Annotated in this window: 43 protein-coding genes; 22 read left to right on the forward strand and 21 right to left on the reverse strand. The window is 53.9% G+C overall.

What is annotated here, in order from left to right; genetic code table 11:
• Nucleotides 1-192 precede the first annotated feature (192 nt).
• Both GOX66_RS21485 and GOX66_RS21490 read left to right on the forward strand, forming a co-directional pair.
• Nucleotides 193-1,521 carry a tryptophan 7-halogenase gene (locus GOX66_RS21485; protein ID WP_170765347.1) on the forward strand — a complete coding sequence of 443 codons (1,329 nt, stop codon included), beginning with the start codon at nt 193-195 and terminating at the stop codon, nt 1,519-1,521.
• A 218-nt stretch (nt 1,522-1,739) separates the two neighbouring features.
• A complete protein-coding gene (locus tag GOX66_RS21490; protein ID WP_170765349.1) occupies nt 1,740-2,015 on the forward strand; it encodes a Nif11-like leader peptide family RiPP precursor in 276 nt (91 codons plus the stop codon).
• A gap of 32 nt (nt 2,016-2,047) precedes the next feature.
• Here GOX66_RS21490 and GOX66_RS21495 read toward each other — a convergent pair whose 3' ends face one another.
• From GOX66_RS21495 to GOX66_RS21510, 4 genes are all read right to left on the reverse strand, one after another.
• On the reverse strand, nt 2,048-5,362 hold the full coding sequence (locus GOX66_RS21495; RefSeq protein WP_170765351.1) for a type 2 lanthipeptide synthetase LanM family protein: 3,315 nt from the start codon (nt 5,360-5,362) through the stop codon (nt 2,048-2,050).
• A 92-nt stretch (nt 5,363-5,454) separates the two neighbouring features.
• A complete protein-coding gene (locus tag GOX66_RS21500; RefSeq protein ID WP_170765352.1) occupies nt 5,455-7,590 on the reverse strand; it encodes an NHLP bacteriocin export ABC transporter permease/ATPase subunit in 2,136 nt (711 codons plus the stop codon).
• Complete coding sequence (locus GOX66_RS21505) at nt 7,590-9,725, reverse strand: NHLP family bacteriocin export ABC transporter peptidase/permease/ATPase subunit (RefSeq protein ID WP_170765354.1); 2,136 nt, start codon at nt 9,723-9,725, stop codon at nt 7,590-7,592. The genes GOX66_RS21500 and GOX66_RS21505 overlap by 1 nt, the downstream gene beginning before the upstream one ends.
• 50 nt (nt 9,726-9,775) lie before the next feature.
• Nucleotides 9,776-11,002 (reverse strand): NHLP bacteriocin system secretion protein, encoded by a 1,227-nt coding sequence (locus GOX66_RS21510; RefSeq protein WP_170765356.1) that lies wholly within the window; start codon nt 11,000-11,002, stop codon nt 9,776-9,778.
• 612 nt (nt 11,003-11,614) lie between these two features.
• Here GOX66_RS21510 and GOX66_RS21515 point away from each other — a divergent pair.
• From GOX66_RS21515 to GOX66_RS26090, 3 genes are all read left to right on the forward strand, one after another.
• Nucleotides 11,615-12,022, forward strand: coding sequence for a sugar dehydrogenase complex small subunit (locus tag GOX66_RS21515; protein ID WP_237212717.1), 408 nt, complete (start codon nt 11,615-11,617; stop codon nt 12,020-12,022).
• A gap of 56 nt (nt 12,023-12,078) precedes the next feature.
• Nucleotides 12,079-13,677 carry a GMC family oxidoreductase gene (locus GOX66_RS21520; RefSeq protein ID WP_174822818.1) on the forward strand — a complete coding sequence of 533 codons (1,599 nt, stop codon included), beginning with the start codon at nt 12,079-12,081 and terminating at the stop codon, nt 13,675-13,677.
• A 328-nt stretch (nt 13,678-14,005) separates the two neighbouring features.
• Nucleotides 14,006-14,140: a hypothetical protein gene (locus tag GOX66_RS26090; protein WP_272871543.1), complete on the forward strand. Its 135-nt coding sequence runs from the start codon at nt 14,006-14,008 to the stop codon at nt 14,138-14,140.
• A gap of 27 nt (nt 14,141-14,167) precedes the next feature.
• Here GOX66_RS26090 and GOX66_RS21525 read toward each other — a convergent pair whose 3' ends face one another.
• Nucleotides 14,168-15,193 (reverse strand): methyltransferase, encoded by a 1,026-nt coding sequence (locus GOX66_RS21525; RefSeq protein ID WP_170765358.1) that lies wholly within the window; start codon nt 15,191-15,193, stop codon nt 14,168-14,170.
• Between the two features lie 237 nt (nt 15,194-15,430).
• On the opposite strand from GOX66_RS21525, the gene GOX66_RS21530 reads away from it, so the two are divergent.
• Nucleotides 15,431-15,607 (forward strand): hypothetical protein, encoded by a 177-nt coding sequence (locus GOX66_RS21530; protein ID WP_170765360.1) that lies wholly within the window; start codon nt 15,431-15,433, stop codon nt 15,605-15,607.
• Between the two features lie 79 nt (nt 15,608-15,686).
• On the opposite strand, the gene GOX66_RS21535 is transcribed toward GOX66_RS21530, so the two are convergent.
• The 4 genes from GOX66_RS21535 to repA form a co-directional block, all read right to left on the reverse strand.
• Nucleotides 15,687-16,796 (reverse strand): Fic family protein, encoded by a 1,110-nt coding sequence (locus GOX66_RS21535; protein WP_170765362.1) that lies wholly within the window; start codon nt 16,794-16,796, stop codon nt 15,687-15,689.
• 154 nt (nt 16,797-16,950) lie between these two features.
• Nucleotides 16,951-18,006: a helix-turn-helix domain-containing protein gene (locus tag GOX66_RS21540; RefSeq protein WP_170765364.1), complete on the reverse strand. Its 1,056-nt coding sequence runs from the start codon at nt 18,004-18,006 to the stop codon at nt 16,951-16,953.
• 177 nt (nt 18,007-18,183) lie between these two features.
• Nucleotides 18,184-19,152 carry a plasmid partitioning protein RepB gene (repB, locus tag GOX66_RS21545; RefSeq protein WP_170765365.1) on the reverse strand — a complete coding sequence of 323 codons (969 nt, stop codon included), beginning with the start codon at nt 19,150-19,152 and terminating at the stop codon, nt 18,184-18,186.
• The gene (gene repA, locus GOX66_RS21550; RefSeq protein WP_170765366.1) at nt 19,152-20,336 is read right to left on the reverse strand and encodes a plasmid partitioning protein RepA; all 1,185 of its coding nucleotides are present in this window, start codon (nt 20,334-20,336) and stop codon (nt 19,152-19,154) included. The genes repB and repA overlap by 1 nt, the downstream gene beginning before the upstream one ends.
• Before the next feature lie 838 nt (nt 20,337-21,174).
• Here repA and GOX66_RS21555 point away from each other — a divergent pair.
• On the forward strand, nt 21,175-21,432 hold the full coding sequence (locus GOX66_RS21555) for a type II toxin-antitoxin system ParD family antitoxin (protein WP_170765368.1): 258 nt from the start codon (nt 21,175-21,177) through the stop codon (nt 21,430-21,432).
• A complete protein-coding gene (locus tag GOX66_RS21560; protein ID WP_170765371.1) occupies nt 21,429-21,773 on the forward strand; it encodes a type II toxin-antitoxin system RelE/ParE family toxin in 345 nt (114 codons plus the stop codon). The genes GOX66_RS21555 and GOX66_RS21560 overlap by 4 nt, the downstream gene beginning before the upstream one ends.
• 56 nt (nt 21,774-21,829) lie before the next feature.
• Here the strand turns inward: GOX66_RS21560 and GOX66_RS21565 are convergent, their stop codons facing one another.
• From GOX66_RS21565 to GOX66_RS21595, 7 genes are all read right to left on the reverse strand, one after another.
• Entirely contained in the window at nt 21,830-22,750 is a 921-nt protein-coding gene (locus GOX66_RS21565) for a tyrosine-type recombinase/integrase (RefSeq protein ID WP_170765372.1), read from the reverse strand.
• 173 nt (nt 22,751-22,923) lie between these two features.
• Nucleotides 22,924-23,733: an NAD-dependent epimerase/dehydratase family protein gene (locus tag GOX66_RS21570; protein ID WP_170765374.1), complete on the reverse strand. Its 810-nt coding sequence runs from the start codon at nt 23,731-23,733 to the stop codon at nt 22,924-22,926.
• A complete protein-coding gene (locus GOX66_RS21575; protein WP_170765376.1) occupies nt 23,721-24,623 on the reverse strand; it encodes a hypothetical protein in 903 nt (300 codons plus the stop codon). The genes GOX66_RS21570 and GOX66_RS21575 overlap by 13 nt, the downstream gene beginning before the upstream one ends.
• 52 nt (nt 24,624-24,675) lie before the next feature.
• The gene (locus tag GOX66_RS21580) at nt 24,676-25,671 is read right to left on the reverse strand and encodes a substrate-binding domain-containing protein (protein WP_170765378.1); all 996 of its coding nucleotides are present in this window, start codon (nt 25,669-25,671) and stop codon (nt 24,676-24,678) included.
• A 56-nt stretch (nt 25,672-25,727) separates the two neighbouring features.
• Nucleotides 25,728-26,714, reverse strand: coding sequence for an ABC transporter permease (locus tag GOX66_RS21585; protein ID WP_174822822.1), 987 nt, complete (start codon nt 26,712-26,714; stop codon nt 25,728-25,730).
• Nucleotides 26,715-26,716: 2 nt separating this feature from the next.
• Nucleotides 26,717-28,270: a sugar ABC transporter ATP-binding protein gene (locus GOX66_RS21590; RefSeq protein ID WP_237212718.1), complete on the reverse strand. Its 1,554-nt coding sequence runs from the start codon at nt 28,268-28,270 to the stop codon at nt 26,717-26,719.
• Nucleotides 28,271-28,416: 146 nt separating this feature from the next.
• Nucleotides 28,417-29,088 carry a GntR family transcriptional regulator gene (locus GOX66_RS21595; RefSeq protein ID WP_170765383.1) on the reverse strand — a complete coding sequence of 224 codons (672 nt, stop codon included), beginning with the start codon at nt 29,086-29,088 and terminating at the stop codon, nt 28,417-28,419.
• 106 nt (nt 29,089-29,194) lie between these two features.
• On the opposite strand from GOX66_RS21595, the gene GOX66_RS21600 reads away from it, so the two are divergent.
• The 13 genes from GOX66_RS21600 to GOX66_RS21660 all read left to right on the forward strand — a co-directional run bounded on the left by GOX66_RS21600 (nt 29,195) and on the right by GOX66_RS21660 (nt 39,908).
• Nucleotides 29,195-30,064: an SMP-30/gluconolactonase/LRE family protein gene (locus GOX66_RS21600; protein WP_170765384.1), complete on the forward strand. Its 870-nt coding sequence runs from the start codon at nt 29,195-29,197 to the stop codon at nt 30,062-30,064.
• Between the two features lie 26 nt (nt 30,065-30,090).
• A complete protein-coding gene (locus GOX66_RS21605) occupies nt 30,091-31,125 on the forward strand; it encodes a sugar ABC transporter substrate-binding protein (RefSeq protein WP_170403561.1) in 1,035 nt (344 codons plus the stop codon).
• 84 nt (nt 31,126-31,209) lie between these two features.
• Nucleotides 31,210-32,733 carry a sugar ABC transporter ATP-binding protein gene (locus tag GOX66_RS21610; RefSeq protein WP_170765385.1) on the forward strand — a complete coding sequence of 508 codons (1,524 nt, stop codon included), beginning with the start codon at nt 31,210-31,212 and terminating at the stop codon, nt 32,731-32,733.
• Nucleotides 32,730-33,731 carry an ABC transporter permease gene (locus tag GOX66_RS21615; RefSeq protein ID WP_170765386.1) on the forward strand — a complete coding sequence of 334 codons (1,002 nt, stop codon included), beginning with the start codon at nt 32,730-32,732 and terminating at the stop codon, nt 33,729-33,731. The genes GOX66_RS21610 and GOX66_RS21615 overlap by 4 nt, the downstream gene beginning before the upstream one ends.
• 1 nt (nt 33,732) lies before the next feature.
• Nucleotides 33,733-34,521: an SDR family NAD(P)-dependent oxidoreductase gene (locus GOX66_RS21620; protein WP_170765387.1), complete on the forward strand. Its 789-nt coding sequence runs from the start codon at nt 33,733-33,735 to the stop codon at nt 34,519-34,521.
• A gap of 22 nt (nt 34,522-34,543) precedes the next feature.
• Complete coding sequence (locus GOX66_RS21625) at nt 34,544-35,038, forward strand: lactoylglutathione lyase family protein (RefSeq protein ID WP_108861949.1); 495 nt, start codon at nt 34,544-34,546, stop codon at nt 35,036-35,038.
• Nucleotides 35,031-36,062 carry a C-terminal binding protein gene (locus GOX66_RS21630; protein WP_170765389.1) on the forward strand — a complete coding sequence of 344 codons (1,032 nt, stop codon included), beginning with the start codon at nt 35,031-35,033 and terminating at the stop codon, nt 36,060-36,062. The genes GOX66_RS21625 and GOX66_RS21630 overlap by 8 nt, the downstream gene beginning before the upstream one ends.
• Nucleotides 36,063-36,074: 12 nt before the next feature.
• Nucleotides 36,075-36,764 carry an RraA family protein gene (locus GOX66_RS21635; protein ID WP_170765391.1) on the forward strand — a complete coding sequence of 230 codons (690 nt, stop codon included), beginning with the start codon at nt 36,075-36,077 and terminating at the stop codon, nt 36,762-36,764.
• Entirely contained in the window at nt 36,745-37,665 is a 921-nt protein-coding gene (locus GOX66_RS21640; RefSeq protein ID WP_170765392.1) for a 2-dehydro-3-deoxygalactonokinase, read from the forward strand. Before GOX66_RS21635 ends, GOX66_RS21640 begins: the two co-directional genes overlap by 20 nt.
• Complete coding sequence (locus GOX66_RS21645; RefSeq protein WP_170765393.1) at nt 37,662-38,288, forward strand: 2-dehydro-3-deoxy-6-phosphogalactonate aldolase; 627 nt, start codon at nt 37,662-37,664, stop codon at nt 38,286-38,288. Before GOX66_RS21640 ends, GOX66_RS21645 begins: the two co-directional genes overlap by 4 nt.
• Nucleotides 38,285-38,986, forward strand: a complete 702-nt coding sequence (locus GOX66_RS21650; protein ID WP_170765394.1) for an SDR family NAD(P)-dependent oxidoreductase — start codon at nt 38,285-38,287, stop codon at nt 38,984-38,986. The genes GOX66_RS21645 and GOX66_RS21650 overlap by 4 nt, the downstream gene beginning before the upstream one ends.
• Before the next feature lie 9 nt (nt 38,987-38,995).
• Nucleotides 38,996-39,514, forward strand: a complete 519-nt coding sequence (locus GOX66_RS21655) for a 2,4'-dihydroxyacetophenone dioxygenase family protein (RefSeq protein ID WP_170765395.1) — start codon at nt 38,996-38,998, stop codon at nt 39,512-39,514.
• Entirely contained in the window at nt 39,495-39,908 is a 414-nt protein-coding gene (locus GOX66_RS21660; protein ID WP_170765396.1) for a methylglyoxal synthase, read from the forward strand. Before GOX66_RS21655 ends, GOX66_RS21660 begins: the two co-directional genes overlap by 20 nt.
• Before the next feature lie 24 nt (nt 39,909-39,932).
• On the opposite strand, the gene GOX66_RS21665 is transcribed toward GOX66_RS21660, so the two are convergent.
• From GOX66_RS21665 to GOX66_RS21680, 4 genes are all read right to left on the reverse strand, one after another.
• Nucleotides 39,933-41,078, reverse strand: a complete 1,146-nt coding sequence (locus GOX66_RS21665) for an alpha-hydroxy acid oxidase (RefSeq protein WP_170765397.1) — start codon at nt 41,076-41,078, stop codon at nt 39,933-39,935.
• 47 nt (nt 41,079-41,125) lie between these two features.
• Nucleotides 41,126-42,409, reverse strand: a complete 1,284-nt coding sequence (locus GOX66_RS21670; RefSeq protein ID WP_170765398.1) for a TRAP transporter large permease — start codon at nt 42,407-42,409, stop codon at nt 41,126-41,128.
• A gap of 10 nt (nt 42,410-42,419) precedes the next feature.
• On the reverse strand, nt 42,420-42,905 hold the full coding sequence (locus tag GOX66_RS21675; protein ID WP_170765399.1) for a TRAP transporter small permease subunit: 486 nt from the start codon (nt 42,903-42,905) through the stop codon (nt 42,420-42,422).
• Nucleotides 42,906-42,983: 78 nt separating this feature from the next.
• Nucleotides 42,984-43,982, reverse strand: a complete 999-nt coding sequence (locus tag GOX66_RS21680; RefSeq protein ID WP_170765400.1) for a TRAP transporter substrate-binding protein — start codon at nt 43,980-43,982, stop codon at nt 42,984-42,986.
• 120 nt (nt 43,983-44,102) lie between these two features.
• Here GOX66_RS21680 and GOX66_RS21685 point away from each other — a divergent pair, with 120 nt between their 5' ends.
• Nucleotides 44,103-44,774: a GntR family transcriptional regulator gene (locus GOX66_RS21685; protein WP_170765402.1), complete on the forward strand. Its 672-nt coding sequence runs from the start codon at nt 44,103-44,105 to the stop codon at nt 44,772-44,774.
• Here the strand turns inward: GOX66_RS21685 and GOX66_RS25660 are convergent.
• A partial coding sequence (locus GOX66_RS25660; protein WP_214652737.1) for a hypothetical protein occupies nt 44,765-44,955 on the reverse strand: 191 nt, incomplete at its 5' end. The genes GOX66_RS21685 and GOX66_RS25660 overlap by 10 nt on opposite strands.

Raw genomic sequence — 44,955 nt, forward strand, 5'->3', positions numbered from 1 at the left:
ACGACCGCAAAAATCGCCAATAAACTCTTGCAATGCAGGAGCCACCCACAGATGCCGCTCAATGGCTTCGTCGATGCTGCAACGCAGATTAAAAAATCCGGACGTTAGAGGAGTCTGCCGAAAACGCTTCTAACTTAGGCAATAGTTGCATACCGTAACTACAGTATTATTGGCATGAGGTTGGGGCATTTGTTGAGGATTGCGGTCATTGGTGGTGGTACCGCGGGTTATCTCGCCGCCGCGCACTTGACGAAACACTTTCGTGACCTCGTAAATCTGTACCATATCTACGACCCGAGCATTCCTACAATCGGGGTTGGAGAAGGAACCACACCTTCATTAAGATACTGGCTGAAAAATACACTTGGCGTGACAGAAGCCGAGGTCATAGCAAGGTGTGATGCAACGCGAAAATATGGAATTCTGTTCGAAAACTGGGGCCGTCAGAACGCTAAGTTCATGCATCACTTTTTTCCAGTCCGGGATTTGTACGCATACCATATCTCGGCGAGAAAGCTGGTTGAATTGTTAAGCGAACATGTGGTCGCGACGCATATCCACAAGCGTGTCCAAGACATCACCCAAGACGAGATGTCAGCTGAAATCACTTTTGACGACGGTGGTCGCCTGGGCGTAGACTACATAATCGACGCGCGCGGTTTCCCAAAAGATACCGGTGCGTCGCGCATTGAACTCCCTTGGATTCCAACCAATTCAGCTCTCATACGGCGCGGCCCCGTGATCAATGGCGGCACGTTGCAGCATAAGATAAATGGGATGCCCTTTGAGTACACGTCCGCGACCCGTTCGGTTGCACGGCCCCATGGGTGGATTTTTGTCATACCGCTCACAAGCAGAACGTCATACGGGTATATCTACAACAACCAGTTCTCAACGCCTGAGGAAGTTCGCGCAGACTTTGAGGTGTTCCTGGGTGCCAACTGTGCCGATTGCGCACCGGCTGAAAACCATCTGCAATTCCCAAATTTCACCCGCAGGACGTTTTTTGACGGCGTCGTGATGAATATCGGCAATTCCGCTTCATTTTTGGAACCTTTGGAAGCCACTGCGATTGCAATCGCACTTAGCCAGATCAATGCGTTTTCGCGTTGGCCCCTCGGTCGTTTGGCGAATTCGGACAACACTGTCTTATGGCGGCGAAACCGGCACAACGCAGAAGATCTTAAGACATTTAATACGTACCTGCTCAAAACGATCATGCGGATATCGGTATTCGTCGGCTGGCATTATTCGATGGGATCGCGCTTTAAGTCAGAGTTCTGGAGTTACGCGCAAAGTCGCGCAAAAAGTGTTCCCGAAAACCTACCTGTATCCAGTGTTGATCTTAAGACACAATGGAAAAAAGTCACTGATGCGGTAAGTCACCTACCGCATCCGTTTGAAGACCAAATTGATTTCCAGCATGTTTGCGAACCCGGACCCAGACCGAATAGACCGATCTATGGGATGTTTACCCCCGAGAGCTTTGCAGAGGTTGGGCACGGTATTGGTGCTCTATAATCCTTGACCGTAGCGCAGATTGCGTTTCCGATCACGCTGACTGGTCTATGATGGGGCGTTTCTATAGGTTGTCAGCGCTTGGTCTATTTTTAATATATTTAGTTATAAAAAAGGCCACAAACCTGATATATAACCTTCCTGTAAGTTCACGAAGACTTTCACATTCGAATTCATCTCGGCGTTCTTTTTTTGGCGAGATTTGATGGAGAAACCTGACCATGTCTGACGTAGATAAATTTGTTGAAGCAGTCAAAAATGACAAACAGGCGCAGGATAGGATCGCGGCTGCCGGTGATTGGGAAGAAAGCATTAAAATCTCTGTCCAGGTCGCGTCAGAGAAGGGGTACAACCTAACAGAGGACGACGTTCGCAGCCATCTTCACGGTAGCCCAACCGGCGAACTGACAGAGGCCGAGCTTGAAAAAGTGGCCGGCGGTGGTTGGACAAGCAATTGCCATGGTGCCGCAACATGGGATTGCAATAGTTCCTGCTAGTGACGAAATCAGCGTCGAGCGCGGTTAGACTGTCAAATTGGTCGCTCCAGCAATGCCACATTAGGTAACTTGCGCGGGACAGCCAGACGCAGCAATTCATACCCCACGCCGGATGCCCCCTGGAAGAACCCCGGGTTCAATTGTGGTTGTCCGGCAAGCTGCAGCAACCCGTAGTGACCGCGCTGCCTTGCCCGATGCACCACTTTGCCTGCAAGCATATGAGCACGTGAAGTCAGCTCAGGCTGCCCAAGTTTTTCTGCTGCCGACAACAGCAATTCGATGCGGCCAAGATTTCCGCAACACAGACTGTCAAGGACCGCGATTTCGGGCTCTATGGTCGCGACGGCGCGGTCGATATCGATTGTCAGGTAATCATCCATATCCTTGACGAGGCCGATACAGCCAATCCTTCCCAATCCTATGCCCGCTGATCCATTGCACCACTGTTTCAAGAATGGAGGAGCTTCCGCGGAATGCCGGAAGTCCGGCCAATTGTTTTGGTTGCGATCAAATTGATCATTTTCGTATCTAATGGCGCGAAGCCCCGCGTCGCGGAAACCTAGATGTTCTGTTTCAGAGAACAGTGAAAGCAACGCATATGCCGTTCCGGCAGCACCATGAGAGAAACCAGTTAGAGGTCGTGGTGCAAAATTCGTCCAACCCCCACTGGCCTGATCTTGATGGTCGATTAGGTGCTGCCCAAAATCGCTGGCCAGTTTCAGCCAAAGCGCCTCTGCTGTTTGGTGATACATGGCCAAAAGTCCAAGAATGCAACCCGCGCTGCCACCAATAATGTCCAGTTCATCGTCCTGAGAAATCACATCGCGGCTCAACGAGCTTGCAATGTGGTTAGACAGTTCAGGAATATCGCAATCGACCTCTGTCTGCCATTGGTCCAGGCAAGCCAGCGTGTAAAGAATACCGCCAGCACCTACGATACCGGTGCCGTTATTTCGGAAGTACCGCCCCAGGCCATCAAGACGCGCACTCAGGATATCTGAGGCCAGCGGTCGCATAGCCCGGTTCGCATATTCCGCATACTTCGAGTGACCAGTGACATGGGCCAGCGCCGAGAAAAACAATATGGGGCCGCACCGACCGTCGAACAGGCCCATTCCCATCGGTGCAAAATGCCATTGGTCGCTTTCCGACAGATAGTTGAAGCTAAGCCAACCAAAGTCGCCATTTTTATCCAGGACCGCCTTATTGACAAGCTGATCAGCAATTTGCTCGGCTTCGCCGATCAGTTCTCTTTGCATCACGTGCCCCGGTATCTCACATTCGCCGCCGTCTGCGCCCGTGTCGCTGGGGCCTGCGGGTTTGCGGTTCTGAGAGCTGAGGGTGCCGCGAATGATCGCTGTCTGAAATTCTAGGTCTGTATTCGAAAGCCTTTCGCATCTGTTAAGAAGATCCTGATAACCACTTGTTTCGAATGCACCCCTCAGGCTCTCGTTGTCTGGTAATATGAGATCGACGGAATTGCTGACATACTCAAAAACAGGAACATTGAGAGCCGCGATTTCGCGTTCTTCAACGCTGAGAATTGGCCATGTGAAGGGTTTTTCTTTTTCGGTTAAGAACGCCTTAGCGGCTTTTTCAAGGTGCAGATTATACTCCTTGGCATTTGTCAGAGCTTTCGCGCTTCGGCATTGGTCCAGGATCGCGGAGTAAATGCGCGTGTTACGAAATACAAAACGCACATGGCAATTCTCGAATTTCTGCAAAGGTCCGCTAGCGGTGGTGAGTTTGGTCTTTTGCGCGTGCAGCTGCTGGTATGTATGTGCAAAGCCCTTCAGAATATCATCGGCATAGTCTTGCAGTTCCACACTATCATGTTCTGCAAACGGCAGATTTAGTCTGGGCTTTATCACCGCCTCGCCGATACTCCAGCCCATTAGATCGGTATTCACATTCTGAAGAACTTTGTCTTTGAGCGATTTTGGCGGCAGCGAACTGCCTAGACCACTTATATCGACGGTGGCTTGTGTTGCCTTGAAGTACTGCCAATGCGGCAGGATCCCAGTCCTGTTCACCGACTCGCCAAACGCTTGTTCAAGCTTCGAATAAGCCCGGTCCGGCGCGTCACGGTCGGTCTCCCTGAGAGGGGATTGAAGGAGCGTTTCCGTGTCAACGAGCACCAGATGCTCACCAGAAGCGATGAGATTTTCAAAATGACAGTCACTGGCGCCAAGAAGATAAAGGATGCAAAGCAGCGCGCCGGCCTGCTCATAGAACACCTGCCACTGCTCCGGGGTGGAACTGGGCTGGAACTCAACAAACTCCATCCAGCCATAGTCTTCGCGCTTCATTACAAACAAGGTTTTGAATGGGCGTCTCAATGACAGATGGTCATTGCACCAATCCAGGAATTCTTGATAGGCGACTTCCAGACTTAAGTCCTTGGGCTTGTATACAATTTTTTCACCGGTTTCGAATACCGCTATCAGTACCATCCGCCCGCCACGATGAGGGTCGGACAAGCCGGTTTGAACTTGCGTTATACACTTTGGGTCTTCTTGTGCTTGCAGCGTCTTCTGCAATTCGGGCCAATCGCGCTCAACACGTTCCAAAAATTCCGCAGTGCAGTCGATCCACTGAAGAACAACTGTTGCCACCATACGGCCCAAAATCGGGAAGTTCCGTAAGACTTGACACAACCTGTCATCCGACACTTCTCGAATGAAAGCACGATAAAGCTCGTCAGATCTTTCCGAAGGACCGTCGCCGATCAGGCTCGCGAGCGCCTGCATCCCGACCGGACGGTATGAGTTGTATGCTTCCATGAGCGCATGGAAAGAGACGTCACAAAGACCCCGCAGCAAGCCCCGCTCCAAATCTTCGATCGCATCATCTGTGAGGTATTTGTTTCGTCCAACCCTTACCGCCAAATGCCGACGGGCAACCAATATTGCTGGAAACCAGATGTCCTGAAACGGCAGCGGGGTGCTACTTTCCGGAAGTGACCCCAACTCATTCCTGAATTCAGAACTAAACAAACTGTCGCCTGAGCTTTGAATGGCGGCGCAAATCTCCTCCAAAACCGAGAACCACGATGGTTGCCCAATACCCGCGTTTTGTGGCGGATTGAGCGCCCAGAGACCTTGTTCAATAGTTGAGCCGTTCCACTTCAACCGGTCGGTCAGCTTGGACGGAGTGTTGGGATTAAGTGCGTTTTGCCACTCTGCAAGACCATCGCAAGGCATCGATCCAGGTTTAGCTGGTGCATCCTTGAGGCGTTCGTGTACCAGCCAACACTCTCTAAGTATATGCTCGCGCAGCGCATCCGGAATCCCAAAATCTCGGGTAGTTGATAAGTCCTTACTCCGAGTTTTGGGGCGCACATCCATGGAGAACTCCGGTCGGTCTGCTCAAAATGTTTGTTTTGTTGAACGTGTTAGATTAGTGCACCATCACGCCGCAAATATCAAAATTCCTGCGTTTAGGCCAACTGCCGCTTTGCCAAAGAGTAAAACGGCCCCTTGGCGTCCATCAGGCTTTCATAGCCCCCGGTCTCAACGATCCGCCCATCTTCCAAAACGATGATTTTATCCGCGTCACGAATTGTACTCAAGCGATGAGCGATAACCAATCTGGTAGCGTTTATTTTGTCGATGCTTTCTTTTAGCTGAGCCTGAGTGCGGTTGTCTAAAGCGCTTGTTGCTTCGTCAAAAAACACTATCCGTGGTTGTCCGACCAATGCGCGCGCTATCATCAACCTTTGCCTCTGACCTCCGGACAAGGTACCGCCACCTTCAGACACAAAGGTATTAAGACCCATTGGAAAACTCTCGATGTCGTCTGCAAAGGCCGCGCTGCGAGCAGCTTCCATCACATCATCGTCGGAAAGTGCTCTTGCGCCGGCGATATTCTCATAGATCGTTCCAGGTGTGACGCCGATCGATTGCAAAACAGTGCCGATCTGGCGACGCACCAAACGGATATCAAGGCTGGACAGGTCTTGGCTGTCATAAAAAACCGAGCCGGAGGCGGGTTCTTCAAACCCCAACAGCAGTCGCAGCAATGTTGACTTGCCTGCACCTGATGGGCCGACAAGAGCCACATATTCCCCCGCTTCGATTGTTAGGTTGATGTCCTTCAAGACGAAAGGACCATCTGCAGCATACTGGAAGGATACGTTTTTGAGCGTAACCTCTCCGGACAGGCGCCCCGGATCCGAGTCCTTCCGGGCGCTCTCGGTTTGGGATTGAATAATTGGCGCCGCGCGGCGGGCCAAGGGGACAATAACGGCCAATGTGCCAATCGATATGCCAAATGAACTGATTGATGCCACAAACTGACCAAAAGCTGCGTTGAAGGCCGCGAACGCGGACAGGCTGATTGGCTGGGGCCTAACCCCGGCGACCAGGATGGCCCCAAGTATTCCCAGCGTTCCGACAACAGCCAGAAAGGTCGTTTGCAGGACTTGAACGCGACCAATGTGCCAAATGGTGCGCTGTTGGCGCGAGAATACGGTTGCCCATCTCAGAAATGCGCGCTCTTCAGCTGCCGCAATTCTCAGTTTTTCAATGCCACTGAGAAGCCCCAAGGATTGCCCGGTCACCTTACCCTGAATGTCCCGGAATTCTGCTTGTGACCGCAATTGCCTCGTTGCCAAAAAAGTCAGAATTGCAACCGAAACAGCTGCAAAACAGCCACCAAACAAAGCAAGCCGTGTGTCGTAGATCAACATAAGGGCAAAGCTGACAACTGAAAAAGCACCTGTCAGGACAGCCCCGAACACAGAATTGGTCAGACGTCTCCGGGCTTCGTCAACCGCCATCACACGCCGCACTAAATCCCCGGTTTGGTACTGTCGAAAAAACGACAAAGGCAGGCGCAGTAGCCTGTCCCAAATGGCGGCCTGTAAGCGGATATTGACCAAAGTTTCCAGCCGAATGGCCAAGAACGACTGCGTCAAATTCAAGGCGAAAATACCCAATGCACCTGCAGCTAAGAGCACGGCCATTTCACCAAGCAAATGAACTCGCCCATCAGGAATTGCAGTCGAGACAACAACGGCAGTTCCAATTGGAACAACCAATCCGACGATCATGGCAAGAAATGCCGACAACACGATCGCGCGGAGGCCTCCAAAAGAATTGCTCAGCGCAAACTCGGCCATCCCCCCAAACGTAAGTTGATCGGGCAGGCCCGGATACAGCTGATACCCTTCCTGGTTAATCGTCTCAGCATGCTTTTGGTCAATAGGCACCAAGTCTTCCGAATCCGGGTCACGCAAATGGTACTGGCGTTTTGTCCAGATCGCGGCGGCGAAACGGCCTGTTTTTTTGGATCGCACAAGAAGCGGAGGACCTTCCTGCCGCCACCAGGCCCCGTCCAATGCCACGCTGCGAAACCTGAAACCTGAAACGATCGCGAGATGCTGCAACAAATCGGGGACGTGGTCACTTGCGGGCAAGTTGGGTGATTCAGGCAGATGAAACCCTTCTATGGCACCGATTGCGGAAACCGCAGAGATGATGTTGTCATCCTTTTCCGCCCCGCCGCGCGTTGCGACGGGTTCGCTGGAAATTGAAGACAACCTCCGATAGGCGGTTTCCAGTTCGCCGGACACTACATCTCACCTTCCGTTACCAGTTCGAAATATTCTCCCTTCAGGGCCATGAGTTCTGCATGCGTACCGCGTTCCGCGACCCGTCCTTTGTCCAAAACGATAATCTGATCGCAATCTCGAATTGTGCTCAACCTGTGCGCAATAACGAGGCAGGTCGTTTTCCGCCGCCGTAGCGACTCCATAATCTTCAATTCGGTTTGTGGATCGAGGGCAGAAGTGGCCTCATCGAGGATCAGAAGTTTGGGTGAGCGGACCAGAGCGCGTGCGATCTCAATCCTTTGCCGTTCGCCGCCGCTGAAGTTTCTTCCTTTTTCTTCGACAGGTGCGTCAAAGCTTTCCGCGCGCGCAGAAACGACATCAAAAAGCTGGGCATCCTGAATTGCCGAAACCAGGTTTTCCTGAAGAATTTCAGGATCCCAGAGCGAAATATTCCCCCGCAGAGTGCCTTCAAACAAAACGATCTTCTGATCGACCGAACCAATGAGAACAGATAGGCTGGCGCGGTCAAACGACGTGATGGGCCTGCCATTTACTTGAATACAACCAGACCAAGGCTGGTATAAGCCAGATGCTAGTTTTGCGACCGTGGTTTTTCCGCTGCCGGATCGACCGACCAAAGCCACCCATTCGCCTTCGTTCATCTCCAAATTGAAATCTTCGATCAAAGCTGGGTCTCGCGGATTATAGCCAAATCGCAATCCATCCAGTTTCAGCGCCGCCGTTTGGTTGGCATCGATCGTATCGGTTTGTCGTTCCTCGTGCCGCCAATCGACCGCATGGTCGGTAATATCATTCAGCCGTATTAGCCCGGCCGCGACCTGCTGAGTGAGGCCGGATGCGTCAACAACGCGCTGAACTGAAACTGCCAGCACCGCAAACAGCGCCTGGAACGCAATAAAACCGCCCAGCGAAAGAGCCGAGTTCATCACGCGTTGCCCCCCAATCCAAAGCGCCAGAGCCACGGTGACCGTGGTGATTAACTGGGGGGCAATTGCGGTTGCCTGATCGAGGCGCGACAGTCGCTGTTCGGTATTTACCGCACGCGCGTGATATCCTGCCCATTTGCCAAAAAAGTCGTCTTCTGCACCGCTTATCTTCAGCGTTTCGATATTCGAGATTCCGTTGACCGATGCCGAAAACAATTTGCCCTGTTCGACGCTCAACCTGATTGAGGTTTCAAGTCGAACAGCGCGCAAAAACCGCAGCAGCATGACATTCAAACTGGCACCGCTGATCGCAATGAGCGCCAATAACTGATCAAGCATCATCATGAGGACAAACAGGATGGATGCCGTAAAGATGTTGATTGCCGCAGTTCCGATTTGTTCGGTGCTGGTCAGAGCAAGCGATTGGATGCTGGAAACGCGACTTACCAAGTCGCCCATAAATCTGAGTTCAAAGAATTGGGAAGGCAATCGAAGCAAGTGCCAGAAACACTCGGCAGACTTTTTCAGTGCCAAATGTGTTTGAATTCTCAATATTGTAGCATTCATCACCCAGCTCAGCGTGCCTTGGAAAATGGCGGCTAGCACCAAAGCGAATATCAGAGGTCTAAGCCAACTGTCTTGCTGTCCGAGAAGGACGTCGTCGACGAAGATTCCAGCAAAATTGGGGACCGCGTATCCCGGAACTACCAGAAGCAAACCGATCAAAAGTATGAACATCATCTGAAGGCGATAATTCAACGAAAGCCCAAGCAGTTGCCGGATCGGTTGGGGTCGTTTCCCGCCCGTTTTAAAACCTTCGCCCGGCTCGATATACAAGGCAATCCCGGAATATGACTTCTCAAAATCCGACCGCGTTACGGTCCGGTGTCCGATACCGGGATCATTCAGAAATGCATGTGTTTTATCTGCGCCTTCCAGAACGACAAAATGGTTGAAATTCCAGAACAGTATAGCGGGAAAAGAACCTGACAGAACGTCGCCAGCAGGTTTCTTGAAGCCATGGGCATCACAGCCCAAAACCTTTGCAGCATGAACAATGTTCCCGGCATTGCTGCCGTCGCGAGAAACACCGCAAACCAATCGAAGCGAATCCAGGGTCTCAAATCGCTGAAAATAGGCCAGAACCATCGCAAGGCTGGCGGCCCCGCATTCAACAGCTTCCATCTGCAGAACGGTTGGTGTCCGCACGCGGCGCTTTGAAAGCCTGCTTGGATTTTTGTTTTTCCAGGCTGGCAAATCTAAGACCCTATCAAAGCCCGTAAAGCTGGTATCACCAACGCAATAGGAGGTTTCTCGTCCAAAATGATATCAACCTCCGCGAGAGTTCCCAGATTAATTCGAAAAGGTGGCCCTTGCCCCGTCCACCATTCAAAACCACTCGGCGAATCTGTGTTTTGGACCAAGCTGATGCGCGCCAGATACTCTTCTCCGCTGGACACCATCCGGTCGGCCAGCTGCTCATTTCTCAATATGCTGTTAACCTCTTTTTCGGATACGGGAACTTGCGAAATGAATGACACCGTGCCGCGCATTGTTCCAAAATTGGCCCTTGTGACGGATGATGGGATGACGTGAGCCTGCATTCCGACTTTCACGCGGCGCGCATATTGCGGCTGTAGAAACGCGATCACCTCGGTGCCATCGCCGCCTTGTGCAACTGTCATGATGACTGTGGTTGCCGAAACGTTTTCGCCCTCTGCGACTCTGATCTCCTGCACTTCACCATCGTCTGGAACGTGAACGGATTTTCCCGTGTCTCTGGTCGATTGGAGTTGTGATAATTTCCGTTTCGCCGAATTCAACGACTGGGCGGACTTGTCTATTTCGACCGACACATCGATTTTCAAATCTTCCAGTGCCTGTTTTGCGTCAGCCAATGTTGAGTTCAAGTCGGCCAATTGGACTGTCGAACTTATGTACGAAGACCAATCTTCAAGAATCTCGTTTCGTGTGGTCAGTCCGCGTTTCTCGATCTCCTGAATATCCTTGATTAGATCATCGATTAGCGCTCGGTCTTTTTTGAGTTCTTCGATCGAACCGGAGTAAGTCGTTTGGAGCGTTTTGAACGCCTCTTCATGCGCCGAGATCTCCCCTTGGCGCCTTTTTACCAACGCATCATGCAGTGTTTCTTGTTCAGTTACCGCCGCTGTGGCTTCTGCGATCTGAATGTCCAAGGTGGGCTGGCTGAGGCGTGCGACCACATCCTTGGACTTTACGTTGTCGCCAACTGAAACCCCAATTTCCTCAATGCGCCCATCTGCGCCACTTTGAACAACTGTGACCACTTCGCCTTCGCGAACGATTATGCCACTGCCAATCGCTTTGGTTGGAATCGTGCCATACAGAGCCCAAAACGAAACCACCAGCGCACACCCTAAGAGGCAAAAGAACGAAAAAAGGTAGGCGCGAGGGATAAGGACTATCCGCACATCCAGGTAATCTTGTGTTCGCCAGTTTCCCTTCATGGTGAGCCTCTCAATTAACCTTGAGCAGGTGTCCGATTGCGTCCACGTTACCAGCCAAACAAAATTGGTCTAAGCTATTTATGCGAAACTCTTTCATGAAGTTTCTGATTGGGCTTAGTGCTTCTGCATACGGGTTGTTCCAATCAAGCGGATTTGTTCTAGCTGTTCGCACCCACCCTGAATTCTGTCGCGGCCTTCTGTTGAAGGGTTGTGTCGCGAATATTTGGAGAGACACGAAACGTCCGCTCACCAGCCTCAGCAAGGCCGGTAGAGTTGTCCTATATGCCGCCCCAAATTGACACCACGCGGCAAGAGCGGTCCGTGTCAGCATAATTGTGTCTCGGGTGGCGAGAGATCGCTCCTGGTGAAAGTGGTTGTGGACGGAGAAAAAAACGGCAACGAATTTCCACAAACTTCGCAAGTCCTCGACGCCTGCGAACTTATAGATCGAGGACAAACCGGTCATCCGAGCGTGAGTACTAAAGGTCTGGATTACCTTTGACGCGTACGAGTCACGGTTTTAGTGCTTCGTCGAAACTTCCTACGCGGGTAATCCGCAGGTATGCTGAACGAATTGATGCATGGTGCCGGTTGTATCTAAACGGAGACTAAATGGTGTTGTTCGACCGACGTGGCTTTGTTTTCTGTTGTGTGGCGATGTTGGCCTCATGGGGCGGGTTGCGCCTGCATGCTGCCCCGAGCATTGATGACGATGGCTTTCTGGCATTATCAAAAAAGCTTTTGCAGCGCGAAGACCTGGACCCAGACGCCGCTACGAAGTTTTTGCAAGGTTTTTTGGCAATCGGGGATGGTGAGGCCCTGCATGCTCTTGCAGAGGGCCAATCGCAACCGGAGCTTGAGGAAAGGATACTCATGGCGTGGTACACGGGACTCTCCCCCGATCCCTCAATTCCCGAAGCGGTGACCTACGGTTCTGCTCTGGTGTGGCAAGCCATGACCTATACAAAAGCACCCGGGTTCTGCGCTGTTGAAGATTGGAGCGAGGCACCTGCTCTGTAAGCGCACAATAAAGGAGAAGCCCCGTCGCTACCTCAGTCAATATCGAAGCGGACATTTTGGTCATCGGTTCTGGCGTAGCCGGCGCGCTCACCGCGTCTGAACTGGCGTTACAAGGCCTGCGCGTAGTAATTTTTGAAACAGGTCCGCGTGTGGAACGCGGTGAGGCTTACGACAAGTTTTTGCGCGCTGCCGTGAAAGACCTGGCTAGCCCTTATCCCGCGGATACGGCCCCATCCTACAAAAACGCTGCGGGGCAAGAAACGATTTATCGCCAGACCGGCCCGCAACCTTTCCTGTCCGACTATCTCAAGGCAGTTGGCGGCACAACTTGGCATTGGTTAGGCAGCATACCAAGATTTCTGCCGCAGGACTTTAAGCTCCGCACGACCTATGGCTTGGGAGAGGATTGGCCGCTCAGTTACGAGGCATTGGAGCCCTATTATGGATGGGCGGAGCGCGAATTAGGAGCGTCCGGCGACAGTGATAACGATCGCGGATCGCCGCGCTCCACCCCATACCCTATGCCACCAATCCCACAATCTTACCTTGACCAGAAAGTCGCCGCAGCACTGACGGGCAGCCGCTATGAGTTTTCGGCCGTGCCACAGGCCCGTAATTCCATCTTTCATGACGACCGGCCCGCCTGTTGTGGAAGTGCGTCCTGTATCCCGCTTTGTCCTATCCAAGCGAAGTATGATGCCACGGTCCATACCGCCAAAGCCGAAGCCGCCGGTGCGGTCCTTTTCCCTGAAACTACGGCGACTATGCTTCATCTTGATGAAGCTGGGATCATCAAATCGGTCGAATATCGACGTTCTGATGGTACCAGCGGCCACGCGCGTCCGAAGATTGTCGTTCTGGCTGCCAACGGCATTGAAACACCAAGGCTGATGCTGAATTCTGCGCAGGAGCGTGCCCCCGGCGGGCTGGCCAACTCATCTGATCAGGTCGGTCGAAACCTGATGGACCATCCGGTGAAACTTAGCTGGGCCATAGCGCCAGAGCCCGTGTGGCCATTTCGAGGTCCGCTCATCACCTCAACGTGTGACGCCTTGAGAGATGGGTCGTTTCGCTCCGATCACGCCGCGCTTTTGATTGAAATCGGCAACCAGGGTCAGGCTTGGTCCAAGCACGCGCCCTTCTCAAATGTGAAGCATCTAATAGCCAAAGGGTTGCGGGGCGCAGCGTTGGATCAAGCAATCTTTGACGTAACTTCGCGACAGATCGAAGTATCTTCCATGGTCGAACAGCTTCCGCTCTCGGAAAATCGTGTAACCTTGGATTCGGGCCGCCATGACGAAAACGGTGTGCCCGAAGTCAGTATCTTTTTCAGCATCGACGCCTACACCGCAGCCGGGCTTAAAGCGGCCGAGGCTGCGCATACAGATATCTTTAGCGCGATGAGCGCGTCCGAAATTGGCCATGATCCCGTGGCAAGAGGTGCGGGCCACATTATGGGTACGGTGCGGATGGGAAGTGACCCAAAGACGGCCGTATTGGACGAGAACTTGCGCAGCTTCGATACCACTAATCTTTTTGTTGTGGGTTCTGCTGTTTTTCCCTCTGGTGGCACAGCCAACCCGACATTAACTATCGCGGCCTTGGCGCTTCGGGCATCGGAAGCCATTTCGGCACAACTGGCGCAATTGGATTAGGGTCGACCCGCCAAGACGCATTGAACCTGTTCGCCCAAGATTTTTTCCTAGTCTGGATAAACAACGGTGAAAATACGGGCGATGTCCTGAGAGGGCCTTGGGCTGCGGAGAACTAACGGCACGACTTCTGTCGCGCCAGTCATGAAATGAATGCTTGCCACCTCAAGCAACAGATAGCAACAAAACGATAGCTGTTGGTTTTCCTGAGCAATGCCGGTTTCTGATTGATCATGTCCAATGCCGGCTTTGGACTTATTTCGTTGAGAATCTCGCGCCTGTTTCAATCGTAAGACGCTGATTCAATTCTTCCTTTAAGGATGGATTCCCAATGATGGGGTCGAAGCAGGAAGCGCCGGCGGCATTGTTCTACAAGTTCTCGCTCGAAGGACACGTTCCCCAGAACCACCTGCTTCGGTCGATTGATCGCGTCGTCGCCAACGGGTACGGGCTATGGTTTTGGTGATATTCTGTCTTCGTCACAATCGGGCGTTCATTTGTACGCCACGACTGCGCGTGTGATACCGGTTAGCGAAAAAGTTTCAAACCGTTTGAAGCCGATCTCTCGCGCCCAAGTTTCGAACTCCGCAGCGCTAAAATCAAAGGCGCGGTCGCCGAACTCCATCAACATGGTCAGAGACATGAACGACCCATAGGTGTTTTCACGCCGTGCGTCGTCGATGAGGGCTTCAATCACGACAAAGGCACCGCCAGGCTGAAGTGTCTCATATGCCTTTTGGATCAGGTGACGTTTCTGCTCCAGATCCCAATCGTGCAGAATCATGCCCATGGTGATCACATCGGCAGGTGGAAAAGGATCCTGGAAAAAGTCGCCAGACACACATGTTATGCGGTGTTCAAGATTATCTTCCACCACGCGTCTCTGAGCGATCGCAGTAACTTCAGGCAGATCGAACGAAGCACATGTTAGGTGATCGTGCGCCCTGGCAAACAGACGCGAAAGCAGCGCGTCCGCACCACCGATATATGTCACGCTTTGATAGTTTTCAAATGGAAAGGCCCGCGCCATTTCTGTAAAGGCATGCAGCGACGATCCGTTCATGGCCGCCATGAAGGCTTCTAGCCGCGCGGGTTCGGCGTAAAGCGTTTCAAAGAAACCGGTTTCCTGGGATTTGCTTTCGTTCTGAGCTTCGCCCGTCTGCGCGGCTTCAAAGATCGTATCCCAATATCGATAGTTGCGCTTGTCCCAAAACTCCAGGATACCGCCAATGTATCCGGGTTTGGCGGGATCAAGGTATGTCGCTGTTTCGTCGGTATTGCTGTAAACGGCGCTCCGCCCATCGCCTGTACGGTTGAGAAGTTTCACCGAGACGAGCAAATCCAACATATCCATAGCCGGGCGTTCCCGCAGGTTATAAGCCGCGCGGACCTCGGACAACGTCATGCCACCTTGCGCCAACCGGCCGAATAGACCAGCCCCGGTTGCTGCCAGCAAAACTCGCGACACACCATAACCCGATGCAACGTTCATAATGTGATCAAGTGTCGGTTTGGTCATTCTTGCCTCTCAACGGTGGGTTCTTGGCCAAGCCAAGAGCCGTCCGTGACACACCAGTGAACATTGCTATAACGTAAGGGTGCACATTCCAGTTTCCAACGCCCAAACGGATCAAACAGGTTGGCCCTTCTGCAAGGAAGCAGAAAACCACAAAGCGTGTGAACGATATCCGATTTGCGTCCAGATCGAATGTTGGTCAAACATGACAACATCAATTTAACGGACCAAGTTGCTCGCATGCGAAGCCGTCTTGCTGTGATCCTGATGGCCGATGTGGTCGAATACAAGCCAGAAATGGTGCCTGGCCAGGCGGGCGCTATCGGATTGATCCGTGAACGACGTAGATATGTACTGCGCCGGAATAAACACTACCGCGAGCCTTCAGCCTGGAAGATACTGCACTCTCGAATGTAAATGACCGCTTTCACAGTTTGGAGGAGTTGCTCTCGCAGATGCAGCGAACGTCCGCTGCCCGCCCTTCGTGCCCAGCCCCCTACCCTTCTCGGTCCAACTTTAGCCAATAGCGTGTGTACCGGAGTTCGCCCGTTCGGGTCAGAGCTCCCTTCTCTACCAGGTCCTGCAGATCCCGTGTCGCAGTGGCGCGCGACGTCCCTGTAATCGAGATATATTTCTCGGCACTTAATCCCCCTTTGAACCCTTCCGGTCCAGCTTTGAACAAACGTGCGATAACTTTGCTTTGCCGGGCGTTGAACTGATCACGATACCGGTCATAGAAGTGCGTCTTGGCAATAAAGAAGCCGACCCGCTCAAGAGTCACCTGCTGCGCTGTAAGGACAGTCTCTGCAAACCAGATAAGCCATGGTGTCACGTCCAGCGTCTTTTGATGACGTTCGAGCTGATCATAATATGCCTTCCGCTCTCGCTCGATAGTGAAAGCAAGTGCAATCAGACTCGGCTGACCAATGTTTTGTGCCAGGGACTTTTCAGCCAGCGCCCTACCCAACCGGCCATTGCCGTCTTCAAAGGGGTGAATGCTCTCGAAATACAGATGGCTCAATCCGGCCCGCATCAGCGCGCGCAATGGTTCGGGACCATCCGGTGCGGTCCGATTGAACCAGGTTACGAACTGGTCCATTTCAGCCGGAACTTGACGTGAAGGTGGCGCTTCGAAATGTACCGTTGGTCGATCCAGTCTGCCTGAGACGATTTGCATCGCATCCTCATGGCTCCGGTATGATCCAATCGATTCCAGATGCCTGTCATGGGACAGAAGCATGTCATGCCACTGAAACAGGGTGTCGTGTGACAGTGGTTCCGAATAGTTGGAATAAACGTCCACCATCATTTCGGAAACGCCCTGCTCGCGCGGTTTGGACGGATAGCTGTCGGGAACCAGTCCAAGATGTCGGCGCAAGGAAGATTGCACGCTGAGACGATCCAGCATCTCACCTTCGATCGCGCTGGTCTTCATCGCCTCTTCGCTTAGCAGGTCGATACGCAATTGATCTCGATCCGATGTGTTCACATGATGAACAGTTCCAAGAACTTCCCCTGAGGACAACAGGAACTGTTGCTCGTATGGTTCGAGTCTTGCGGCGTCGTAGCGAAAGGTCGGCCAGTCAGGGTTCTGCCAGTTCCACATCGTGAGGTATAAGTTCCCTTTCTATAGCTCACTATTTATGTCTGCGTGATTTATAGAGGTCAATCCTATTGCTCATCTTTTTCAAACCAATCGATCCAATCATCGATTGGACGTGTAATCTGAAATCGGTAAATCTCATCCTGTTTCACCAGATTTACGTAGCATTGGATGTCTGCGAGAGCATTGCCTTTGGAGACAAATCTCCCTTTTCGATTTTAGCCAGCAACGAAATCAGGTAAGCCCCTGGAGACTGTATGTTCTCAGCACGTTGAAAGATGTATCCGAGAACGATGAAACGAATAGCTGGGCCAAACGTTGACTTCATTGCATACCAGGTTTGGCCAAGCCGAAGATACTCGGCGATATCATCCATAAGCCGATCACAGTGGTGCTGATCTTTCGCAAAGCGTAGTTCTGAGCATAGCCGTGGAAAACTGCGTTCCATTTGTTCTGGAGAAACCTGAATCTGAGAAAGTTTTTCTTTCTTAACTTCCGGATTCAAAGAGTCCTCTTTGTGCCCCTCAATTTCATTGTCACTGTCCCTCAAATTTTCTGTATCTGCCTGTGTTATCTCAGAGATTTCCACAGAGATTTCAGCCAGCAGTTTGCTGAGTACATTTGCATCTGGTTTGCGACGCAGAGCATTGCGTACGGTGGTCATCAAATCAGAGATCGCGGTGTCATTTGCTACGAGGTCCCTAAGGCGCGCCAGAGCGGCGGAAACCTTGTCGCGGAGTAAAGTGAACTCCAGAACTCGATCAGCATGCCTCTGGGCTTCCTGGATGAACTCAGCGTGCCGTTCAGACAAAGGCATCAAGGAGAGCCCAGTTGCGGTGACCACCCTGCCCTGTCGGTTCCGACGTGCCCAACGTTTACCGTTTGCGCTCATGACGCGACGGATAAGTCCAAGCTCAACTAGCGTCGAAATATGACGCTCAACAGTCTGCACGCTGACATGCGTTCGTTTGGCGATCGCTGCGTTGGAAGCGAAGCAGATGTGATGATCATCCTGGTCCGCAGCAATCTGATCACCGCCCACAAAGGAAATCATTGTTCTCAGGACATTGAGAGTTGTGGATTTTAACCCAAGAGGCTCTCTGGCTTCTTCAACGGCGCGAAGAAGCATCCATTTTTTGAGCGTACTACTCCCCTGCCCTGCCGTTGCCGACAAGGTTGCCCCATTTGGAGCCAATGCTGTTAGAGTTTTCATGATTATCTATTGGCAGACAAAAATTACCCGTTCGCTCAAGAGCGTTTTTTCTTGTGTGGCGATTCGGGTGCTGCTAGATTCTAGGTGTCTAATCTAAGAATTGCGCTTTGCGCAGCAGCCCTCGAAGCTCCGGTTTCGGGGGTTTTGTTTGTTTGCCTTCCTCCTTTCTGCTCGTCCTCAGTTCTTTTTTTCGGCGTTTACAGCTGTAAACTCAGCGTGTGAGCGCTTAATGATTTCAGCCATGTTTTTGTCCAACCAGCTAGCGAAGCCAGCGTTAGCTCCGGTCCTTTTGACCGAAACAGTTAGTGATCCGTTGGTGGATTTGATTGTAACACCTTCGATTGGGCTGACTTCGGCCGCACCTTCTCTTTGTCGTGCACCACGTTTGGCAGCTGCTTTTAGGAGCATTTCCAGCCGATCATCTGACAACACCGGTGGCTCAATGGTTGCAAGAAGATTTGCCGCTTCATCTTCTGCTAGCTTGCCTGCAACGAAGTGCTCTGCAAGCGCGGTCCATTTTGGGCGGCCTGATTTTGGGGCTGCGCCGATCATGTCACCAATCTTTGCAGGAACATGTTGCGTTATCTTTGTCAGGTGGGACAGCCCCGACTTCGAAACGTTCAATACTTGCCGCACCGTTGCAGTGTCATGCCCGGAATTGAGGATCGCCTCGGCGAAACGTGCTTTCTCGTAGAAGGAAAGATTGCGCCTCGCAGCATTCTCAAGCCCTTTGGCGAGAAGCGCTGAAGCATCGTCGATATCCTGAACATTAGCGCGGACTTTAATGCCGAGTTCACGACAGGCTTTGAGCCTCCTCCGCCCATAAATTGCCTCGTATCGACCGTCGTATTTCGATTTTCTGACAAGAATGGGAACTTGTTGGCCACCGTCTTGTATGCTCGACATCAAGCTTTCAAAACTATCGTCTTCTTCGTCAGTGTTTACAGCTGTAAACTCACCTAGCCTATCGGCTGGCCCCCAATCGTCGATCAGAGCAGGGTCAATTTCCCTGATTGCGGCAAGAGAGCCCTGAAGCGCACCAAGAGCGGGAGCATTGGGTTTTGGGGCCTTATCCATGGCCTTGGGGCTAGAGCGCGCGATGGTGTTTGCTATCCCCGACATTTCCTGAAGCGATTTTCTAGCCATTAGCTGCGTCCCCATGCTTGATGGATCATTTGCTCTACCTCAGAGCCGATCGCATCCATTGAGTTCTTTGCCCGATCATAAGTTGCGCGTGTCATCTCCGACCGCACGACTTCGTAAATTGATTGTTTGAGCATTGTGGCGTCACTGATTGCAGTGCTTTTGAGGGCCGTGGCTGACATAACGCGATCCTGAAACAGTGCTCGCATGAAAGAAGCCAGTTGTTGAGACGGAACGTCTGTCGGCTCGTCACGCGTTATTAGGAATTTGAAATTGTCGTATTCGAGTGTGGCGCCGGCATCTTCAATGACTGCCATGTAAGCCCCAGCGAGTTCGAGAAATTGAGCCGTCGAAGACACGTCCAGCATTGAAGGTGTCAGTGGCACAAGCAATGAACTGGCGGCGGCCATCCCTGCTATAGTCAAGAATCCAAGTTGAGGTGGGCTATCAATCAGAACAAGGTCAAAATCGCCTTCTACCTGGGCCAGGGCATTTCGTATTCTCGTAAAGAACGGATGGTCCGGGTTGGAGTGAACGGCAGATTCTGTCTCAAATTCGGAAAGAACAAGCCGTGACGGAGCCACAGAGAGACCTGGGAAGTATGTCGGAAGCACGACGTCCGCCATATCTACCGGATCTTCATATCGAATAGCATCGTAAATCGTCAGCCCGTCAAACTCTATTTCCGGGCTTATGCCGCACATGGATGTAAGAGAGCCTTGAGGATCCAGGTCAACGGCCAATACACGGTAACCGCGAAGCGCAAAATAATGAGCCAAGTGAATTGTTGTGGTGCTCTTGCTGCTGCCGCCTTTGAAGTTCATCAACTGCCAGACTTGGAGCTTTTCTCCTTCAGTCCGGCGAGGGACATAGCGCCCTTTTTTGCGTGAGGTTTTCTCAAGCGTTTCGCGAGCCTCCCAGAGTTCTTGGGCAGTATAGTAACGCCGACCGCTGCGTACGTCATTCGGTTCAGGAATCGTTCCCTCTGCGTGGACTTTGCGCATGAATTGACCTGAGACTCCTAAGAGTTCAGCAGCTTCTGGCGCTGCAAAGTTTCGCAGTGATTTGGTGTTGTCGGGGGCAAATGCAGCAAGTAGATGTTCCCGGATAGCCGAGTTTAATCTCTCAGATATTTCCGTGGCGAGTGCCGATGGTCTTTCTGCCGCAAGTGGTGTCACGGGAATCATGTAGTTGCCTCAAATTAAAGAATGTGGTCATTTTTGCGCCACTTGAGACAAACAGCCGTGATTCATTGCGCTAAGTCAAGGATTTTCGCCTATATTGTAGGTTTTCCAACGCGGAGGACTACATACGCTTAGCATCAGAGCAGGGTGGTTTACAGTTGTAAACTCGGTTGAGCGGGATCATGGGTTCTTTCAGTCGATGAAGTTCTAACGTAGGCATGCGAAGGCATTCCTGTAAAACTCCTCCCTAAGCTCCGCTTTGAGTAGAAAACCTCTAGTTTGAAATTGGAGTGAAGGCCGAACGGCATGTGGCGCAAATCGCGCAATTGGGAAGGGCAGGGAGCTAGTTGAGCTGATTGGTCAAATTCTCTCGCCAACAAACTCGTTACTGAGTTTTCCGCGATATCGACGTCGCAACAGTACTTCTGCGCCAGTACGGGAGGACGATGCTGTGAGAAGGGCATGGCGGCCAAGGTCAGATACCCCGAGCGCAGCCCGTGCGGAGAGGCAAATCCCGCGGACACTCCGGCTAGAGTCAGCCGCTGGCCGATAGCCCAAGAAATGGCATACAGGGAGAGACGGGGTTTAGAGTACTGTGTGCCTTTAAGTTACGACGGAACAGGGAACCGCCCTCGATCCAGTGCAACTGTGCTTGCGCGGCGCGGCTTTTGGCGCAAGTCTCTGCTGTCGTTGGATTCATATGGGAGCACAGACACGATCCGTGTGTTCATTTCCCTTTGGCGTCGATAGAACCAGCTTGCTCGAATTTGCGATAATGGGCTCCTCAATCGTTGAACCGACTGTCTCGTTGGCATATATTGCCAAAGAGGAGGCTTAAGCCATGGTAACCCGCAATGTCGTACTTACAGAATCGCAGGATCAATTGGTGCAGAACCTGGTTGCATCCGGTCGCTATCAGAACGCTAGTGAGGCGTTGCGTGCGGGCCTTCGTCTTCTGGAGCGGGAAGAAGCGGGGCTGGTATCTCTCAAACAAGGCCTGCAGGAGGGTGTGGCCCAGGCTCAGGCTGGAGATCTGGCAGAGGGCAGCGGTTCGGATGCGATCCGTCGTGCCTTTGCAAGGGCACGAACCGAAGCGTGACCAGACCCTTTCGACTGACACGCCGCGCCGAAGCCAGCCTAGTGGAAATTGCCCGATGGACCATCGACAAGTTTGGACCGCATCAAGCCGATCTTTATGAACAAGAACTGATAGCGCGCTGTCAGGCCATCACGGAGGGCAGGGTGGCCAGCCGCAGCTGTTCTCTATTGGTCGAGGAGTCGGTAGATCTCAGATATGTGCGGGCAGGGGAGCATTTCCTCGTCTACCTGGACCAGCCGGAAAGTGTGATCATAGTCGATATCCTGCATTCCCGTTGTGATCTGCCGCGACATGTTTCCGCACTGGCCACGTTAACGGATGCGGCAGAGGGCAAGACATAGGTGCGAAAGCCAGCGTATCTGTCAGGCTGGGATTTCTTTGATCACTCAGTAAATGCTCACCCCAACAAATCCGCTGCCGGGTTTTCAGCGATATCGACATCGTCATAGTATTTCTGCGCCTGCGCCATGGAGCGGTGCAGGGACAGGCGCATGGCGGCCTGGATCGGGGCGCCGTCCAGGGCGGCTTGGGTCAGGAACCCGGAGCGCAGCCCGTGCGGCGAAGCAAAGCCTTCGGGCAGTCCGGCAAGCTTCAGCCGGTGCCGAACGATCTGCGCAATCGCATCCGGGCTGAGGCAGCGTTTCAGCACCCGATCCGCTTTGGAGATCGGCCGGAACAGAGGGCCGTCACTGATCTCACCCATCTCGATCCAGTGCACCAGTGCTTGTGCAGCGCGCCCTTTCAGGACCAGCCGGGGCGTCTCACCCTTTTGCGTGGTCTTAGTCTCCAGCAGCGAGATCCAGAGCACGCCCTTTTTGTCGAATTCCTTCAGCGATACATCTTCCTGCATCAGCCCGGCGATTTCGGAGCGCCGTCGGCCGCCTGAGGCCCAACCCAGCATCAATAGCGCCCGGTCGCGGCAATCCCGTCGGCTACCCCGACAGGTGGCCAGCAGCTGTTCCAGCACGTCACGGGTGATCGGGTGTTGTGATTTCGGGGCCGGGCAGGCCAGCGACTTGCGCAGTCCCTGCGTGATCAGCGCCTCTGCCACCTGTCGCGCAGGGTCCTCGGGCGGGGCATCTCCGAGATCGCGCGCGTGATCGAGAATGAAGGCCAGCGCAGTGGCCTCGGATTCCGGCCAGTCCAGCGTCGTTGTGAACCGCGCGGATTTCCAGGCGGTGACATAGATCAAATCCCGTTCATAGGCACGCAACGTGTTTTCCGGTGTGCCGCGTACATAGAGGTCGGTGAGCGCCTCTTGATCCGTTTCCGAGAGGGCAGGGGCAGCGGCGGGAAGATATGGGGCGGGGGGCTTCATGAGCATCATTCTGCGCTGCTTTTGCGCCTAAATCAATCACACCTGATAAGCGATACTTATCGGAGCTAATGGCGTTTTTAAGATGTGACAAAAGTAACGAGCAAAAATGTCGAATTATGCGCGTAAGGTGGGTAGGGGCGGTTGCTGTATAGCAAAATCCAGAGCTACGAACTCTACCAATCCGGAAAACGTGTCGTGAAATAGCTGGGGAGCCGGACTGTGAACAGCCGCTGCAGCATGGATCTCAATGAAATGCCCACTGTTATTTTCGCGGGGCTTCCATCCTTTGGAGAATAGCCAATCGCTTGTCGTGTTTCGGTGATATCCCAGCGCATACCTGGGTTATCTGACATCAGGTTCAGGGCTGCGAAGGAAATATCCTTGGCATCTATTGCGGCGCGCATTCCGTTTAGAAAGTCCCGATCACTCAACCACATTTCCTGACCCCACCGGCCCATCGCCATGTGTGTGCCGGGTTGGTTGTCATGAGTCCATTGTGTCCAGCCGATGCGTAAGCAGATGACCGACAGTCCGTGATGCTCGGCGAAGTAGGCCCCTGTCCGTTCACAGAACAGCTTGGACATGCCGTAGGCGTTTACTGGACCTGGTGGTGTCGTGCTGTTGAGAACGTCGTGCGTGAACCTTTTGTCGCCGTGGACCCAATTGGAGCTGGCAAGAACTACCCGGCTGACGCCCATGGCTGCCGCATGGTGATAGAGTGAAAGCGTTGCATCCATATTGTGTTTGATCGCGGAGGCCCAGGTGGCGGAGGGCTCTCGGTCACCAGCTAGATGCACGATAACGTCCACTCCCTTAAGCAAACTGACCCAACTGCTGTCGTCGGACAGGTCTGCGGTGTGAATGTCGGGGTGATCAACGGGGCGAATGTCGATGCCAGAAACAGTGTAGTCGGGGTCGCGTTCTAGCGCGTCGAAAAGTTTGCGGCCGAGATGCCCGCCAGCGCCAGTAATCAAGACATGCATGACAGGAACTCCTTGTTGTTTGTGAGTCCCAATGGCATTTGGGATGCATCCTCATCCGCCAAGACGCGGAACGTCTGCCGAAAACTCAGCGTTTCATTTGGTGCGAGATTGCGTGCCGGGGAGTGCCACTCCGCTTCGCAATAGGCGTAATCGCCTGAATTAAAGGCCTCAAACGGATAGTCGTGTGCAAATTGATCGCTCAGTTGCGGTTCTAGCACTGAGCACATCAGCAAGGGAGCATTATGGCCGCAGCGCACCAGTGTACGACCGTTGGGGTTCGGTAGCCCGACCTTGAATTCCTGCTGTCTGTTGCAATCCACGACAATGCCATTGCCGTGCGTAGCTATCATCCCTTCGGCAGAGCCAAAAACAGGATGAAATGCAGGGTCTTCCAATTCGACACCGATCTTGGTGGGGGTGTTAAGCATCATGACTGACCAAATGCCGGTCAGTCGCGACGAGGTCCCATGGTTGACCACGATGTGTTCTATATGCCAGCTCTCCGCGGATGTCAGTGTGATGCGGCGCGACACCGACAAGTGCGAAGTCGGGCATATTGCGCTGGTTATGTCTATATGAGTGCTGCTTCTTGACGTGATCTGGTAAGCGCCGCTGTCCAACACGGGAAACGGAGCGCCGTTTACCCAGGATGCATCCGGTGCGATCCAAGTCTTCTCGCCGCCCCAGAGTGGAAAACCAAATTGTGGAGAGCGTGTGGGCAGATCATTAAGCCGTGTGTCATCGACCTCCAACCCGATGAGATCTGCGTTTTGAAATAGGAGGGAGCGCCCTTGGAAGTTTACATCCCATAAGCGGCCCCCGATGCCGGGCAGGAGTGTCAGCCGCAGATCGCTTTGCTGCAGGTGAAGAACGCTCCATCTGTCCGACATGTACCCCCTCCTATCGGTTTCCCGGCGCGACAGAATGCACCGGGACAATCCCTTAGGTGTGCTTGAACTGGACGACGTTCTCGGCAGTAATCGGCATAACCCCGGTTTCAACGCGCTCTGGCAAAGGATTGATGCCCGCCGCCTTCCAATCGGGCAAGACTTTCAACCCATCGGTATTCTGCCAATGCATCATGTGGAAGGCGAGAAAGATCTCCAGATAGGATTTCTGAGCCACTGCGCCGTGAATTGTGCCGTCTTCGATATAGGGAAGCATATCATCATTTCGGTCCATCGCGACAATCTTGATGTCCTTGCGCCCCGCCTCATTGACTGCAATTGCCGCGCCTTTGCCGCTGTCGCCGTCCGTGCCGCCAATGCCAACAATATCCGGGTTCGCCTGAATGGCCTGAAGGTAGGCTGTCGGCGCATAGGACGGGTCAGCCTTGTCGTTGACTACGTCGACGACCTCGATATCCGGGTATTTCTCGGCAAAGATCTGTTTGTACCCTTCGACACGCTCCAATGTGGAAGGGGCAGGGAAAGTGCCGAGGATAACTTTGCCCTTACCGCCAATCGCTTGCGCCAGCATTTCGCCGCCGACACGTCCTGCCTGAACGCCGTTGATACCAAGGAATGTGGACCGGGGACTGTCGGGAATATCGCCAATACAACATGTGACTGGAATGCCCGCCTCGACCGCACGTTCGACGCCGGGGGCCAGAGTGGCCGGATCACCCGGGAAGATAAGGATGCCTGCGGGACGTCTTGCGATCAGTTCGTCCAATTGGCGTGCTTGTGCGGCCGTGTCGAAATCCAACGGGCCGGTGAATGTAGCCTTGATGCCCATCAGTTCCTCAAGGTCTTCCATCGCATTGCGATAGTCCACCCAGAACGGCACCTGCGTGACGATGGACAGGAAAACGTACTCCTTTCCGGCCGCTTGCGCCATGGCTTCTTTGGACAGCATGGGCAGTCCGAACGCGGTAGCCAGTCCAGCAGTGGTGCCCGCTGTCAGCAACCTGCGGCGATTCACATTCAATTCAGTCATCGTAGTCTCCCTGTTTTGGATCTTTGGTTGTTGTTGAGTTTTGGAAAGCTTAGGGATTAGCCCCGTTTGCTTCGGATCAGCATGTCCAAGGCGACCGCTGTAACGAGTACACCGCCGATGACGATCATCTGCCAGTAGATCGATACAGCCAGCATCGTCATAGTGTTGTTGATCAACGCAACGAAAACGACGCCGAGGAAAGCACCAAGAATAGTACCTTCGCCGCCGCGTAGGGATGCGCCACCAATGACAGCCGCTGCCAGAACCTGAAGTTCGATACCGTTGCCTGCCGTGGGCGTACCGCTCATCAGGCGGGAGGCCAGCAATACACCCGCCAAAGCAGCCAGAATACCGGTCAGTCCGTACAGAATGATACGCACACGGGTCACATGGATGCCTGACAACATTGCGGCCTTTTCATTGGCGCCGATGAAATAGACTTGGCGGAAAAAGCGTGTGTGGCGGACAGCCAAATCAAACAGGACGACCAGCAGAATGGTGAACAAGACGATTACCGGAAAGCCGCCTATGTCGGCTTTGCCGATCCAGGCAAAGGATGCAGGCAGGCTTGAGACAGAAAAACCTTCGGTCAGGACAAGAGCGATGCCACGTGCGATCGACATCGTGCCGAGGGTCGCGATAAGCGGATTGATCCCGAGGCCGGTCACCAGCAAACCGTTCACCACACCGACAATTCCGCCCAGCACTAGTCCGCATACCACAGCGAGCGGAATTGGCATGCCGGTCAAAAGCAGCATGGCTACGACGGTAGAAGACAAGGCCATAACCGACCCGACCGAAAGATCGAACCCGCCGGATGCAAGTAGGATCGCCATACCGATCACGATGATCGCGGTGGGGGCCATGCCCATGGCCACCGCTCGAAAATTCGAGAAGCTGAGGAAGTAGGGATTAACGTTGGACATTACGATGATGATGGCGGCGATCAGAACGATCAGCGTCAGTTCACGAATGTCGACAAAGGCTTGCAAGACTCGGCGCAGCAGGGGACGCTTCATGGGCAAGTTGGCTTGAGCGGTCATGGTCACGTCGCGACTCCTGATTGATTGGTTTGGGGTGCGTCCACAATTGGAAAGGAATTTCCGGCGGCCATTTGAAGAAGCGTGGTTTCGGTTGCCTCGGCGGCTGCGATATCTCCCATGAGGCGACCGTCGTGGACGACAAGGATGCGGGTTGAGAGAGAGACAAGTTCGGGAAAATCGGATGACACGACGAGGATGGCCATTCCCTCGGCTGCGCGACGCAAAAGTTCCGTGTGGATTTGGAATTTGGCTCCGACGTCGACCCCTTTTGTGGGCTCCTCAATGATCAGAAGAGCTGGCGTGCGTTTGAGCCACTTGGCCAACATGATCTTTTGCTGATTGCCCCCAGACAGATCACCAACAAGTTCGTTAATCCCGCTGGTTTTAACACTGAAGGCGTCAATCGCTGCCTGGCTGGCTGCTTTGATCGAGCCTGAACGCATGAACCCTGCAGACGCATGATCGGAAAGACTGGCCGCGATCAGGTTGTCACTGAGAGTTTGTTCCAGAAATAGGCCTTCAGTCTTGCGTTCCTCGGGAACAAACCCGACCCCAGCACGCATCGCTTGCCGCAAGGACGCAAAGTTAACAGGCTTGCCGTGAAGTCTGATCTCCCCGGTCGCGCCATGCATCAGCCCGACAATCGATCGAACAATCTCGCTGCGGCGAGCGCCCATCAACCCTGCCATGCCTACAATCTCTCCGGCTTTAATTGAGAAAGAAATGTCTTCGAATTCACCTGGATGAGTTAGGTCTTGGACATGCAAAACCTCTTCGCCGTTAACCTTACCTGACCGCGTGACATCACCGGGGTGAGCGCCGCCGATCATCTCGGCAACGACTTGTTCCTGAGAAGTTTCCGAAACCGGTAAAGTGCTGATGTGGCGCCCATCTCGCAAAACGGTAATGCGATCCGAGATCTGGAAAATCTCGGCCATATGGTGGCTGACATAGACGATGCCAATCCCTTTTTTTGTCAGGGACTTTAGGACTTCGAATAGTGCGTCTACTTCGTCGGGTGCCAATGCCGATGTCGGTTCATCCAGCAAAAGGACGCGGGAATTCAACGACAGCGCCTTGGCGATTTCAACAATCTGGCGGGAGCTGATCGGCAAGTTTTCCACGGGTGTTGAGACGTCGATATCCAGACCGAATTCCGCCAGCAACGCCTCCGCTCGGCGGCGCAGTTCAGGCCAGTCAACTACGCCAAACCGGGTGGGTACGCGGCCCGCGTAGATGTTTTCCGCAACAGAGAGCGCGCCAGCGAGGCTGAGCTCTTGGAAAACACAGCCGATGCCCAGGGATTGCGCATGCGACGGGCTTTCGACCCGCTGTTCCTTGCCGTCGCACAGGATACGCCCAGCAGAAGGTTGGTGAAGTCCATAAAACAGGCCGAGACAAGTGGATTTTCCGGCGCCGTTTTCCCCACACAGCGCGTGAACTTCGCCGGGTCTCAATTCAAAGTCGACGCCATCCAAAACAATGTTCGTGCCGAAGCTTTTGCCAACCCGATCCAGCTGGATCAGTGGCTGTAGCCCCGGTGAGTCAGGTTTCATTGCTGGCGTCATACAAGCTTCCTCCCGCCTTTTGATTGGCATCTGATATCTCAGATGTCAACTGAAAAAGAAAAGATCGGGAGGTGTCAAGAGAAAGGGGCGGCGCCGTTTTGGCCCGCCCCCGTCACAACGAAGCTACGTTTTTGCTAGGATGCGGCCGCTCCTTCGAGGACGATGGCGGCGCTTTGGTAGGCTTGTCTGGTACGGTCAATATGCGCTGTGAGAAGAGATTTGATTTTGGCCATGTCACCTTCGTGAACGGCAATAGCGATTTTTGAATGCTCATCGAAGGAGAGCTCAGTATGCTGTGGCAGCTTCGCCAAATGGGTCCGCAATGCGGCAATCTTACCGATGTAGCGTGTATAGCTCGCCGTCAGATAATCGTTACCGGCATGTTCAAAAATCAACTGATGAAACGTGGTATCCAGTGAAAGGTAGCCCTTTTCATTGCCTCGCCTGCGTTCCTTCTCCATGTCCTTCACGACACGCTGCATGTCGTCGGCAAGACCTTCCGGGTTCCGCAACAACGCAAGTTCAAAGGCGGCAGTTTCGATAGCCTGTCTGAAATCGCAGATCTGAGTCACTTCCGGCTCAGACAGCGAAAAAACACGTGCGCCTTTTTGAGGCTCGATACTGACCAACCCTTCGTCACGTAGTTGAGCGAGTGCTTCGCGGACTGGCGATTTCGATACGCCCAGCTCTTCGGAGATTTTTCGCTCCGACAAAACCTGACCCATTTTCAGGGAGCCATCGATAATACTATTCCGCAAATGTTCCAGTGCGAGTTCACGCAAAGACTTGGGTCTCTCAAGCGCCATCTGAGGATATCTCCAAAAAAAGGTGTTGCCAGATGCAAGATATCTGATACACCAGATTAGGCAAGCTGGTATATCAGATATCAGAATGTGCTTGGGAGATCAAAAAGTGCGCGCAGAGTTGGTCGTCGATTGTAAGAACCAGCACGGGGAAGGGATTTTCTGGAATCCCGCCGATGGTCTTGTCTGGTGGACCGACATCGAAGGCTGTGCGCTTTGGTCATTTGATCCTGCAACCTCAGAAACCGCATCTCATGAGATGCCGGAGCGCGTGTGTTGCTTTGCGCCGCGTGCGTCTGGCGGGCTGATCGTTGCTTATGCGGATCGGGTTGTATTGTTCGATTCGCCCAAGAGCGAGGAAACCCTCGTGGCACGATTCGAGTCGAACAATCCGGAGACACGGCTGAACGACGGGCGAACCGATCGCCAGGGGCGATTGATTGTTGGAGGCATGAACGAAGTTTCTGGTAAGGCCGATTCGTCAGTCATCCGCGTCGATAAGGACTTAAGTGTACGGACGATTATCGAAGGAGTGTCTTGCGCCAATTCGACTTGCTTTACGTCCGACGGTGAGACGATGTTCTTCGCGGATACCCCGGATCGGGAAATCGTCGCATTTGATTACGACACCCGTAGTGGAACCGTCTCGAACCGTCGGCAGCACGCTTCTTTCAATGATGAGCCTGGCTTGCCTGATGGGTCCTGTGTCGATGCCGAAGGGGGCGTCTGGAACGCCGAATGGGAAGGCCATCGCGTTGTTCGCGTCGCACCAGACGGCACGATAGATCGCGTGATCGAGGTGCCGGTCTGGAAGCCCACCTGTTGCGCTTTCGGTGGCCCTGATCTCGACACGCTGTTCATCACGACCTCAAGGCTGATGAGTGACGAAGCAGCTTTAACAAAAGAACCGGAATCTGGCGGCCTCTTTGCTGTGAAACCCGGCGTTCGTGGCGTGATCGACGCGCCATTCAAAGGATAACCAACGAAATTCTGGAGGAGAAAACTATGTTGAAAACGCTAATGACCACTACGCTTGCCGCAGGGTTCGCCACGCTGGCAACGGTCGCTCTGGCGGAAAATTATCCAGCGCCGGTTCCACTTGAGGACGGGGCACAAGCGCCAATCGATGCGATAGAGCCCAAGAACGAAACGTTCCGGATCGCGTATATGCCGCCGGCGACAGAGTTCAACTATTACATCGCCATCGGTGAAGGCATCAAAGCGGTTGCTGCTGAGGCCGGGGTCGAAGTCTTCATGCTTGCGCCCCAGTCCGGTGCGGACATCAACGGCCAAATGGGAATGATCCAGGATGTGCTGACGCAGGATGTGGATGCAATCATCTTTGGTACACACGATGAATTTGCTGCCGCACCGCTGCTGAAGCAGGCCGTCGACAAGGGCATGGCAGTTTTGATGATCAACTCGGACATCCCGAACTTCCCGACACCAATTCATGGTGTGGTCGGGTACTCTCAGCGCAATGGCACACATGCCATCGCTGACTGGGCCATTGAAACTTATGGCGATCAACCGTTGAAGGTCGGAATCATCGAAGGGCAGCCTGGCTATCATTCGACCGAGCGTGTGGGTGGCTTCCTCGACGGTATCGAGGGCAACGATAACTTCGACGTTGTGGTCTCAATTGACGGTAAATGGAACGTTGAAGGCGGCAACACTGCTGGTATGGATATCCTGCAGTCGAATCCCGATCTCGACATGATCTTTGCGGCGAACGACTACATGATCATTGGGGCGTCCTTTGCTGCGAAAGCACTCGGCCGCAATGACATCGTCCTTTTGGGCAACGATGGCGATACGTCTGGCCTTGAAGAGATTGCGGCTGGCAACATCACGGCAACCGTCAACACCTCACCATTCCTGATGGGTAAGGCGGCCATGCACGCAACCATTGATGCGCTCAACGGTTCCTATCCCGGCGGTTGGATCGAAACGCCCACATCAATTGAAGACAAGGATGGAGCGATAAGCGTGCTGCAAGAGCCAGAAAAGCTCTTCCCGCAGCCGTCCAAAGAGTACTGAGCTTTCTCCCCGCTTCCCGGTGGCGCGTGCGCGTGCTGCCGGGTCGCAACTCAACCGAGTTTCGCTTTTATCGAGGCAATCGCAATGACACCCGCAACGCCACTTTGGGAGTTTGTCGATATCACCAAGGCCTATCCCGGGGTTTTGGCGAATGACAAGGTTTGCATCCGGCTTATGCCCGGTTCCATTCATGGGCTGCTGGGTGAAAATGGCTGTGGCAAGTCGACCATGATCAAGACTCTGTCCGGCGTACAGCAACCCGATAGCGGTCAAATCCTGCACAATGGCAAGCCGGTCACGATCAGCGACCCGCAGGCGGCACGTGAATTGGGTGTCGCAACAGTTTTTCAGGAATTCTCGATCGTGCCCACTTTGTCGGTTGGCGAGAACATCTTCCTTGGCAATATGCCTCGGTCCCGCTTTGGTGTGATCGACTGGACCAAGGTCCACCACGAAGCCGCTCGCGTTCTGGCGGAAATGGATGTCGATGTTTCACCCGAAACCATCACCGGCTCGCTATCGGTCGGCGAGCAACAACTGGTCGAGATCGCGAAAGCCGTCGCGATGGACGCCCGCATGATCATCCTGGATGAGCCAACAGCGGCATTGGGTGAAGATGAAATTGAGCGCCTGCACCAGCTACTGCGCAAAATGCGTGAGCGCGGCACCGCTATTCTCTATGTGTCGCACAGGCTGGATGAGGTTGAACGGATCGTTGATGAAGTGACGATCCTGCGCAACGGCTGTGTTGTGCGTGCAAGTGGCGAGACCAAGATCAACGTCTCTGAGATTGTCAGCGCAATGGTCGGTGAGGACATTGGTGAGCATTATCCGAAGGAGCAGAACGCAGCCAAGGATATTGTGTTAGAGGCAGCGGGTCTGGCCACCAATTCGGGCGTGAATGATGTATCGTTTTCGTTGCACCGAGGTGAAGTTCTGGGCTTGGGTGGTGTATTGGGCAGTGGCCGCACAGAGATTGCCCGCGCCCTATTCGGGACAGATGAGCTAACCGCCGGGCAGATGTCACTGAACGGCAAACCGGTTCGCTTTCGTCGGGAAATTGATGCGATCCGTGCGGGCTTGGCTCTTGTCCCAGAGAACCGAAAGTTTGACGGGCTGTTCTTCAATTTCCGCGCAAGCGGGAACGTCACCGCAGCGTCCCTTGGCGGGCTAAGCCGGTTCGGCGTGTTGAATCTTAAGGCGGAAGAGCAAGCTACCCATGACCTGATCCGCGATCTGGAAATCTCGACCCAGGCTGAGGAAAAGACGGTCAACTTTTTGTCTGGTGGCAATCAGCAGAAGATTGTTATTGCACGTTGGCTGTTCTCAGCCTCGGACATTCTGATCCTTGATGAGCCGACGCAGGGGATCGATATCGGCGCGAAGATCGCTGTTTACAAGCTGATTAACAGGCTCACGCGGGCGGGAAAATCGATCATTCTGATCAGTTCAGACCATGATGAGTTGCTTGCGATGAGCGATCGGATTGCCGTCGTGCAGCACGGAACCATAGTGCGCACGGTCGATGCATCCGACCTTACTCATGACGACCTTGTGCGCGCGTCCGCCGACACTCCTCAATCCAAGCCTAAGGAGGCTTTCGCATGAAGCGGATCTTTGACACCCAGTTGATCGGACCATTTGCAGCAATGGTGATCGTCGCACTGATCGTTGCACTTACGACGGAACGCTTCCTGAACCCGGGTAACCTTTCAAACCTGTCCCTACAGGTAAGCATCGTGGCCTTGATCGCAATCGGGTCTACTATCGTGATCTTCGCTGCGGGCATCGATCTGAGCTCCGGGTCTATGGTGGCTTTGCTGACCATGATCCTTGCGCAGATGTTGAAATTTGTTGGCATTCCACTGGTTCTGGCGTTGCCACTCATTCTTCTCATGGGCGGATTGCTTGGTCTGTTCATTGGGCTGATAACAGCCTACGGGCGTATCCCGTCTTTCATCACAACATTGGCGGCGTTGATTGCCTTCAGGGGCCTTGCGCTGACCTTCAACAATGGGTCTCCGATCTTCTCGCTGGATCCGGCGCTGGAGCCAATCTTTTACGGCAAGCTGTTCGGCGTTCCGATGCCTTTCTTCTACCTCGTGTTCTTCTACGTCCTTGCCGCGTTCACTATGAACTTCACGAAACTCGGCCGTGAGATCTATGCCGTGGGTGGTAACCCAGCCGCTGCCGTTCTGACGGGTATTAACGTACGTAAAGTTCAGACGACGACATTTGTCATCGCGGGTTTTATGACTGCGGTTGGTGCGATCCTGATGTCAGCGCGCCTCAACTCTGGTTCGCCCAACTATGGCCAGACGCTGGAACTGCAGGCCATTGCCGCTGCTGTTGTCGGCGGAGCCAGCCTTGCAGGCGGACGCGGCAACATCCTCGCCACGCTGATGGGGGCGATGACAATCGTTATCGTCCAGAATGGTTTGAACCTAAACGCTGCGCCATCTTCGGTTCAGAACATCGTGCTGGGCCTGATCATTCTGTTGGCCGTTGGTATAGACATGTGGCGCGCGGAAATTTCGGCCTTGATGGGTCGAATGTTCGGTCGCCCTTCATCGCAGCAGTCATCTAACGTCAAGAAGGAGGCCTGAGATGGATCTGGGGCTCAAAAACAAGCTGGTCCTGGTGACTGGTTCAGGTTCCGGCATCGGCAAAGCCACTGCGCGGGGCTACCTGGAAGAAGGCGCGCGGGTCATCGTGCATGGCCTGACCGAGGCGGAAGTGTCCGCCTGCGTCGACGATCTGTCACCTCTGGGCAAGGTTGAAGGCATTGCGGCCGACTTAACCAAGACCTCTGATGCGGAAACTCTGGCGGAGTTTGCGCGAGCGCGGGGTGCGGTGGATGTTCTGGTGAATAATGTCGGCATCTTTTCGGTTAAGCCGTTCGAGGATCTCACGGATGACGACTGGATGCATTACTTCAACATCAATGTCCTGTCCGCCGTTCGGATGAGCCGGATTTTCTTACCTGACATGCTTGACCGAGATCAGGGATCTATCATCAACATGGCCAGCGAAGCGGCAGTGAAACCACTTCCCCAGATGGTGCATTACTCTGTTACCAAAACTGCCATGTTAGGTCTTACACGTGGCATGGCAGAGCTTACAAAGGGGACAAAAGTTCGGGTTAATTCGATCCTGCCTGGTCCGACCTGGACCGAAGGTGTCGAAGCCTATTTTGACGGCCTCGCCGATCAGAAGGGTGAGCCGCTCGACACTATCGTCGACAATTACTTCAAATCAGATGAGCCCACATCGCTCATACAGCGCTTTGTCCAACCAGACGAAGTCGCCCGCATGATCGTCACGATCTCAGCAAGCACAGCCTCTAATGGTTCTGCGCATCGGATCGAAGGCGGCATCGTTCGCAACATTCTTTAACTGCTAACTGGAGGAGCCTGCTATGGCCGCTCTTACTTTCTCTCACATCGGCATCACAGTTCCCGACCTGGAAAAAGCCGTGGAGTTCTATTCCAAGGCATTCGGCCTTTACGTGCTGATGGAACCAACTGAAATCCTGCATGACGAAAGCGCCATCGGTCAGATGTGCGACGATGTATTTGGGGAAGGCTGGGGAAGCTTCCGCATCGCGCACTTGTCGATGGGCGACGGTGTTGGCATCGAATTGTTTGAGTTCCCGAAGACCGTCGAAGAAGAACGCCCGTTTGAATATTGGCGGCGGGGCTTGTTTCATTTCTGCGTACAGGACGAGGATCTGGAAGGCCGCATCAAGGTCATCGAAGACCTGGGCGGGCGCCAGCGCATGAGCCAAGTGCGCAAGTATTATCCAGGTGAAAAACCCTATCGCATGGTCTATATGGAAGACCCGTTTGGCAACATTTTCGAGCTCTACAGCCACTCGTACGAATTGACCTATTCGGCGGGTGCTTATGACTGATCGCGCCAACTTTCCCCCCAGAACGGACAGGCCCAAGGTCGTGATAACCGACTACGACTTTGGTGATGTTGCCGTTGAAACGGAAATCCTGGAAGCCGCAGGTGCTGAGGTGATCGCGCTTCAGGCCAAGCGTCAGGAAGACCTGTTTGACGTCGCGCCGCATTGCGCAGCGATGATGAACCAATATGCCCGGATCGGGAAGGAAACGATCACGCGGATGCGGAACTGCGAGGTCATCGCGCGTTATGGTGTAGGCGTGGATATCGTGGATGTCGGCACGGCGACGGAAAAAGGCATCCTCGTCACCAATGTGCAAAACTATTGCACCGAGGAAGTCGCCGATCATGCGATTTCCCTTTGGCTGACCCTGGCACGCAAGCTGCCCGACTATGATCGGGCCACCCATGCTGGGGTCTGGCAGTGGCAAAGCGGGCAGCCGGTTTACCGGTTGCGCGGGCGGACGATGGGTGTCGTCTCGCTGGGTAAAATCGGACAAGCCATCGTGGCGCGGGCGCAATCCTTCGGAGTTACGGTCATCGCTTACGACCCGTACTTGCCAAGAGAAGTCGCCGCGAAGATTGGGGTCGAGCTGGTGAGCAAGCCTGAATTGCTGGCAAGGTCCGACTATATCCTGATGCAAGCGCCGATGACGCCAAACACCCATCACTTTCTGTCAGATGCCGAATTCTCGGTCATGAAACCGGGTGCGATACTCGTGAACACGGGACGCGGACCAACGGTCGACAACAAGGCCCTGTTCCGGGCGCTGACCGAAGGCCATCTGGCTGCCGCCGGGCTCGACGACCCCGAAGAAGAGCCGGCCAAGCGCGCCAACTGGACGCCTGATGACAACCCGTTGTTCACACTGCCCAACGTCCTCGTAACGCCGCATGCGGCCTACTATTCCGAGGAATCCATACACGCAGCGCGAGTCACTGCGGCCACGCAAGTGGCCAAGGTCCTGACAGGACAAAAACCCGACTACACAGTCAATGCCGACGCATTGGCCGTATCTACCGCATAACAGGAGACAAGAATGCCAGACGTCAGCACGGACCTCAGGGTTTTCAATGATTTTGAAAGAAATTCGGAACTTCTCAAAAAATTCGACAAGGTGTTGGAGGCGTACTCTGCTGCTGCCATTTTTGCGGATGTGCAGTACCGAACAGGTGTGATGGACAGCGCCATCAAGCCTGCTTTCCGCGCCAAGGTGACAGGCCAGGCCGTGACGGTTCAGCTTTCAAAAGGCGATCTGGTCGACCCATTGCAGGCGCTTGAAATGGGACAACCCGGGGACGTGATCGTCGTGGACGCGGGTGGTGATCGTCAAACGTCGGTCTGTGGTGGTTTAATGGGCGGTCTGGCCAAGAACCGTGGTATTCGCGGTATGATCGTAGATGGCACCGGGCGCGACACAGATGAGTTGGAAGACATCAACTGGCCAATCTGGACGCGCGCGATCACACCGCGCGGAACGCACACGATGTTCTCGGAACGTAAAGAAGAACTTTCGATCAATGTGCCAATCGCCTGTGGGGGCGTCGTCGTAAACCCCGGAGATTTCATTGTAGCTGATCTTATGGGCGTCGTTGTGGTTCCACAGGAAATCGCCGAAGAAACCGTGCGCCTTGCTCAAGAACAAGCTGACCGTGAGGAGGAAACCCGTAAATGGGTGGCCCAAGGCAAAACCGTTGAGGATCTGCTAAATGAATTCGGTCGCATCTGAGCCAGCGCTGATCGGCGTAGATTGGGGCACTTCATCGTTCCGTGCATTTCTCATTGGTGCGGAGGGCGAGGTGATCGATGGGGTCTCGTCGCCTGAAGGTATCATGCAGGTTGCAGGACAAACCTTTGAGGCGGTCCTTGATCGTCTCATCGGCCCTTGGGTCGCCAAGGCTAACCTGCCGATCCTGGCATCTGGCATGATCACCAGCCGCAATGGCTGGGTAGAAACGCAGTATGCCGAAATGCCGCTGGGTGCTGGCGGTCTTGCGCGAGCGTTGGTCCCGCACGAAGCGGCCAACGGAGCGCGTATTCATTTTGTGACAGGTGCCTCGACAGAACATGCTGGAGGACCGGACGTAATGCGCGGCGAGGAGACCCAGATCATCGGGGCATCTTCGCTAGGCTTGAGCGAAGGCATGTTCGTGATGCCGGGAACGCACAGCAAATGGGTTCAAGTTGCGGATGGGAAGATCGTGGATTTCTCGACCTACATGACAGGTGAGATCTTTTCGGCGCTGAAAGAACACACGATCCTTGGCACCTTGATGAAGGAGGACGCCTTCAGCGAAGACGCTTTCGTGATGGGCGTCAAGGCGGGCCTCAGTGGTGAGTCGAACCTGCTGCACAGCCTGTTTCATGTCCGGACGCTTCCTCTTATGGGCAAAATCCCAAAGGTTGCTACGGCCGATTACTTGTCTGGCTTGTTGATCGGGACCGAGGTTGCTGCCGCGACCGGCGAAGTAAAAGACGTCGGCACGATCACTGTTGTTGGACGTAGCGATTTGTCTGACCGATACGAAATAGCGCTTCGAACTGCTGGATTCGACAGCCGTCGCGCGCCTGATGATATCGTTGCGAAAGGGCATTTTCTGATTGCTCGCGCTGCGGGGTTGGTCGGATGATTGACATCACCGCAGCTCTTGCTGAGAATCCGCTGATTGCGATTTTGCGGGGGCTGGCACCAGAAAATGCGCGCCCGGTGTCTGATGTACTCTTCGATGCCGGGTTTCGGATAATCGAAGTGCCGCTCAACTCACCGGACCCGCTGGAATCGATTGCGCAGATCGTTGCAAAACATGGCGCTCAAGCCATAGTCGGCGCTGGCACAGTGTTGACTACGGATCAGGTCGCGGCGGTCGCAGATGCAGGCGGGCGGATCATCGTGTCGCCCAATATGAACCCGGACGTCGGGCGCGCGGCTGTCGCTCGGGATCTTTATTGGTGTCCAGGAGTCATGACCCCCTCCGAGGCCTTTACGGCGTTGGATATCGGAGCATCGGTCCTCAAATTTTTTCCGGCGGAAATGGTGCCGCCAGCTGCCATTGCTGCCATGCGCGCCGTATTGCCTGCAGACGCAGTCGTCGCAGCGGTAGGGGGCATAACGCCGGATACGATGGCGTCGTATCATGCCGCGGGTGTAGATGGATATGGGCTGGGCTCCGCGCTGTTCAAACCGAGCTATACATTGGATGATATCGGCCGGCGCGCGCGCGCCTTCACCAGTGTATTGGAGGAACTTGGATGAAACAGGCCCTTGTAACGGGCGGTACGCGAGGGATCGGTGCGGGTGTTGCACGGTCTTTGGCAGACGCAGGTTGGTCCGTCATTGCCGCATCCGCCTCCCAATCCGAATTGGATGCATTCGAGCCTCAGGACGGGATAAAGGTGCAGATCTTGGATGTCACCGACCAGGCGTCCATCAATGATGTACTCGGCGAACTCACGGGTCTCAATGCCTTGGTGAACTGCGCAGGTATTCTTTTGCGTGGCGAAGAATATGACATCGACGTCTTCGCCAAGGTGCTCGATGTGAATCTGACCGGCACCATGCGCTGCTGTCTTGCCGCGCATCCATTGTTGGCTGAAGCGAGTGGGGCGATCGTCAACACCGCCTCTATGCTCAGTACCTTTGGTGGGCCTTTGGTTCCGGCGTATTCCGCTTCTAAGGGCGGCGTGGCACAGTTGACCAAGGCGCTCGCAGGTCGCTGGGCCGAAGACGGTATCCGGGTCAATGCCATCGCGCCGGGTTGGATTGAGACAGAGATGACCCAGGGCCTTCGGGAAGACCCTGAACGAACAGCGGGGATCATGGCGCGTACGCCAATGAAACGCTGGGGGAAACCCGAAGAAGTCGGTGCGCTTGTGCAATGGCTTTTGAGTGAAAACGCCAGTTTTGTGACCGGATCGATCTATCCGGTCGATGGCGGCTATCTCGCTATGTGAGGAAAATCTATGAATGACGATGACACCGCCCGAATGCCATATCAATTGCCATTCCCCAAGGATGCGCAAGACGAGATCGTGATCCCGAATGCCATGAGTGAGGACGACAGACTATGGGTTCCGCAGGCAGAGAACGTCTGGTTCCGACCGCTCTGCCTGAACCGCTCGCAAGGTTATTGGATGAACCTTCTCAAAGTGCGCAGAGCTGGTGTTCTTTCGCGGCACCGCCATCCACAGCCAGTCCACGGCTTCGTCCTGAAAGGGCGCTGGCATTATCTGGAACATGATTGGGTTGCGGAAGAAGGGGGATATGTCTTTGAGCCGCCGGGTGAGACTCATACCTTGGTCGTTCCCAACGATGTCGAAGAGATGGTCACCTATTTCCAGGTCAACGGCGTGATGTGCTATGTTGATCCGTGGGGCAAGGTCACTGGCTACGAAGATGTCTTTACCAAGATTGATCTGTGCCGAAAACATTTCGCGGAAGTCGGTCTTGGAGAAGATTACGTTGAACAATTCATCAGGTGATGCGCCGCGTTTCGCGCTTGTGGCCCATGATGCGCGAAAGGACGAAATCGTTGAATGGGTGGGTCTGCAATTGGCCCGCCTGTCCAGAGTACAAATCTTTTCGACAGGGACCACCGGTAGTCGCATTAAGCAAGCCTATCCACAACTGGATGTGACCTGCCTGAAAAGCGGACCACTCGGAGGCGACCAACAGATCGGCGCCATGATCTGCGAAGAGAAACTGGATGCATTGATTTTCTTTGTCGACCCTCTCTCACCCATGCCACATGACGTCGACGTTAAGGCTCTGACCCGTCTCGCAACGGTATATGATCTGCCAATGGCATGTTCGCGCTCAACTGCGGATCTGATCGTGAAGGGACTGATTGACGGGGATGACAACACGCCTGTCTGACACGCTGCGCGCCGTAATTGCCGATCAGCCAGTTCTCAGAAGGTGCTCTGCCAGACTGCCGAGGTTTTCGCTGCCAAGCTGGCTCATGTTGGCCTTTATGTCAGCTTTCAGGATGTGAACAAGATGGTCGATCCCTCGTGCTCCGAACGCTGCAACGGCATATTGAAACGCGCGTCCGACCATGACGAAATCTGCACCTTTCGCCAGGGCTCGCATGATGTCCAATCCCCAGGCAACGCCAGAGTCGTAGATCAATGGCACATTTGTTCCGACCGCCTCGCGGATGTTCGGGAGTTGGTCAATCACGGCGGGCCCGGCTTCGAATTGACGCCCGGAGTGGTTTGAGACCCAGATGCAATCCACGCCCTCGGCCACCATTTTTTGCGCGTCCTCCGGCCGCAGGACACCCTTGACGATCAGGTGACCCTCCCATTCCTGCCGTAGTTCGCGCAGGTAGTCCCAATCTGGAATCCCACGGATCAGAGCGCCTGCATGGGTAAAGCTTTCTCGCCCGCGTGTCGGGACGTAATCGTCAAAGAACCGCATACGTGGCATGATGCCCTCGCGCAGATGTGCAAGGCACCAGGCGGGTCGTGACGCCATTTCTTTCAGCGTGCGCAGGTCGGCTTTTGGTGGCACGGTCAGGTTGGCGCGGCGTTGTCGTTCGCGACGGCTCTCTTCTGGAACGTCCACCGTGATGATCAGCGTATGAAATCCCGCGGCCTTAATCCTCGGCAGCATCGCGCGGCGCAACTCGCCGGAATTCACGGGGTAATGCTGAAACCATCCGTTTTTGCCAATGTAAGGTGCCACATCTTCCGGTGAAGCAACCGCCACGCTGGACAACGAAAACGGAATGTTGTGAGCAACCGCAGCCTTTGCAAGCATTCGCTCTGCTCCCGCCCACATCAGACCGGACATACCTACCGGTGCTATCCCGAATGGCAGATCGTAAGTTTGACCCATCAACGTAGTCTGCAGGTCGGCCTTTGTTCGGCCGCATAGTACACGCGGCATGAAGCCAATGGCATCAAGTGCGTCACGGTTGACCTTCAACCCCCGCTCCCGGCCGGTCGCGCTGTCGAGATATTCGAAGGCAAACTTCGGAATGCGCTTTTGCGCGGTTTGCCGAAGGTCTTCTATCGACGGGTGGGATAGGTCCAGATCCATCCGGGTCCTCTGGCTTTGTCGTCTAACGTTTGAAGGTTCTCAGCCGGTCACCAAAGGGACGGCAAGGCCAAGGAAATTGCGGGCACATAGGTGATGAACATCAATAAGACCAGCATGGATGCAAAAAATGGCAGGATCGCCCGGCTGAGGCTTTCGATGGAAACCTTCGAAATGCTGCTGGCCACGAACAGGTTTACACCCAATGGAGGTGTACAGAACCCAATTGCCAGGTTGACTGTCAAGATGACACCAAAGACGATCGGATCGACACCTAGTGCGGTTGCAACAGGCAGCAGGATAGGCGTCATGATGATGATCGACGAAATCGTCTCCATGAACATGCCGATCACCAACAATAGCAGATTGATCAACAACAGAATGATGATCGGATTGTCGGACAGGCTGGTGATTGTCGTTGCGAGTTCTGTCGGGATTCTTGCGAGCGTGATCAACCTGCCAAAGGCGGTCGCCATGATCACCAATATCAGAATGGTCCCGCTGGTTTTTGCACTGCCCGCCAATACCTCTGGCAGGTCCTTGAGGGTGATGTCGCCATAGACGAAGATGCCGATGAAGGCGGCATAAACCACGGCTACGGCTCCGGCTTCGGTAGGGGTAAAGATACCGCTATAGATGCCCCCAAGGATAATTACCGGCACCAGTAGCGCCCAGATAGAAGAGCGGAAACTTTGCCAGACACCCGGACCTGAGAACTTAGTCGTCGATTGCTGAACAACCGCGTCCTTTCGCAGCAGGACGCGGGCGACCAACATGAACATGAGGGCAAAGAGGATGCCGGGAACAACACCTGCAAGGAACAGCTTACCGATCGAAACTTCGGCGGTAACACCATAGATGATGAAGGGGATGCTGGGCGGGATCATAACGCCGATCATTCCCGAGGACGCCGTTAATGCGCCGCTGAACTTGCGCGTATAGCCGACCTTTTCCATCTCGGGGATCATGTTCGACCCGATGGCGGCTACGGTCGCAGGAGACGAACCGGATATGGCGGCAAAGAACACGCAGGCGAGTACGTTCACATAAGCCAGCCCACCCCGGATATGCCCGATCAGTGCATTGGCGAACCCAACCAGTCTACGAGACATTCCGCCGTGCTGCATCAGGTCACCTGCCAAAATGAACAGAGGGACGGCAATTAGAGGAAACGAGTCCGCGCCTGTTACCACCGACCGTGCCAGAAGAACCATCGGTGGCGTGCCATCCACGAAGACCATCACGATCATGGTCGCGAGGCCTAGGCAGATGCCGATCGGCACGCTGAAGATCAAAAGGGCAAAGAGTGTCAGGAAAAGCGTTGTTGCAAGCATCAGAAAGCCCTCACGCTTTGGTTTCTGCGATTAGCCGCAGGGTTCGGCGCAGATGTTGAGTGACGCGGATTGCAGACAGGCCTGCGCCAACCGGCGCCGAAGCATAAAGGATCGGGATCGGTAGTCCCAAAACGACCGACGTCTGGCTGGCCACAAAAGGCTGTCGGATCAGCTTGATGCATTCAATTGTCAGAACGATTAGAAACCCAAGGACCAGAAGCGCGATCACAACATCTGCATAAAGCCTCGCCCGCTCGCTCAGGACATCACGCAGGACCGTGATGCGCACATGATCGCCTGTGTGGAAAGCATAGCTGACACCAAGCCAGACGAACCAGACAAACAGCCAAAGCGTTAGCTCTTCGCCCCATGAAAGAGAAGCATTCATGATGTAGCGCATGAAAACATTGCCAAAGATCAACACGACAATCGCGGCCAACAGCGCGCTGGCTAAGACCTTTTCGGCATTCATATCGATCCATTTGATAACCGACACCGTTCACCTCCCCTTGAGCGAAAGGGGCGCCCGAACCTGCATGGCACGGGTGCCCGGATTGGCTGAGTATACTGCGGGTCAGCTTCCGCTCGCTGCGGCCACAGCGGCAACCCAACCGTCATAGACCTCGGCACCGACCTCGTCGCGATACTGCAACCGGACGCTCTCCGTCTTGTCGGCAAATGCCTGTCTCTGCTCTGCCGTCAGTTCCAGGACCTCGACACCGGCGGTACGGATCTGTTCGAGCTGTTCTGCGTCTTCCGCTGCGATTAGTTCCGCCTGATAGGCGCGCGCTTTAGCCATGGAGTCCTTGACAAGCTGCTGGTGCTCAGGAGACAGGCTCTCAAAGAAGAATTGCGACATGACGGGCATGTAAACCGCAAAGACATGGCCCGTGGTCGAAAGGTATTTCTGCACCTCGTAGAAACGCTGTGAGGTAATGATCGCCAGCGGGTTTTCCTGGCCGTCGATCACGCCCTGCTGGAGGGCAGAATAGACCTCGCCAAAGTTCATCGGCGTTGGGTTGGCGCCGAGTGTTTCGAATGTTGCCACATGCGCCGGAACCTTCATGGTACGCAGCTTGACGCCTTCGAGGTCTGCGGGGGTCGCAACCGGACGAACATTGTTGGTCACATTGCGTACACCCAATTCAAGCCAGCCAAGACCGACCAATCCCTGGTTTTCGACCCGTCCGAGCATTCCGTCTCCGGCCTCACCATCCAGAACATCAAAGGCGATGTCTTTGGAGGCATACATGTAGGGAAGCTCGATCACCGCAAAAGCCGGATCCCAACCTGCAAAGAACGAAGACGGGGGAATGGCCATTTCAAGAACGCCGGTTTGAACACCTTCGATCATCTCGCGATCCGGGCCCATCTGCGAGGATGGAAAGATCTGGACATCGATCTCGCCATTCGAACCGGTCTCAACCAGTTCTTCGAATTTCAGGAGCGCACGATGCATGTGGAATGCTTCGGCGGCACCATGCCCAACTTTGATAACTGTTTCGGCCGAGGCCGCGAAGGCAAGTCCGGTCGACATGGCGACGGCAAGCGCGAATGTGGATTTGTTGAACAAGGTTTCCTCCCATGAATTGTTCAGTTTTTTACGATCTGGTATCTGACATATCAGATACAATATAGAAATCAAGCTTGCATGTGCTATTGTGTTAGAGAGACGAAATAGGACGAAGTGAAAATGACCGAGATATTGCAGATTAAACGGCCGGATTCGTTGAGTAAAACTGCCGAAGAACACATTCGAAAAGGCATTATCAATGGCACGTTTCAATTGGGTGAATCGTTGTTGGAAGTGAAGCTGTCAAATGCCATGGGCATCAGCAAAACTCCGATTCGCGAAGCGCTATCGGCTTTGAATCTTCAAGGGCTCGTTCAGATATTTCCTCATCGAGGAGCCTTTGTATTCTCTCTTTCTCAAGAGGACGTGGTGCAGCTTTGCCAGTATCGGCTCATCCTAGAATCTGCAGCTTTGGAGCAGGCGCTTGAAAAGAACCCCTCGGTTCTGATCAATGAGCTGGATACAATTGTTTCGAAGATGTCAGAAGCGCAGGAAGCGGATGAATTCGAGCAGTACTTGGAACTTGACGCCGAGTTTCACGACGCGTTTTTCAGGTCCTGCGGAAACAGTTACCTGCGGGATGGATATCAAAAAGTCAGTGATATCGTCCAAACTATGCGGACGCATCTCTCCAAGCGCTCTAATCGAAGGAAGAAGTCATTTCAGGAACATCAGGCTATCACAGTGCTTCTTAGCGAGGGTAAGGTAAAAGCAGCAAAGAATACCCTCAAACGGCAAATCACTCGCGGTGAGCGTTCCTATTCCGATTTGGTCGGCGTCAATCAAACATAGATGTCGTAGCTATGGAACCCTGTGCTCACTAAAAGCGCATGGATTTTTTGCAAAGTTTTGACCATTTGTGTTCGCGCCGTTAGGGCGTTTCTGGTTGGCAGTGGCGACCAGTTGAGAACTTGCTCAGGTTTTGAAGGTGTAGACGCCCCCGCTGGCCTCGATGTGCCATTGTGGGTTTGCA

Origin of the sequence: Ruegeria lacuscaerulensis (assembly GCF_013031245.1) — a bacterium.
GTDB classification, from domain to species: domain Bacteria; phylum Pseudomonadota; class Alphaproteobacteria; order Rhodobacterales; family Rhodobacteraceae; genus Ruegeria; species Ruegeria lacuscaerulensis_C.

Coding starts and splice junctions, on each gene's coding strand:
- GOX66_RS21490 (WP_170765349.1), top strand. CDS start 1,740: ATGTCTGACGTAGATAAATTTGTTGAAGCAGTCAAAAATGACAAACAG.
- GOX66_RS21495 (WP_170765351.1), bottom strand. CDS start 5,362: ATGGATGTGCGCCCCAAAACTCGGAGTAAGGACTTATCAACTACCCGA.
- GOX66_RS21510 (WP_170765356.1), bottom strand. CDS start 11,002: ATGAAGGGAAACTGGCGAACACAAGATTACCTGGATGTGCGGATAGTC.
- GOX66_RS21515 (WP_237212717.1), top strand. CDS start 11,615: ATGGTGTTGTTCGACCGACGTGGCTTTGTTTTCTGTTGTGTGGCGATG.
- GOX66_RS26090 (WP_272871543.1), top strand. CDS start 14,006: ATGATGGGGTCGAAGCAGGAAGCGCCGGCGGCATTGTTCTACAAGTTC.
- GOX66_RS21525 (WP_170765358.1), bottom strand. CDS start 15,193: ATGACCAAACCGACACTTGATCACATTATGAACGTTGCATCGGGTTAT.
- GOX66_RS21530 (WP_170765360.1), top strand. CDS start 15,431: ATGCGAAGCCGTCTTGCTGTGATCCTGATGGCCGATGTGGTCGAATAC.
- GOX66_RS21535 (WP_170765362.1), bottom strand. CDS start 16,796: ATGTGGAACTGGCAGAACCCTGACTGGCCGACCTTTCGCTACGACGCC.
- GOX66_RS21540 (WP_170765364.1), bottom strand. CDS start 18,006: ATGAAAACTCTAACAGCATTGGCTCCAAATGGGGCAACCTTGTCGGCA.
- repB (WP_170765365.1), bottom strand. CDS start 19,152: ATGGCTAGAAAATCGCTTCAGGAAATGTCGGGGATAGCAAACACCATC.
- repA (WP_170765366.1), bottom strand. CDS start 20,336: ATGATTCCCGTGACACCACTTGCGGCAGAAAGACCATCGGCACTCGCC.
- GOX66_RS21555 (WP_170765368.1), top strand. CDS start 21,175: ATGGTAACCCGCAATGTCGTACTTACAGAATCGCAGGATCAATTGGTG.
- GOX66_RS21565 (WP_170765372.1), bottom strand. CDS start 22,750: ATGAAGCCCCCCGCCCCATATCTTCCCGCCGCTGCCCCTGCCCTCTCG.
- GOX66_RS21570 (WP_170765374.1), bottom strand. CDS start 23,733: ATGCATGTCTTGATTACTGGCGCTGGCGGGCATCTCGGCCGCAAACTT.
- GOX66_RS21575 (WP_170765376.1), bottom strand. CDS start 24,623: ATGTCGGACAGATGGAGCGTTCTTCACCTGCAGCAAAGCGATCTGCGG.
- GOX66_RS21580 (WP_170765378.1), bottom strand. CDS start 25,671: ATGACTGAATTGAATGTGAATCGCCGCAGGTTGCTGACAGCGGGCACC.
- GOX66_RS21585 (WP_174822822.1), bottom strand. CDS start 26,714: ATGACCGCTCAAGCCAACTTGCCCATGAAGCGTCCCCTGCTGCGCCGA.
- GOX66_RS21590 (WP_237212718.1), bottom strand. CDS start 28,270: ATGAAACCTGACTCACCGGGGCTACAGCCACTGATCCAGCTGGATCGG.
- GOX66_RS21595 (WP_170765383.1), bottom strand. CDS start 29,088: ATGGCGCTTGAGAGACCCAAGTCTTTGCGTGAACTCGCACTGGAACAT.
- GOX66_RS21605 (WP_170403561.1), top strand. CDS start 30,091: ATGTTGAAAACGCTAATGACCACTACGCTTGCCGCAGGGTTCGCCACG.
- GOX66_RS21610 (WP_170765385.1), top strand. CDS start 31,210: ATGACACCCGCAACGCCACTTTGGGAGTTTGTCGATATCACCAAGGCC.
- GOX66_RS21615 (WP_170765386.1), top strand. CDS start 32,730: ATGAAGCGGATCTTTGACACCCAGTTGATCGGACCATTTGCAGCAATG.
- GOX66_RS21620 (WP_170765387.1), top strand. CDS start 33,733: ATGGATCTGGGGCTCAAAAACAAGCTGGTCCTGGTGACTGGTTCAGGT.
- GOX66_RS21625 (WP_108861949.1), top strand. CDS start 34,544: ATGGCCGCTCTTACTTTCTCTCACATCGGCATCACAGTTCCCGACCTG.
- GOX66_RS21630 (WP_170765389.1), top strand. CDS start 35,031: ATGACTGATCGCGCCAACTTTCCCCCCAGAACGGACAGGCCCAAGGTC.
- GOX66_RS21635 (WP_170765391.1), top strand. CDS start 36,075: ATGCCAGACGTCAGCACGGACCTCAGGGTTTTCAATGATTTTGAAAGA.
- GOX66_RS21640 (WP_170765392.1), top strand. CDS start 36,745: ATGAATTCGGTCGCATCTGAGCCAGCGCTGATCGGCGTAGATTGGGGC.
- GOX66_RS21645 (WP_170765393.1), top strand. CDS start 37,662: ATGATTGACATCACCGCAGCTCTTGCTGAGAATCCGCTGATTGCGATT.
- GOX66_RS21650 (WP_170765394.1), top strand. CDS start 38,285: ATGAAACAGGCCCTTGTAACGGGCGGTACGCGAGGGATCGGTGCGGGT.
- GOX66_RS21655 (WP_170765395.1), top strand. CDS start 38,996: ATGAATGACGATGACACCGCCCGAATGCCATATCAATTGCCATTCCCC.
- GOX66_RS21665 (WP_170765397.1), bottom strand. CDS start 41,078: ATGGATCTGGACCTATCCCACCCGTCGATAGAAGACCTTCGGCAAACC.
- GOX66_RS21670 (WP_170765398.1), bottom strand. CDS start 42,409: ATGCTTGCAACAACGCTTTTCCTGACACTCTTTGCCCTTTTGATCTTC.
- GOX66_RS21685 (WP_170765402.1), top strand. CDS start 44,103: ATGACCGAGATATTGCAGATTAAACGGCCGGATTCGTTGAGTAAAACT.